At 76.2% G+C, this 55238-nt stretch carries 53 protein-coding genes (3 of these 53 cut by a window edge); 18 read left to right on the plus strand and 35 right to left on the minus strand.

Annotated features, from left to right (window positions below; all coding sequences use genetic code 11):
- Nucleotide 1, minus strand: a 1-nt sliver of a protein-coding gene (gene tldD, locus EAH89_RS03260; RefSeq protein ID WP_140881339.1) for a metalloprotease TldD. Its footprint begins 1448 nt before the window's first position; only 1 of the gene's 1449 nt is visible here; its start codon straddles the left edge of the window (only 1 of its three bases is visible, at nt 1); its stop codon lies off the left edge, out of view.
- Nucleotides 1–2244, minus strand: the 5' portion of a protein-coding gene (locus EAH89_RS03265; protein ID WP_161993461.1) for a sensor histidine kinase. The gene continues 3 nt to the left of window position 1, outside the view; only the first 2244 of its 2247 coding nucleotides appear in the window; its start codon is at nt 2242–2244; its stop codon lies off the left edge, out of view. Before EAH89_RS03265 ends, tldD begins: the two co-directional genes overlap by 4 nt.
- On the minus strand, nt 2241–3326 hold the full coding sequence (locus EAH89_RS03270; RefSeq protein ID WP_241666834.1) for a COX15/CtaA family protein: 1086 nt from the start codon (nt 3324–3326) through the stop codon (nt 2241–2243). Before EAH89_RS03270 ends, EAH89_RS03265 begins: the two co-directional genes overlap by 4 nt.
- A 223-nt stretch (nt 3327–3549) precedes the next feature.
- On the opposite strand from EAH89_RS03270, the gene EAH89_RS03275 reads away from it, so the two are divergent.
- The gene (locus EAH89_RS03275) at nt 3550–4356 is read left to right on the plus strand and encodes a glycosyltransferase family 2 protein (RefSeq protein WP_140881341.1); all 807 of its coding nucleotides are present in this window, start codon (nt 3550–3552) and stop codon (nt 4354–4356) included.
- Nucleotides 4353–5063: a TVP38/TMEM64 family protein gene (locus EAH89_RS03280; protein WP_140881342.1), complete on the plus strand. Its 711-nt coding sequence runs from the start codon at nt 4353–4355 to the stop codon at nt 5061–5063. The genes EAH89_RS03275 and EAH89_RS03280 overlap by 4 nt, the downstream gene beginning before the upstream one ends.
- A 9-nt stretch (nt 5064–5072) precedes the next feature.
- On the opposite strand, the gene EAH89_RS03285 is transcribed toward EAH89_RS03280, so the two are convergent.
- Nucleotides 5073–5699 (minus strand): hypothetical protein, encoded by a 627-nt coding sequence (locus tag EAH89_RS03285; protein WP_140881343.1) that lies wholly within the window; start codon nt 5697–5699, stop codon nt 5073–5075.
- A 74-nt stretch (nt 5700–5773) separates the two neighbouring features.
- Between EAH89_RS03285 and EAH89_RS03290 the strand changes: the two genes are divergently transcribed.
- Nucleotides 5774–6604, plus strand: coding sequence for an aldo/keto reductase (locus tag EAH89_RS03290; RefSeq protein WP_140881344.1), 831 nt, complete (start codon nt 5774–5776; stop codon nt 6602–6604).
- 19 nt (nt 6605–6623) lie between these two features.
- On the opposite strand, the gene EAH89_RS03295 is transcribed toward EAH89_RS03290, so the two are convergent.
- On the minus strand, nt 6624–7040 hold the full coding sequence (locus EAH89_RS03295) for a response regulator (RefSeq protein ID WP_161993462.1): 417 nt from the start codon (nt 7038–7040) through the stop codon (nt 6624–6626).
- A gap of 156 nt (nt 7041–7196) precedes the next feature.
- On the opposite strand from EAH89_RS03295, the gene EAH89_RS03300 reads away from it, so the two are divergent.
- Complete coding sequence (locus tag EAH89_RS03300; RefSeq protein ID WP_140881346.1) at nt 7197–8003, plus strand: aspartate dehydrogenase; 807 nt, start codon at nt 7197–7199, stop codon at nt 8001–8003.
- Nucleotides 8004–8013: 10 nt separating this feature from the next.
- On the opposite strand, the gene EAH89_RS03305 is transcribed toward EAH89_RS03300, so the two are convergent.
- Nucleotides 8014–9465 (minus strand): GTPase, encoded by a 1452-nt coding sequence (locus EAH89_RS03305; protein WP_140881347.1) that lies wholly within the window; start codon nt 9463–9465, stop codon nt 8014–8016.
- Here EAH89_RS03305 and EAH89_RS03310 point away from each other — a divergent pair.
- Nucleotides 9464–10192: a hypothetical protein gene (locus EAH89_RS03310; RefSeq protein WP_140881348.1), complete on the plus strand. Its 729-nt coding sequence runs from the start codon at nt 9464–9466 to the stop codon at nt 10190–10192. The genes EAH89_RS03305 and EAH89_RS03310 overlap by 2 nt on opposite strands.
- Here the strand turns inward: EAH89_RS03310 and EAH89_RS03315 are convergent.
- From EAH89_RS03315 to EAH89_RS03330, 4 genes are read right to left on the minus strand one after another with little or no spacing between them, the layout of a single operon-like run.
- On the minus strand, nt 10189–10845 hold the full coding sequence (locus tag EAH89_RS03315) for a GTPase (protein WP_140881349.1): 657 nt from the start codon (nt 10843–10845) through the stop codon (nt 10189–10191). The two genes, EAH89_RS03310 and EAH89_RS03315, sit on opposite strands and share 4 nt — an antisense overlap.
- Before the next feature lie 5 nt (nt 10846–10850).
- A complete protein-coding gene (locus tag EAH89_RS03320) occupies nt 10851–12263 on the minus strand; it encodes a TRAP transporter large permease (RefSeq protein ID WP_140881350.1) in 1413 nt (470 codons plus the stop codon).
- 46 nt (nt 12264–12309) lie between these two features.
- Nucleotides 12310–12858 (minus strand): TRAP transporter small permease subunit, encoded by a 549-nt coding sequence (locus tag EAH89_RS03325; protein WP_140881572.1) that lies wholly within the window; start codon nt 12856–12858, stop codon nt 12310–12312.
- Nucleotides 12859–12895: 37 nt separating this feature from the next.
- Nucleotides 12896–14020, minus strand: a complete 1125-nt coding sequence (locus EAH89_RS03330) for a TRAP transporter substrate-binding protein (protein ID WP_140881351.1) — start codon at nt 14018–14020, stop codon at nt 12896–12898.
- Between the two features lie 266 nt (nt 14021–14286).
- Here EAH89_RS03330 and EAH89_RS03335 point away from each other — a divergent pair, with 266 nt between their 5' ends.
- On the plus strand, nt 14287–14544 hold the full coding sequence (locus tag EAH89_RS03335; protein ID WP_140881352.1) for a hypothetical protein: 258 nt from the start codon (nt 14287–14289) through the stop codon (nt 14542–14544).
- Nucleotides 14545–14553: 9 nt separating this feature from the next.
- Here the strand turns inward: EAH89_RS03335 and EAH89_RS03340 are convergent, their stop codons facing one another.
- From EAH89_RS03340 to EAH89_RS03390, 11 genes are all read right to left on the minus strand, one after another.
- Complete coding sequence (locus EAH89_RS03340) at nt 14554–16491, minus strand: response regulator (RefSeq protein ID WP_338325517.1); 1938 nt, start codon at nt 16489–16491, stop codon at nt 14554–14556.
- Complete coding sequence (locus EAH89_RS03345) at nt 16488–18224, minus strand: ATP-binding protein (protein ID WP_241666835.1); 1737 nt, start codon at nt 18222–18224, stop codon at nt 16488–16490. Before EAH89_RS03345 ends, EAH89_RS03340 begins: the two co-directional genes overlap by 4 nt.
- A complete protein-coding gene (cheB, locus tag EAH89_RS03350; RefSeq protein WP_241666836.1) occupies nt 18221–19288 on the minus strand; it encodes a chemotaxis-specific protein-glutamate methyltransferase CheB in 1068 nt (355 codons plus the stop codon). Before cheB ends, EAH89_RS03345 begins: the two co-directional genes overlap by 4 nt.
- 67 nt (nt 19289–19355) lie before the next feature.
- Nucleotides 19356–21554 (minus strand): ATP-binding response regulator, encoded by a 2199-nt coding sequence (locus tag EAH89_RS03355; RefSeq protein WP_140881353.1) that lies wholly within the window; start codon nt 21552–21554, stop codon nt 19356–19358.
- A gap of 22 nt (nt 21555–21576) precedes the next feature.
- Nucleotides 21577–23256 (minus strand): methyl-accepting chemotaxis protein, encoded by a 1680-nt coding sequence (locus tag EAH89_RS03360; RefSeq protein WP_140881354.1) that lies wholly within the window; start codon nt 23254–23256, stop codon nt 21577–21579.
- 6 nt (nt 23257–23262) lie between these two features.
- On the minus strand, nt 23263–23823 hold the full coding sequence (locus EAH89_RS03365) for a chemotaxis protein CheW (RefSeq protein WP_140881355.1): 561 nt from the start codon (nt 23821–23823) through the stop codon (nt 23263–23265).
- Nucleotides 23823–25196 (minus strand): CheR family methyltransferase, encoded by a 1374-nt coding sequence (locus EAH89_RS03370; protein WP_140881356.1) that lies wholly within the window; start codon nt 25194–25196, stop codon nt 23823–23825. The genes EAH89_RS03365 and EAH89_RS03370 overlap by 1 nt, the downstream gene beginning before the upstream one ends.
- A complete protein-coding gene (locus EAH89_RS03375) occupies nt 25193–25699 on the minus strand; it encodes a chemotaxis protein CheW (protein ID WP_241666837.1) in 507 nt (168 codons plus the stop codon). Before EAH89_RS03375 ends, EAH89_RS03370 begins: the two co-directional genes overlap by 4 nt.
- A gap of 31 nt (nt 25700–25730) precedes the next feature.
- Nucleotides 25731–26459: an ankyrin repeat domain-containing protein gene (locus EAH89_RS03380; protein WP_140881357.1), complete on the minus strand. Its 729-nt coding sequence runs from the start codon at nt 26457–26459 to the stop codon at nt 25731–25733.
- 72 nt (nt 26460–26531) lie between these two features.
- Nucleotides 26532–26921, minus strand: coding sequence for a hypothetical protein (locus tag EAH89_RS03385; protein WP_140881358.1), 390 nt, complete (start codon nt 26919–26921; stop codon nt 26532–26534).
- 44 nt (nt 26922–26965) lie between these two features.
- Nucleotides 26966–27661 (minus strand): Fe2+-dependent dioxygenase, encoded by a 696-nt coding sequence (locus EAH89_RS03390; RefSeq protein WP_140881359.1) that lies wholly within the window; start codon nt 27659–27661, stop codon nt 26966–26968.
- A 29-nt stretch (nt 27662–27690) separates the two neighbouring features.
- Between EAH89_RS03390 and EAH89_RS31940 the strand changes: the two genes are divergently transcribed.
- The 3 genes from EAH89_RS31940 to EAH89_RS03405 are packed head-to-tail and all read left to right on the plus strand — an operon-like array spanning nt 27691 to nt 31626.
- Nucleotides 27691–28890 (plus strand): hypothetical protein, encoded by a 1200-nt coding sequence (locus EAH89_RS31940; RefSeq protein WP_194152295.1) that lies wholly within the window; start codon nt 27691–27693, stop codon nt 28888–28890.
- Nucleotides 28887–30257, plus strand: a complete 1371-nt coding sequence (locus EAH89_RS03400; RefSeq protein ID WP_161993463.1) for a cytochrome c peroxidase — start codon at nt 28887–28889, stop codon at nt 30255–30257. The genes EAH89_RS31940 and EAH89_RS03400 overlap by 4 nt, the downstream gene beginning before the upstream one ends.
- Before the next feature lie 55 nt (nt 30258–30312).
- A complete protein-coding gene (locus EAH89_RS03405) occupies nt 30313–31626 on the plus strand; it encodes an ArgE/DapE family deacylase (RefSeq protein ID WP_140881361.1) in 1314 nt (437 codons plus the stop codon).
- Between the two features lie 46 nt (nt 31627–31672).
- On the opposite strand, the gene EAH89_RS03410 is transcribed toward EAH89_RS03405, so the two are convergent.
- The 5 genes from EAH89_RS03410 to EAH89_RS03430 all read right to left on the minus strand — a co-directional run bounded on the left by EAH89_RS03410 (nt 31673) and on the right by EAH89_RS03430 (nt 39219).
- Nucleotides 31673–32362, minus strand: a complete 690-nt coding sequence (locus EAH89_RS03410; protein WP_140881362.1) for a VPLPA-CTERM sorting domain-containing protein — start codon at nt 32360–32362, stop codon at nt 31673–31675.
- Between the two features lie 130 nt (nt 32363–32492).
- Nucleotides 32493–34577, minus strand: a complete 2085-nt coding sequence (locus EAH89_RS03415; protein ID WP_140881363.1) for a glutamine amidotransferase — start codon at nt 34575–34577, stop codon at nt 32493–32495.
- Complete coding sequence (locus tag EAH89_RS03420) at nt 34577–37294, minus strand: DUF4159 domain-containing protein (protein WP_140881364.1); 2718 nt, start codon at nt 37292–37294, stop codon at nt 34577–34579. Before EAH89_RS03420 ends, EAH89_RS03415 begins: the two co-directional genes overlap by 1 nt.
- A gap of 16 nt (nt 37295–37310) precedes the next feature.
- Nucleotides 37311–38198 (minus strand): DUF58 domain-containing protein, encoded by an 888-nt coding sequence (locus tag EAH89_RS03425; RefSeq protein WP_241666839.1) that lies wholly within the window; start codon nt 38196–38198, stop codon nt 37311–37313.
- Nucleotides 38191–39219, minus strand: a complete 1029-nt coding sequence (locus tag EAH89_RS03430) for an AAA family ATPase (RefSeq protein ID WP_408906281.1) — start codon at nt 39217–39219, stop codon at nt 38191–38193. Before EAH89_RS03430 ends, EAH89_RS03425 begins: the two co-directional genes overlap by 8 nt.
- Nucleotides 39220–39339: 120 nt before the next feature.
- Between EAH89_RS03430 and EAH89_RS03435 the strand changes: the two genes are divergently transcribed.
- The gene (locus EAH89_RS03435; protein ID WP_241666840.1) at nt 39340–40002 is read left to right on the plus strand and encodes a DUF1285 domain-containing protein; all 663 of its coding nucleotides are present in this window, start codon (nt 39340–39342) and stop codon (nt 40000–40002) included.
- Nucleotides 39999–40616, plus strand: coding sequence for a CoA pyrophosphatase (locus EAH89_RS03440; protein ID WP_140881366.1), 618 nt, complete (start codon nt 39999–40001; stop codon nt 40614–40616). Before EAH89_RS03435 ends, EAH89_RS03440 begins: the two co-directional genes overlap by 4 nt.
- On the opposite strand, the gene EAH89_RS03445 is transcribed toward EAH89_RS03440, so the two are convergent.
- The 6 genes from EAH89_RS03445 to EAH89_RS03470 all read right to left on the minus strand — a co-directional run bounded on the left by EAH89_RS03445 (nt 40613) and on the right by EAH89_RS03470 (nt 45869).
- The gene (locus tag EAH89_RS03445) at nt 40613–42637 is read right to left on the minus strand and encodes an HWE histidine kinase domain-containing protein (RefSeq protein ID WP_140881367.1); all 2025 of its coding nucleotides are present in this window, start codon (nt 42635–42637) and stop codon (nt 40613–40615) included. The two genes, EAH89_RS03440 and EAH89_RS03445, sit on opposite strands and share 4 nt — an antisense overlap.
- Nucleotides 42638–42695: 58 nt before the next feature.
- Nucleotides 42696–44021: an extracellular catalytic domain type 1 short-chain-length polyhydroxyalkanoate depolymerase gene (locus tag EAH89_RS03450; RefSeq protein ID WP_140881368.1), complete on the minus strand. Its 1326-nt coding sequence runs from the start codon at nt 44019–44021 to the stop codon at nt 42696–42698.
- Nucleotides 44022–44146: 125 nt separating this feature from the next.
- Nucleotides 44147–44788, minus strand: coding sequence for a PAQR family membrane homeostasis protein TrhA (gene trhA, locus EAH89_RS03455; protein ID WP_140881369.1), 642 nt, complete (start codon nt 44786–44788; stop codon nt 44147–44149).
- A 93-nt stretch (nt 44789–44881) separates the two neighbouring features.
- Nucleotides 44882–45070 carry a hypothetical protein gene (locus tag EAH89_RS03460; RefSeq protein ID WP_140881370.1) on the minus strand — a complete coding sequence of 63 codons (189 nt, stop codon included), beginning with the start codon at nt 45068–45070 and terminating at the stop codon, nt 44882–44884.
- 165 nt (nt 45071–45235) lie between these two features.
- Nucleotides 45236–45469 carry a hypothetical protein gene (locus EAH89_RS03465; RefSeq protein ID WP_140881371.1) on the minus strand — a complete coding sequence of 78 codons (234 nt, stop codon included), beginning with the start codon at nt 45467–45469 and terminating at the stop codon, nt 45236–45238.
- A 193-nt stretch (nt 45470–45662) separates the two neighbouring features.
- Nucleotides 45663–45869, minus strand: coding sequence for a cold-shock protein (locus EAH89_RS03470; RefSeq protein WP_140881372.1), 207 nt, complete (start codon nt 45867–45869; stop codon nt 45663–45665).
- A 254-nt stretch (nt 45870–46123) separates the two neighbouring features.
- On the opposite strand from EAH89_RS03470, the gene EAH89_RS03475 reads away from it, so the two are divergent.
- From EAH89_RS03475 to EAH89_RS03495, 5 genes are all read left to right on the plus strand, one after another.
- A complete protein-coding gene (locus tag EAH89_RS03475) occupies nt 46124–46909 on the plus strand; it encodes a DUF3750 domain-containing protein (protein ID WP_140881373.1) in 786 nt (261 codons plus the stop codon).
- Nucleotides 46910–47078: 169 nt separating this feature from the next.
- Nucleotides 47079–47918, plus strand: coding sequence for a TetR/AcrR family transcriptional regulator (locus EAH89_RS03480; RefSeq protein WP_140881374.1), 840 nt, complete (start codon nt 47079–47081; stop codon nt 47916–47918).
- Between the two features lie 56 nt (nt 47919–47974).
- Complete coding sequence (locus tag EAH89_RS03485) at nt 47975–49027, plus strand: Bug family tripartite tricarboxylate transporter substrate binding protein (RefSeq protein WP_241666841.1); 1053 nt, start codon at nt 47975–47977, stop codon at nt 49025–49027.
- A 21-nt stretch (nt 49028–49048) separates the two neighbouring features.
- Nucleotides 49049–50011, plus strand: a complete 963-nt coding sequence (locus EAH89_RS03490) for an MBL fold metallo-hydrolase (RefSeq protein WP_140881375.1) — start codon at nt 49049–49051, stop codon at nt 50009–50011.
- Nucleotides 50008–50979, plus strand: coding sequence for a Bug family tripartite tricarboxylate transporter substrate binding protein (locus tag EAH89_RS03495; RefSeq protein WP_161993464.1), 972 nt, complete (start codon nt 50008–50010; stop codon nt 50977–50979). The genes EAH89_RS03490 and EAH89_RS03495 overlap by 4 nt, the downstream gene beginning before the upstream one ends.
- A gap of 21 nt (nt 50980–51000) precedes the next feature.
- On the opposite strand, the gene EAH89_RS03500 is transcribed toward EAH89_RS03495, so the two are convergent.
- Both EAH89_RS03500 and EAH89_RS03505 read right to left on the minus strand, forming a co-directional pair.
- On the minus strand, nt 51001–51753 hold the full coding sequence (locus tag EAH89_RS03500; protein ID WP_161993465.1) for a molybdate ABC transporter substrate-binding protein: 753 nt from the start codon (nt 51751–51753) through the stop codon (nt 51001–51003).
- 63 nt (nt 51754–51816) lie between these two features.
- Complete coding sequence (locus tag EAH89_RS03505) at nt 51817–52794, minus strand: Bug family tripartite tricarboxylate transporter substrate binding protein (RefSeq protein WP_161993466.1); 978 nt, start codon at nt 52792–52794, stop codon at nt 51817–51819.
- 113 nt (nt 52795–52907) lie between these two features.
- Here EAH89_RS03505 and EAH89_RS03510 point away from each other — a divergent pair, with 113 nt between their 5' ends.
- Nucleotides 52908–53900: a substrate-binding domain-containing protein gene (locus EAH89_RS03510; RefSeq protein ID WP_140881379.1), complete on the plus strand. Its 993-nt coding sequence runs from the start codon at nt 52908–52910 to the stop codon at nt 53898–53900.
- Between the two features lie 3 nt (nt 53901–53903).
- Here EAH89_RS03510 and EAH89_RS03515 read toward each other — a convergent pair whose 3' ends face one another.
- Nucleotides 53904–54596 carry a Crp/Fnr family transcriptional regulator gene (locus EAH89_RS03515; RefSeq protein WP_140881380.1) on the minus strand — a complete coding sequence of 231 codons (693 nt, stop codon included), beginning with the start codon at nt 54594–54596 and terminating at the stop codon, nt 53904–53906.
- A gap of 192 nt (nt 54597–54788) precedes the next feature.
- Here EAH89_RS03515 and EAH89_RS03520 point away from each other — a divergent pair, with 192 nt between their 5' ends.
- Nucleotides 54789–55238: the 5' end (the start) of a 2-hydroxyacid dehydrogenase gene (locus EAH89_RS03520; protein ID WP_140881381.1), read on the plus strand. The gene runs 552 nt beyond the window's last position; the window shows 450 of its 1002 coding nt (coding positions 1–450); its start codon is at nt 54789–54791; its stop codon lies beyond the right edge, outside the window.

Below are 55238 nucleotides of genomic sequence, written 5' to 3' on the forward strand. Positions count from 1 at the left end.
TGTCGGTGCCTCCTCGGCCGGCGGCAGGGCCAGCCTCGCGGTGGTGCCCAGGCCGGGCATGCTTTCGAGCGTGAGGCCCAGCCCCATCGCCTCGGCGATGGCGCGGGCCAGATAGAGGCCGAGGCCGGAGCCGGCGTAGCGGCGGTCGAGCCCGGCCTCGAGCTGGGTGAAGGCCTCGAAGGCGCGGGGGATGCTCTCCGGCGCCATGCCGATGCCCGTGTCGGTGAGGCTGACCGCGCTTCCCCCGCCCTCGGCCGGCGCGCCGGCCAGGACCACGCGCCCGCCGGGCTGGGTGAACTTCACGGCGTTGGAGAGCAGGGCGTCGAGCACCTGGCCGAAGCGGGTGGGGTCGCCCCGCATCGGCGGCAGCCGGTCCGGCACGTCGAGGACGAGGTCCACCCGCGCCTCCTTCGCCGCGTTGCGCCGGGCGTTGGCCGCGGCGCGGAGGACCGGCGCCGGGTCGAAGACGGCGCCCCGCAGGGCGAGCGTGCCCGCCTCGATCCGCGTCGCCTCCAGCAGCCCGTCCACGAGGCCGAGGAGCTGCCGGCCGGCGCTCAGCACCTCGGCCGCGTGGTCGCGGATGAGGTCGAGCCGGTGCTCCTCGATGATGGCCTCGGAGAAGCCGATCACGGCGTGCAGCGGCGTGCGCAGCTCGTGCGTCATGGTGGCCAGGAAGCCGGACTTGGCACGGGACGCCGCCTCGGCCGCGTCGCGCGCGGCCTCCAGCTCGGCGCGGACCCGGCGCTCCTCGGTCACGTCGCGGTAGGTGCGGATGAAGCCGCCGTCCGGCGTGAGGTCGGTGCGGACCTCCAAGATCGTGCCGTCCGGGCGGCGGCGGATGTAGCGGTTGCGCGTCTCGAGCGGGCGGTCGCCGCGCCAGGCGACGAAGCTTCGCGCGTCCTGCTCGTCCGGCCCGAACTCCTTCGCCGCCACCTGGAACTGCCGCAGGTCGAGCAGGTGGGTGCCGGGCTTCATCTGCTCGACCGTGAGCCCCGTCATGTGGGCGGCCAGGGCGTTGGCGGCGATCAGGTGCCCCTCGGCGTCGAAGAGGGCGACGCCGTCCGGCTGGTTGTCGAGCATCGCCTGCAGGGTCGCGGCGCGCCGCTCCGCCCGCTCCTCGGCGTGGGTGAGGGCGGTCACGTCGGTCATCACCACCACCTGCCCGCCGTCCGGCAACGGCACGAGGCGGACGGAGACGAGCGTGCCGTTGGGCCGGCGGCGCGTGCGCTCGTAGGCCTCGGGGTGGTCCAGGCCCTCGGCCGGCATGGCCAGCGCCGGGTCGCGCTCCGGGCCGAACTCGCCCTCGGCCACGCGGCGGGCGAAGATGTCGCGCTGGTGCTCGCCGATCGCGACCTCGGCGCCGGCCATGATGCTCTGGTAGGCGGCGTTGACCATGCGCACCCGCCGGTCCGGCCCGTAGACGCAGACGCCGTGGGGCAGGGCCGCGAGCACGCCGTCGAGCAGCGCCGCGCGCTCCTGCGCCGCCTGCTCGGCCTGGCGGAGGGCGGTGACGTCGCCGACCTCGGTGAGGACGCCCCCCTCGGGCACGGGGCGGGCGCGGATCCAGAGGGTGGAGCCGTCCGGCCGCTCGCGCCGGAAGACGCTCGTCTCGCGCACGCCGCGGAGGGGAAGGTCCGCCACCTCCTCGGGCGTCATGCGGTCGAGTTCACCCGCGCGGCGCAGGTGCTCGAACACCTCCGCCCGGGTCATGCCGAGCCGGATCGCGCCGTGCTCCGTGCTGATGAGCCGGTCGTAGGCGCGGTTGAAGTAGGTGAGGCGGCCCGCGTGGTTGCTGACGGAGACGCCGGTGTCGAGGCGGTCGAGGATGGCCTCGAGGAGCGCGGCGTGCTCCACCGCCTCCGCCTCGGAGCGGCGGATCCCGGTAATGTCCATCGAGAGGCTGAGCGACCCGCCGCCGGGCAGGGGCGTGCTCGTCATCTCGTGCCAGCGGCCGGCCGCGTTGCAGGCGAGGAAGCGGTAGACGCGGCGCCGGTCGAGCGCCGCGACGGCCTCCCGCCGGTCGTCGGGACCCTCCGTCCCGTAGTGGCCGGCCCGCGCCATCAGCGCCGCCACCTCGGCCACCGGGGTGCCGGGGGGAAGCGGGCGCGCGGCCTCGCCGGCCTGCGCCCAGAAGGCGGCGTTGGCGTAGGAGAGGCGCCCCGCGGCGTCGTAGACCGCGACGCCGGCGGGCAGGCTGTCGAGCACAACCCAGGGCGGGTTGTCGCGGCAGGGAAGGGCGGTCACTCCCGGATCGCCGGGCGGGGCCGGCGCAGGCTGTGCAGGAGGATGATCGCCCCGCCGAGGACCGCGACGGCGACGCCCTGGTGCAGCGTTCCCAGCCAGACCGGCACGACGTTCAGCAGGGTTGCCACGCCCAGGCCATACTGCAGCATCACCACCCCCGCGAAGCCAAGCGACGCCCGCCGCGCCGCGCCCTGGGGCAAGCGCGCGAGCGCCAAGGCCGCCAAGACTAGGGCGGCGACGCCCGACAGGGTAGCCAGCAAGCGGTGGTTGAACTGAACGGCGGCAATATTCTCCACTAGGTTGCGGCCGAAGGGCGACAGGGCGGCGTAGCCCTCCGGCACCAGGCGGCCGTCCATCAGCGGGAAGGTGTTGTAGTCGAAGCCCGCCCGGAGCCCCGCGACGAAGCCTCCCGCCAGCATGGCCAGCACGACCAGCCCCGCCGTGGCGTGGGCGAGCGGCCGCAGCGGCGCCGCCTCGGGCGGGGCGTCGCGCCGCGGGCGCAGCAGGGACAGCGCGGTCGAGAGAAGGACGGCGAAGAGCAGCAGCGCGAGGCCGAGATGGATGACGAGGCGCCAGGGGGAGACAGCGGTGCGGTCCGCCTCGAAGCCGGAGGCGACCATGAACCAGCCCACCGCCCCCTGCAGGCCGCCGAGGACGAGAAGCAGCACCAGGCGCCGCCCGTAGCCCTTCGGGATGGCCCCCCTCAGCCAGAACCAGGCCAGCCCGCCCGCGAAGACGAGGCCGATCAGCCGCCCCCAGAAGCGGTGCGCCCATTCGAGCCAGAAGATGCCCTTGAAGCCCTCCAGCCCGAAGCCGCGGTTCACCAGTTCGTATTGCGGGATGGTGCGGTAGAGGTCGTAGAGGCGGTTCCACTCCGCCTCGTTCATCGGCGGCAGGGTGCCGCGGAAGGGGGCCCATTCCATGATGGAGAGGCCCGAGCCGGTCAGCCGCGTGGCGCCGCCGAGGGCCACCATCGCCCAGACCATGGCGGCGACGACGAGCAGCCAGACGGCCACGGCGCGGGACCGGCGATCGGGCGCGGCCGCGGTGCTGAGATAGGGGGCGTGGGCGTCGAAGGGCATGGCGTCCGGCATATTGGGTGGACGGGGCGGGGCTGCACCCACAAAGAAGGACGTGCCGGCCCCGACGGCAAGAGTGGGTGGCACCGCGCGCCGTGAAAGACCAGGGCGCGCGCGGCCGGTAAGCCTTGCGTGCCCGCCACCTCGCCCCGCCCGTGCCCGCGGCACGGCCCGGTGACAGGCGCGCTGGACGCGCCCCCGGGCCCCTGCTACCCCCCGCCGCCGGATGTCCCTGCCTCCCTCCCTGCCCGGCAGCCCGGCTTCCGGCCCCGCCTCACCCGTCCTCCCCGGACAGGGCCCCTCCATCAGCGTGGTCGTGCCCGTGCGGAACGAGGCGCCGAACATCGCCCCTCTCGTCGGCGAGATCACGGCCGCCCTGGCCGGCGTGCCGCACGAGATCGTCTACGTGGACGACGGCTCCTCCGACGACACCGCGGGCGCGGTGCGCGCCACGGCGGCGGCGGGTGCGCCCGTGCGGCTGCTGCGGCACGCCGCCTCCTGCGGGCAGTCGGCGGCGGTGGTGACGGGGGTGCGGGCCGCCCGCGCGCCCTGGATCGCGACGCTGGACGGCGACGGCCAGAACGACCCCGCCGACATCCCCCGCCTCTGGGCGCGCGCGCGGGCCGAGGGGGCGGAGACGCTCGTCGCAGGCTGGCGCACCACGCGCAAGGACACGGCGACGAAGCGCTTCACGAGCCGCGTCGCCAACCGCGTGCGCGCCCGGCTGCTGGGCGACGCGACCCCCGACACCGGCTGCGGCCTGAAGGTCTTCCCGCGCGACCTCTTCCTCGCCCTCCCGCATTTCGACCACATGCACCGCTTCCTGCCCGCCCTCGTGCTGCGCGGCGGCGGGCGGGTGGTCAGCGAGCCCGTGGGGCACCGCCCGCGGGTGCGCGGCGTCTCCAACTACGGCACGCTCGACCGGCTGGCGGTCGGGATCGTGGACCTCTTCGGCATGATCTGGCTCCAGCGCCGCTGGAAGCGCCCGCGGCTGCTGCTCGAGGAGGCGCCCCCGCCGGAGGGGAGGGCATGAACCGCACGGCCCCGCCCCCCGCGCCCGGCGCCGCCTCCCGCCCGGCCCTGGCCGCGGCCGGGCGCCTGGCGCTGCTGGCGGTCGGGCTCGGCCTCGCGGGCTGGGTCATCCGCTCCCTCGGCCTGGCGCCGGGCGGCGAGACCGGCACGGAATGGGTGGACCACTGGATTCGCGGCCAGGGGCTGCAGGGGGAGGCGCTCTTCCTCCTCGCCGGCGCCGCCGCCGCGGCCGCGGGGCTGCCGCGGCAGGGGGTGGCCTTCCTCGGCGGCTACGCCTTCGGCGCGGCGATCGGCACGCCCCTCGCGCTCGTCGCGCAGGTCCTCGGCTGCGCGGCCTCCTTCGGCTGGGCGCGGCTGCTCGGGCGGGACTGGGCGGCGCGGCGGCTGGAGGGGCGCTTCGGCCGGCGCCTGCGCCCGGTGCACGACCGGCTCGTCGCCAGCCCCTTCGGCGCCACCCTCGCGCTGCGGCTCCTGCCGGTGGGCAACAACCTCGCGCTCAACCTCCTCGCGGGGCTCTCGGGCGTGCGGCCGCTGCCCTTCCTCGCGGGCTCGGCCCTCGGCTACCTGCCGCAGACCCTCGTCTTCGTGCTGCTGGGCAACGGCGTGGCGGTGGACCGCACCGCGCAGCTCGTCCTCGGCGGCGCGCTCTTCGTCGTCTCGGTGGCGCTCGGGACCTGGCTGCTGCGGCGCGAGGCGCCGGTGGACTGAGGAGCGGCCTCAGCGCCGCTCCGGCGCGCCCGCCAGGCCCATCAGCCGGTCCAGCAATTCCCAGAGGAGCGAGGGCTCGGGCGGCGGGGCCGTGCCCTCGGGCTGGCGGGCGCGGAAGCGGGCAAGGGCCGCCGGCGTGTCCGAGAGGCGCAGCTCCGCCGGTTCCACCATGGCCTGGGCCTCGGGCACCAGGGGGCCGGTGACCCGCACCAGCACGCGCGCCGCGCCGGGAAGCTCCGCCGCGGCGCGGGCGAGGTCCGCCGCGCGGGGGGCGCAGATGACGGAGCGGCCCTCCAGCGCGCAGGGCAACTCGAACAGCGGGCTGGGCGGGAAGCGAAGCTGGACCGTGCCCGCGAGGGCGAGCGCCCCGCGCGCCGCGCCCTCCAGGGAGAGCTCCCGCGCCACCACCACGGGCACCAGCCGCCCGCCGCGCTCCGCGACCTCCAGCGCGAGGGGGGCGAGGCCGGCGGAGGCGGGCTGCACGGGCTGGCTGTGCAGCATCCGGCACTCCGAGCGGTCGGTCATGCGGTCGGTCGCGCAGGTGAGCAGCCAGGGGCCGAAGGTCTCGGTCCGCGGCCCGCCCTGCGCGAGGGCGGGGGAGGCGAGCAGGGCGAGGGTGGCGACGAGGCGGCGCATGCCCCACCTTCGCACGCGCGCCCCGCCCCCGCGCCCCGCGATCGCGTGAACCAGCCCGCCCGGAGAACCCCCGCATGCGCTCCATCCGCTTCCCCGACGGCACCGAGGTGCCCGCGCTGGGCCAGGGCACCTGGCACATGGGGGAGCGCGGCGCCGACCGCGCGGCCGAGGCCGGCGCGCTGCGGCTCGGCCTCGACCTCGGCCTGCGGCTGATCGACACCGCGGAGATGTACGCGGACGGCGGCGCCGAGGAGGTGGTGCGCGAGGCCGTGGCCGGGCGGCGGGACGAGGCCTTCATCGTGAGCAAGGTCTACCCGCAGAACGCCTCCCGCGCCCGCATGGCGAAGGCCTGCGAGGCAAGCCTGCGGCGGCTCGGCGTGGAGGCGGTCGACCTCTACCTCCTCCACTGGCGCGGTGGCGTGCCGCTGGCCGAGACGGTGGAGGCCTTCGAGTCCCTTCGCCGCGCCGGCAAGATCCGCCGCTGGGGCGTGTCCAACCTCGACGTGGACGACCTCGAGGAGCTCGGCGCCGCGCTGCCGGACTGCGCGACGGACCAAGTCCTCTACAGCCTCGAGGCGCGCGGTCCGGAATTCGACCTGCTGCCCTTCTGCGCGGGGCGGGGGATGCCCGTGATGGCCTACTCGCCGGTCGGGCAGGGCGGCCGGCTGCTGCGCAACCCCGCGCTGCGGCGGGTGGCGGAGCGGCACGGGGTGGGCCCGGCCGCCGCGGCGCTGGCCTTCGTGCTGCGGCGGGAGGGGGTGATCGCCATCCCCAAGGCAAGCGACCCCGCGCATCTCCGGGAGAACGCGCGGGCCACGGGGATCGCCCTCTCGGAGGAGGACCTGCGGGAGCTGGACGCCGCCTTCCCGCCGCCGCGCCGCAAGGCGGCGCTCGCGATGCTCTAGCCGCGCGGCGCGGCGCCAGTCAGCGCCCGCCCGCGCAGGAGAGGCGCGGGGCCTCGGGCGGGTTCACGCCGAGGCTGCGCATCGCGTCCACCAGCTCGCGGGTGCGGAAGGGCTTGCGGAGGAAGCGCTCCCGCGGCCCGAACTCCCGGCCGTTCCCGTGGGACGGGCGGCCGGTGAGGTAGATGACGGGCAGCCCGGGGTGCTTCTCCTGCGCCATCCGCGCGGCCTCGAAGCCGCTCGGCCCCGGGCCGAGGTCGATGTCGGTGAGGAGAAGGCTGCAGCCATCGCTCGCGGCCAGGCGCGCCATCGCCTCGCCGACATTCGTGGCGGGGCAGACGGCAAAGCCCTCCGCCTCCATGATGTCCGTGAGGACATCGCGCACGAGGTCGTCGTCTTCGAGCACCACCACGTCGAAACCTGGCTCGCGCAAATTCATGGAACCCTCCGCCCTCATAACGTCCGAGAGGGAAGATCGTTCGGCACCGGGGGAAAGCGCGGCAGGAGATGGGGGGCGGGAGGCGGGCGTCAATGGTGCCTTGCGCGCCCGCGCGGGCGCGGCTTCCCTGCGGGCGCATCGGGAAAGGGACGTCGCATGACCAGCAGGGCGCCGCTGCGCGTGGCCGTGGCCGGGTTGGGGGCGGTGGGCACCGCCGTCGTCGCGGCGCTCCAGGCGGGGTTGCCGGGTTGCCGCCTGGCCGCCGTCTCCGCCCGCGACCTCGACGCCGCGCGCGCGCGGCTTCCCGAGGGGGTCCCCGCCGTGCCGCTGGAAGGGCTGGAGCCGCTGGCCGACCTCGTGGTGGAGGCCGCCCCCGCCGCGCTCCTCCCGGCCATCGCCGAGCCCTTCCTGCGAGCGGGGAAGGGGGTGGTCGTGCTCAGCGCCGGCGCGCTGCTGCGGGCGGGGCACCTCATCGACCTCGCGCGCGAGCACGGCGGGCAGATCACCGTGCCCACCGGCGCGCTGATCGGGCTCGACGCCGTCGCGGCCGCGGCGGAGGGGGTGATCCACTCGGTCCGCATGGTCACGCGCAAGCCCGTGCGCGGGCTGGTGGGCGCGCCCTACCTCGTCGAGAACGACATCGCGATCGAGGATATCCGGGAGCCGCTGCGGGTCTTCCGGGGCACGCCGCGCGAGGCCGCGGTCGGCTTCCCCGCGAACCTGAACGTGGCGGTCGCGCTGTCGCTGGCAGGGATCGGGCCGGACCGGACGGAACTCGAGATTTGGGCCGACCCGGCGCTCACCCGCAACACGCACCGCATCGAGGTGGAGGCGGATTCGGCCAGCTTCGCGATGTCGATCGAGAACATCCCGAGCGAGAACCCCAAGACCGGGCGCATCACCGCGCTCTCGGTCGTGGCCTGCCTTCGCAAGATGGGCGCGCCGCTTCGGGTCGGGACCTGACCGGCCGGCCCTATCCTCGGAACCGCCCGAGGAAGGCCACCACCTCCTGCAGCGTGGGCGGGCGCTGGAGCACCGCCCAGCGGTCCTTCAGGAAGGCGAGATAGGCGGCGCCGAGCGCGCTGGTGAGGCCGTAGGCCACCGCCGCGTTCACCGCGCCGCCGGCGACGCTGCCCACCCCCGGCACGAACTTCAGCAACGTGCCGACCGCCCGCGCCGCGACCCGCCCCCCCATCCCCGCCGCGGCCGGGCCGATCAGGGCGGCGGCGACGGCCTTCAGCGGCATCTCCTCGGCCGGGGTGCCCATGCGGACGGTGACGTCCACGATCATCTTCGCCTGCAGCCCGAAGAGGAGGGCGGCGTCGGCGAAGGGGATGGGCGTCGCCGAGAGGGCGGCCGCGGCCTTGGCGTGGGCGGCGATGGCGGCCTCGGCCTCCGCGATCTTGGGCGCGAGGGCGACGAGGTTGGCCGCCGCCGCCGCCGCGCGCCGCGCCTTGGGCAGGGCCGCGACGGTGGCGGCGACAAGCTCCTCCAGCCCGCGCGCCTCCACCTTCGCGCCCCCGGGGAAGAGCCGGGGGGCGGCCACCACGCGCAGCACCGTCGCCGCCTCGGGCACCAGGGCGCGGGCGGCGGCGGAGAGGCGGTCCTCCCCCCAGGCCTTGGTCAGCACGAGGATCACCGGCACGCCGTCCGCGGCCAGCCGGCGCGCCAGCTCCTGGTCCGCGGGCTCCACGCGCTCCCCGGCGACGTCGACGCAGAGCCAGGCGACGTGCAGCCGCTCCTCCTCCGGCAGGGTGGCCAGGCGGGTGAGCTCCGCCTTCACCGCCTCGCTCGTCTCGCGGTAGGCGCCGGGCTCGAGGCCGCGCGTGTCCGCGAGGTGGAGCGGCGCGCAGGGGTGGCGGTACCAGGTGGCCGCGCTGGAGACGGGCGCGCCCTCCCCGGTCTCGGCCACCACGCGGCCGAAGACGGCGTTCACCAGCGTGCTCTTGCCCGCGCCCGAGCGCCCGGCCAGCAGCACGTTGCAGCGCTGCATCCCCGCCAGCCGGTCCTCCACGCCGGGGATCGCGGCCACCGCGTCGTCCAGCAGGGTGGTCCCCCGGCCGAGCAGGCGGCCCACCCAGGTGCCGCGGCGCGGCGCCGGGCGGGTGAAGCCCCGCACCACCGCGGCCCGGTCGCCGAGCGCCGAGAGCTTGCGGACACGGAGCGCGGTGAGCAGCGCCAGCAGCCCGGGCGGCGCGTCCGCCCCCTCCACCAGCATCGGGCGCAGCGCGGTGGAGAGCGCGAGCGGGTCGGGGTCCTCCAGCCGGGCGGCGGCCGCGATCTCCGCCCGCTCCGGCCGCGTGCAAAGGAGAAGAAGGGGCAGCGGGTCGCCGCCGGCCACCGCGTGGCGGGCGTGTTCCAGGGCGGCGGCGATCGGGTCGACCTTGACGGGCCTGCGAAGCATCACGACGAGTCTGCCCAGCATGTCCCTCTCCGTCCAACCCCCGCCCGCGGCCGCCCCGGCCCTCCACGCCCCCGGCCACGAGGGCGGCAGCGCCTCCCTCATCGCCGCCCTCCTCGCGGGAAGCGAGAAGGAGCTGGCGGCGGAGCTGGAGCCGGCGGTGGAGGCCTTCATCGGCAACGCCGTGTTCCGTTACGTGGCCGAGGAGGCGCTGGTTGCCATCTCCGTCACCGCGATCTTCTTCGCCCTCGCCTTCGTCGCACCCTACCTGCCGAGCGTGAGCTGGGCGATCGCCGCCGCGGGCGCCGTGCTGATGTGGTACCTCGTCCACTTCGCGCGGGGGCTCGTCTCCACCTGGCCGCTGGCGCGGGCGCTGTTCCTGCTCCGCGGCGCGCCGGTCTTCCGCTTCGCCCTCTTCGTCCTCGCCCGCCACGCGATCACGCTGCTCGAGACGAAGATGGAGGAGGTCGGCCGCGCCGCCTCCCTCATCCCACGCCTCGGCCTGCGCGCGGCCCGGCTGGTCTACCAGGACGACCGCGACCGGGTGGCGCTGGCGCTGGCCGACGCGCTGGGCAAGGCGGTGCGGCGGGAGCTGCTCTGGACGGCGGCGCTGGGCCTGCTGCCCATGCTCGTCGTGATGTTCGGCTTCCGCTCCGCCCTCATGTGGAAGGCGGGGCTCTACGGGGTCGCGCACATGGCCTGGTGGGAGCTGCTGATGCTGCCCTTTCGCGGCAGCGGCCTGGCGCCCTAGGCCGGCGGCAGGAAGGGCCGGGAGAGCGCGAGCAGTGCCTCCACCCCGTGGGCGGGCAGCAGCACCGCGCCGTCCTCCCCGAGCAGGGGGCGGCTGTTGACGGCCGCGACCGGCGCGCCCGGCATGGTCTCCGCGATCCGGGCGCGGAGCCGCGCGTGGCCCTCGGGCCCCGGCTCCGCGTGGGTGAGCACGACGAGGCCCGGGATGCCCGCCGCCTCCAGCGAGGCCGCGAGCCCCGCCAGCGTGCCCGTGCCGGCGAAGGCGCGCCCGCCCTCCGCGTTAATGACGAGCCAGGCGAGGTGCGGGCGGCGCTCGGGCGGCAGGGCCGCGAGGGAGGCCTCGAAGGCCGCCACCTGCGCCTCGCTCGCGGCCGCCTCCAGCCCGCGCGTGTCGCCGAGGGCCAGCGGCCGGGGGGAGGCCTCGCCGTACCAAGTGGTGCCGGCCGTCACCGGCGCGCCGGCGCCGGCTGGGGCGGTGCCCTCGCCGAGGACGGCGTTCACCAGGGTGCTCTTGCCGGCCCCGGTGGGGCCGACGAGGAGGATGCGCCCGCGCGCGGCCGCCCAGTCCGGGGCCGCCGTCCCGGCCCGGGAACGAAGAAGGCCCGGGACGGCGCCGCGAAGCGCGCCCCAGGCCTTGCCAAGCAATCCCGCCATGGATCCTAGCGGAAGTTGAAGGGCGGCGGTTCCTCGTCGCCCGTGTCCGGCATCGGGACCTCGATCCGCACGGTGCTCGGGTCCACCCCGTTCCCCTTGTCGATCCAGTAGGTCACGCTTTCCGGCCAGAGGATGACGACGCCGACCAGCACGACCTGCAGCAGCAGCCAGGGGATCGCCCCCCAGTAGATGTCGCGCGAGAGGACGGTCTTGGGGGCGATGCCCCGCAGGTAGAAGAGCGCGAAGCCGAAGGGCGGGTGCATGAAGCTCGTCTGCAGGTTGATGCAGAGCAGCACGCCGAACCAGACGAGGTCGATGCCCAGCTTGGCCGCGACCGGGGCGAGCAGCGGCACGATGATGAAGGCGATCTCGAAGAAGTCGAGGAAGAAGGCGAGGAAGAAGACGAAGATGTTGACGAAGATGAGGAAGCCGACCTGCCCGCCCGGTACGCCCGACATCATGTGCTCGAGCCAGATGCTTCCGTCCACGCCCTGGAAGACGAGCGAGAAGACCGTGGCGCCGAGGAGGATGAAGATCACCATGGCGGTAATGCGCATGGTGTTGCCCATGGCCTCCCGCAGCAGCGCCCAGGTGTAGCGGCCGTTGGCGACGGCCAGCACCACGGCGCCGACCGCGCCCATCGCCCCCGCCTCGGTCGGGGTGGCCAGCCCCATGAAGATGGTGCCGAGCACGAGGAAGATGAGGACGATGGAGGGCACCATGCCCTTCGCGACGCGCCAGATCAGCGGCCAGCCGCGGGTGCCCAGCGCCTCGTCCGGCAGGGGCGGGACCTTGTGCGGGGCGAAGATCGACACGCCGACGATGAAGAGGATGAACAGCACGATCTGCAGGATCGAGGGGCCGATCGCGCCCGCGTACATGTCGCCCACCGAGCGGCCGAGCTGGTCGCCGAGCACGATCAGCACGAGGGAGGGCGGGATGAGCTGCGTGATGGTGCCCGACGCCGCGATCACGCCCGTCGCGATCCGCATGTCGTAGCCGTACTTGATCATGATCGGCAGGCTGATCATGCCCATGGCGATGACGGAGGCGGCCACGGTGCCGGTGATGGCGCCCAGCACCGCGCCCACCAGGATCACGGCGTAGGCCAGGCCGCCCGGGATCTTCCCGAAGAGCTGGCCCGTGCCCTCCAGCAGGTCCTCCGCCAGCCCGCAGCGCTCCAGGATCGCGCCCATGAGGGTGAAGAAGGGGATCGACAGCAGGAGGTCGTTCGACAGCGTGCCGAAGACGCGCAGCGGCAGGTTGCCGAGATAGGCGGTGGTGAAGAAGCCGAGCTCGATCGAGATGAAGCCGAAGAACAGCCCTACCGCGGCCAGCGAGAAGGCCACGGGGAAGCCGATCAGCAGGAAGACCACCAGCCCGCCGAACATCAGCGGCGGCATATAGTCCGCGTTCATGGAAAGTCCTGTCCGATATCGGTCTGGTGGGTCGCGCGCCGCCCGCTCACTGGAGCGGCCGCTCGTAGTCCACGACGGCCTCGCTCGCGGGCTTGAGGCCCCGCAGGAGGGCAATCCGCTTGATGAGCTCCGACAGCCCCTGCAGCGCGATCATGAGGAAGCCGAGGGGCAGGATCAGCTTCACGGGCCAGCGGATCAGCCCGCCCGCGTTCTGGCTGCCTTCGCCCCGCTGCCAGCTGTCGACGAAGAAGGGCCAGGTCATCCAGGCCAGCAGCAGCATCGCCGGAAGCAGGAAGACGATGATGCCCAGGATGTCCACCCAGAGCCGCGCCCGCTGGCCGAGGCTGCCGTAGAGGATGTCCACGCGGACGTGCTCGTTCCGGAACAGGGTGTAGGAGGACCCCAGCATCACCATGCCGGCGAAGAGGTACCACTGCACCTCCAGCCAGGCGTTGGAGGAGTAGGAAAGCCCGTAGCGCACGGTGGCGTTGCCGGCGCTGATCGCGCAGGCCAGCAACGTCATCCAGTCCGCCGCGCGGCCGAACAGCGCGTTCACGCTGTCCACGACCCGGCTGAAGGCGAGCAGGGGCTTCATCGTCACTCGTATCCCTTACTGTCTGGCAAGCCCGGCCTCAGCGCCGCGGCTGGCCCCCCGCCGGCGCCTGCTGCTCCTGCGCCTGCATGAGGTAGACGAAGCTGTCGTAGGAGTTCTCCGCCACGCGGAACCACTGGAGCTGGGTGTCGCGGAAGGCCTTGAAGTGGTCGTAGACCTTCTTGAAGCGCGGGTTGGCGGCCGCGGTCTCGTCGTAGAGCTCGAAGGTCGCGCGGTAGCAGGCCTGCATCACGTCGCGCGGGAAGGGGCGGAGCTGCGTGCCGTTTGCCAGCAGGCGCCGCAGCGCCGGCGGGTTCTGCGCGTCGTACTTCGCCATCGTCTCGATCGTCGCGTCGCGGCAGGCGCTGTTCAGCGTCTCCTTGTAGATCGCCGGAAGCTCGTCGTACTTCGCCTTGTTGATGTGGAGCGACAGGTTGAGCCCGCCCTCCCACCAGCCCGGGTAGTAGTAGAAGGGCGCGACCCGGTTGAAGCCGAGCTTCTCGTCGTCGTAGGGGCCGATCCACTCGGCGGCGTCGATCGTGCCGCGCTCGAGCGAGGCGTAGATGTCGCCGCCCGCGATCTGCTGCGGCACGGCGCCGAGCTTCTGGATGACGTTGCCCGCGAAGCCGCCGATGCGGAACTTGAGGCCCTTCAGGTCCTCGACGTTGCGGATCTCCTTGCGGAACCAGCCACCCATCTGGGCGCCGGTGTTGCCGGCCTGGAGGGAGACGATGTTGTAGCCCTCGAAGAACTCGCGCATTACCTCGTGCCCGCCGCCGGCGTTCAACCAGGCGTTGAGCTGGCGGAAGTTCATGCCGAAGGGCACGGTGCCATCAAAAGCGAAGGTCGGGTCCTTGCCGACGAAGTAGTAGGAGGCGGTGTGGGCGCACTCGATCGTGCCCTGCTGCACGGCGTCGACGGTGCCGAAGGCGGGCACGATCTCGCCGGCGGCGAAGGTGCGGATCTGGAACTTATTGTCGGTCAGCGCGGCCACGCGCTTGGCCACGTGCTCGCCGGCGCCGTAGATGGTGTCGAGGCTCTTCGGGAACGACGAGGCCATGCGCCAGCGGAGCTCGGGCATGGTCTGGGCGATGGCGGGGGCCGCAAGCGTGGTGGCCGCGGCAGCCGCAAGCGGCGCCCCCGCGACGAATCGACGTCGGTTCATTCGGTCTTCGTCTCCCAGCTGGGCCCGTCGCATGCGGGCCTTTCAGAACGCCCCTTAATCCCAGTGGGAGCCGCTGCCTAGCGCTCACTGTGCGTTGGGGTAACGAAACATATCACGTCTTCCCCAGCCCGGGCGCGCAGCGGGGGCGCCTTCCAGCGGGCAGGGCCGCCCCAGCCCGTCCTGTTCACTCTTCCTTTACGCAGACTCAGGAAAGCTGTGCGGGCCGGAAGATCCGGTGAAAACCCAAAACGAGGTTCCCTCCCCCGATGCCTGGTTCCGCCGCCAACAGCTTCCGGCCCGCCCAGCCCCGCGCCCTCCCGCCGATCCACTCCGCCTCCCTCCTGCAGGGACCCGCCGGCGTCACGCTGAACCTGCAGGGCGATGGCGGCGGCATGACCCAGGTCCCGCTGACGCTGGCCGCCCTGCGGGAGATCGCGGCCCTCGCCGGCTCCGCCCTCTCCGGCGGCGCGGAGGCCCTCCACCCGGGGCCGGCGGACGCCGCGGGCATGCCCGAGGCCCGCTGAGGCCGCCGCTCAGCCGAGCAGCAGCCCGACCCGCTCCGCCAGCTCCCCCTGGCGGTAGGGCTTCTGGAGGACCGGGATGCCCGGCGACAGCGCCCCGAGCTCCGCGTAGCCCGTGACGAGCAAGATCGGCAGGCCCGGCCGAATCGCCCGTGCTCGCTCGGACAGCTCCGCCCCGTTCATGCGCGGCATGGCGAAGTCCGCCACCATCAGCCGCACGCCCTCGTCGCCCTCCAGCAGGCGCAGCGCCGCCTCGCCGTCCGCGGCTTCCAGGATCTCGTGACCGAGGTCCGACAGGAAGCCGGCCGTCACGGAGCGCACGGTCGCGTCGTCGTCCACCACCAGGATCCGGGCGGGCGCGCAGGCCCGGGCCGTGCCGTCACCCGGCGGGACGCTCTCCTCGTCGCCCGCTGCCGCGGCCGGGAGGTAGAGCGAGACGCGGGTGCCCTTGCCGGGCACGCTGTCGATCGCCAGCCCGCCGCCGGACTGCCGCACCAGCCCATAGACCATCGGCAGGCCGAGCCCCGTGCCCTTGCCGACCTCCTTCGTCGTGAAGAAGGGCTCCAGCACGCGGGTCAGCACCTCCGGCGGCATGCCCGTGCCGGTGTCGGCGACGGAGACGCGGACATAGGCGCCGGCCGGCAGCTCCGGGATCTCGTCGGGGCCGATGGGGGCGTCGGCGGTCGCCAGGGTGATGGTCCCGCCCTCCGGCATGGCGTCCCGCGCGTTGATGCAGAGGTTGATGAGCGCGAGCTCGAACTGGTCGGGGTCCACGCGGACGGCGCCCGGGTCGGCCGCGAGGTCGCGCCGCAGCTCGAGCGCCCCGCCCGGGGGCGTGCCGAGGGTGCGGGCCAGCAGGTCGCCCATGCCGAGGATGAGCCGGTTCACCGAGACGCGGCGCGGCGCGAGCTCGTTCTGCCGGGAGAAGGAGAGCAGCCGCCGGGTGAGGGCCGATCCCCGCTCGGCCGCGAGGGTCGCGTTGTGCATGAGGCGCCGCAGCCCCGGCTCGTCGCCGACGCGCTTTCCCGCGAGGTGCAGGCTGCCGAGGATGGCGGTGAGCAGGTTGTTGAAGTCGTGGGCGACCCCCCCGGCCATGGTGCCCAGCGCCTGCATCTTGTCGGCCTGGCGAAGCCGTGTCTCCAGGCGCCGGGCCTCGGTGACGTCGCGGGCGATGGTGACGAGCACGCCGGCGCCGAGGGCGACGCGGCTGGTGTGCAGCCACCGGGGCTGCCCGTCCGGGCCGGGCGGCGCCTCGGCGAGCGCCGAGGCCGTGCCCGCGGCCAGGGCGTCCCGCTCGGCCTTCGCCAGGCCGGCGGCCGCCTCTGGGGAGAGGAGGTCCTCCTCCCGCCGCCCGAGGCAGGCGCCCGGCTCCAGGCCCAGCGCCGCGGCCTTGGCGGCGTTCAGCCGGATGAAGCGGCCCTGCGCGTCCTTGAAGGAGAGCTGGTCGGGCAGGTTCTCCAGCAATCCCTGCAGGAGGGCGCGCTCGGCCTCCAGAGCCCGGCGGAGGTCGTGCCGGTCGCGCGCGGCGCCGACCATGGCGAGCAGCGCCGCGGGTTCCCAAGGCTTGGCGGCGTAGCCCGCGATCCGCCCGCGGTTGAGCGCGCCAACGACGGCGTCGAGCTCCGCGTAGCCTGTCAGCAGCAGCGCCTCGGCGTCCGAATGGGCGCGGGCGCGCTCGAGGAAGGCGTCGCCGGTGAGGCCGGGCATGCGCTGGTCGGAGAGGATGACCGCCGGGCGCAGCCCGCCGGCGAGCAGCGCCAGGGCCTCCTCCGGGCGGGTGGTGGCGACGACCTCGAAGCCCTCCTCCAGGAGGTCGGTCAGCGCGGTGAGGATCTCCGCCTCGTCGTCCACGAGAAGGACGGTCGCGCGGTCGCCGGCGGCCAGGCCTGGAACCAGGCCCGTTCCCGGGCCCATCGCCCCGCCCAGCCCGTCGCCCGGCCCGTCCGTCACGGCGCGCCCTCCCGGGGGACGCGGATGGTGAAGCGGGCGCCGCCGCCCTCCCAGGCCGCGTCGTCCACCGCGATGCTGCCCCCGTGGGCCTCCACCACCGCGTAGGCGATCGACAGGCCGAGCCCCGTGCCGGCGCCGACGGGCTTGGTGGTGAAGAAGGGCTCGAAGATGCGGGCGCGGATCGGCTCGGGCACGCCGGGGCCGGTGTCGCTCACCTCGATGACGTAGTCCCCGCCCTCCTCGCGCGTGGCCAGGCGGATCCGGCCGTGGCCCTCGATCGCGTCGGCGGCGTTGCCCACCACGTTCATCACCACCTGGTTCAGCAGGGCCGGGGAGCCGCGGAGGACGCGCGGGGCGGCGAGGTCGCGCTCCACCACGATCCGATCGGACAGCTTGTGGGTCAGCAGGACGAGGATGGTGCCGATCGCCTCGGGCACGTCCACCTCCTGCGCGCCGGCCTCGTCGAGGCGGGAGAACTTCCGGAGGTTGCCGACGAGGTCCTGGATGCGGCGCAGCCCCATGGCCATGGAATCGGCGCGGGCCGTCGCCTTCTCCAGCGCCCGCGCCGCCTCCGCGTCGCCCGCCACGCGCGGCGCCACCTGGGCCAGCAGGCGGGACACCGTGCCCTGGTGCGCCAGGATGAAGGCCAGCGGGTTGTTGATCTCGTGCGCGATGCCCGCCACCAGCTCGCCGAGGGACGCCATCTTCGCGGCCTGGACGAGCTTGCCCTGGGTGTCCCGCAGCGCGCGGTTCGCGCTCTCCAGCTCCGCGTTGGCGCGGGCGAGCGCGCCGGAGAGGGCGGCGCGGGCCTCGGCGGAGGCGGCCTCGGCGCGGGCGCGCTCCACCTCGCGCAGCCGCTCGCGCATGGCGCTCTCGATCCGCCGGTTCTCCTCGCGCAGGAGCTTGCGGCGGACGAGGGCGCGGACGCGGAGCCGGATGGCCTCGGCCCCGGCCTCGGCGGGCAGCACGTCGTCGGCGCCGGCCTCGAAGGCGGCGGCGGGGGCGGGGCGGCTGCCGTCGATGGCGACGATCCGGAAGCCCGCGCCGGCCTGGCGCCGCGCCTCCAGCCCGCGCAGCAGGTCGAGCCCACCGCCCGGCAGGCCCGACAGGTTCACCACCACGCCGTCCCAGGGGTCGCCCGGGCGGTCGGCGGCGGCCTCGGCGCCGGCGCTGTCCACGCTCTCGACGCGGTCGCCGTCCGCGGCCAGGAGGCCGCCGAGCCAGAGGCGGTGGGTCCGGCCGTCGTCGACCAGCAGCAGCCGGGCACGGCGGAAGCCGGCGCCGGGGGAGTCCGGGGAGGGTCCGGCCTCGCCCTCGCCCTCCCCCCGGCGCAGCAGCGCGCGCAGGCGGAGGAGGATGATCTCCCGCCCCGCCGATTTCGGCGCGTAGGCGTCGGCGCCGCTCTCGAGGCCCCGCCGCTCGAGGTCGCCCCCGTCCGCGCCGCCCTCGGCGTCGGTCAGCATGAGCACGGGCAGGGCGCGGGCGCGGACGTTCAGGCGGATGCGGCGGACCAGCTCGTCGCCGTTGATGCCGGGCAGGTGGTGGTCGGCGATGACGAGGGCGGGCAGGGGGCCGTTCAGCGCCTCGAGCGCCGCCTCGCCGCTGCCGGCCCGGCTGACCGAGAATCCCTCCCCTTCCAGCATCCGGCGAAGCTGGAGGGCCTGGGTCTCGGAATCCTCCACCAGCAGGATGCGCGGGGCCTCGCCCGCCTCCCATGCCGTCTCGGCGCTCACCGCCCGTCCATCGCCTCCGATGCTCCCGCCATCGCCCGCAGCAGCCGCGGCCCGATGGCGTCGAGCGGCAGCGCCGCCGTCACGCCACCCAGGCGAACCGCCGCCGCCGGCATGCCATAGACGATCGCGGTCGTCTCGTCCTCTGCAAGCGTCGTTCCGCCGGCCGCGTGCAGGGCGGCGAGGCCCCGCGCCCCGTCCTCCCCCATGCCGGTGAGGAGGATCCCGAAGCCGCGCGGGCCGAGGACCCGGGCCATGCTGCCGAAGAGCACGTCCGCCGCCGGGCGCTGGCCGCCGACCGGCGGCGCGGCGCTCACCCGCATCAGGCCGCCCGGGGTGAGGGAGAGGTGGCGGTCGCCGGGGGCGACGTGGACGTGGCCGGGCTCCGGCCGGGCGCCGTCCCGAGCGAGGAGGACGCGGGGCGCCACCAGCCCGTCGAGCCAGGCCGCGAAGCCCTCCATGAAGGAGGCGCCCATGTGCTGCACGAGGAGGACCGGCGCCGGGAAGCCGGCGGGGAGGGCGCCCAGCACGCGGGCGAGGGCGGGCGGCCCGCCGGTGGAGGCGGCGATGCCCACCACCGCCGGCCGCGCCGCGGGCGCCGCCGGGCGGGCGGCCGCGGGCGGGCTCCCCGGCGCGGGGGCGGGCGCGCGGCGCTGCCGGATCACCGGCACCTGGCTCATGATGAAGAGCTGCGTGCAGATCGCCTCCGCCACCGCCTCCCAGCCCTCCCGCCCCGGGCCGAGCGGCTTCTCCACGACCGATAGCGCCCCGGCGCGGAGCGCGTTCATGGAGATACGCAGCCCCCCCTCCTCCACGGCGTCGGCGATGACGACGATCGGGGTGGGGCACTCCGCCATGATACGCCGCGTCGCCTCCAGCCCGTCCAGGCCGGGCAGGCGGATGTCCATGGAGACGACGTCGGGCCGCACGCGGCCGATCTCGGCGAGCGCCTCCTCGGCCGAGGGGACGGCGGCGGCGAGCGCGAGGCGCGGGTCGCGCGAGACGATGTGCGCGAGGAGCTGGCGCACCACCGCGCTGTCCTCGACGATCATGACGCGCACGGGCATCGCGCGTCCGGGCCCCTCGGCGGTCCGCATCAGCGGGGTTGCTTCACCGGCTCTCCTCCCGCGAGGCTCAGACGAGCTGGGCGATGGCGGCCAGCAGGGCCTGCTGGTCGAAGCCCTGCTTCGTCAGGTAGGCGCTCGCCCCCAGCTCCATCCCGCGCTGGATGTCGCCGGGGCTGTCGCGGGAGGTCATCAGGATCACGGGGAGCCCCACGAGGGAGGGGTCCGCCCGGATCGCCTCCAGCAGCGCGAACCCGTCCATGACGGGCATTTCGACGTCCGCGAGGACGAGGTCAACGCCCGCGCCCGGGGCACGCAGAGAGTTGAGCGCGTCCGCCCCGTCCACCGCCAGCGTCACGCGGTAGCCGCCGGTCTCGAGGATGCTCCGCTCCAGCGTGCGGGTGGTCAGGCTGTCGTCCACCACGAGGACGTGGCGCCGCGGCGCCGCGGCGGCGGGCAGGGGGGCCGTGCCGGGGCCGCCGCGCGCCGCCTCTCGCAGCCCGCGGTCGAGCAGCCCGTCGGGGCGCAGCACGAGGGCGACGGCGTCGCCCTCCAGCAGGGCGGCGCCGGAGACGAGGGCCGGGTCGAGGCCCGGCGCGTCCACCTCCGTCACCACCAGGCTGCGGGCGTCCCGCAGGGCGGCGACGGTGAGGAGGAGGCGCGCCGCGCCGCGGGCGAGCAGCACCGCGGGCCCCGGCCCCGGCGGCGGCGGCTCCGGCGCGCCCCCGAGGAGGGCGTCCAGCGGCAGCACCGGCACCAGCGCCGCCCCGCCCGGGACCGCCAGCCGCGCCACCGGCCGCCCCTCGGCGGTGGACAGGGCGGCGGGGTCGAGGCGGAGCAGCGGGCCGACGGTCACGAGGGCCGTGCTGCCGGGCAGGGCGAGCACCTGCCCGCCCGCCTCCACCAGCAGCAGCGGGCGCCGGCCGGTGGAGGGGGGCAGGGCGATCACCACCTCGGCCCCGCCGCCGGGCGCCGCCCGCAGCGCCGCGGCGCCGTGCAGCGCCAGCGCCGCCTCCGCCACGACCGAGAGGCCCATGCCGCGGCCCGAGAGGCGGTCCACCGCCGCCGCCGTGGAGAAGCCGGGCTCGAAGACGAGGGCGAGCAGGGCGTCGGGCGAGGGCGGCGCGGCGCCCGGCGCGCGCGGGAGGAGCAGCCCCTGGCGGACCGCCGTCGCCTCGATGGCCGCGAGGTCCGGGCCCGGCCCGTTGTCGCGCACCGTCACGGTCAGGCCGGCCTCGGTCGCCTCCACGGCCAGGCCGATCTCCGCCCGCCGCCCGTCGCGCGGCGCCCCGTGGCCGAGGGCGTTGCGGAGAAGGTGGAGCACCGGGTCCTTCAGCGCCTGCAGCACGCGCCGCTCGGCCTGGGCCTCCAGGCCCGTGGTCCGGACCGTGGCCTCGACCCCGCCCTCGCGGGCCATCTCGCGCAGCGCGGCGGCGAGGGGGCCGAGCACGCTGCCGGCGGGGACGAGGGCGATCGCCTCCACCTCCTCCCGCAGGCGCTGGGCCGCGCGGGCCACCGCGTCCGCGCTCTCCCGCGCCTCGCGCGAGAGGGCCGCGACGTGGCGGGCGACCTCGCTGAGGGAGGCCTCGAAGCCGCGCAGCCGGTTCGCGAGGGCGGGGTCGGCGGGAAGGGCGGCGCGCATCCCCTCCCAGTTGCGGCGCAGCGCGCGCAGCTCTGCCTCCACCCCGCGCAGCCCGGCGGCGGTGGAGTCGCGGCCGAGCAGGGCCTTCAGCCCGTAGGTCGCGGCCGAGAGGCGCTCCACCCGCCCGGCCTCGACCCGGAGATGGCCCTCGGCCGGGGCGGGGGCCTCCGCAGGCGGCGCGGGCGGGGCGGGCGGAGCGGGGTCGGGGCCGGCCTCGAGCGGCGCCCCGTCGAGCATCCCGTCCAGCGCGGCGAGGACCGGATCGAGGGGGGGCGAAGCGGCGCCGGCGGCGAGGGCGGCGGCCTCGGCCTCGATCGCGTCCAGCCCGCGGTGGAGAAGGGCCACGAGCGCGGCGGGCAGCCGGGCCGGGCCGCCCGCGGCGGCGCCCGTCTCCCGTGCGAGGAGGCCCTCCAGCCGGTGCGCCACGGCCTCCGGCCCCGGCAGGTCCACCGCGCGGGCGGCGCCCTTCAGCGAGTGGGCGCGGCGGAACACGTCCCGCAGCGCGCCGGGCTCGAGGGTGACCGCGCCCTCCGCGTCCTCCGCGGCCAGCGCGGCGCGCAGGGCGGCGAGGTGCTCGCGGTGCTCGGCGTCGAAGGCCGCCAGCAGCTCCGCCCGGAAGTCCGCCATCCCGGCCGCGCGGCCCCGGGCCCTAGAGCCGGTACCGGTCGGCCAGGGCGACGAGGCCGTGGCTCAGCCCCGCCATGTTCGCCGCCGCCTGGTCGAGCTGGCGCGTGCCCGCCGCCGTCTGCTCGCTCGCCTGGCGGATGTTGGTCAGCGCGCCCATCACCTGCTCGATGCCGAGCTGCTGCTGGTTCGTGCTGGCGACGATCTGCTGGAAGGTCTGCACCGCCTCCTGCACGCGGGCGGTGATCTCGCGGATGGTCTCGTGGCTGCTGGCCGTGCGCTCGCGCCCCGTGGCCGCGCGCTTCACGGCCTCCTCGGTCAGCATGACGGAGGCGTTGATGCCGCGCTGGATGTCGCCGAGGTTGGCGCGCACCTGCGCCGTCGCCTCTTTCGCCTGGTCGGCGAGGGACTTCATCTCGGCGGCGACGACGGCGAAGCTCCGCCCGGCCTCGCCGGCGGCGGCGGCCTCGATCGCGGCGTTCAGCGCCAGCAGGTGGCTGCGCTCGGAGAGGTCGTTCACCGTCGCGGTGATCTCGCCGATGGCCTGGGTCTTCTCGCTGAGGGAGACGATGTTCTCGGCCACGCGCTCGGCCTGCTCGCGGATCTTGTCCATGGCGGCGACCGTCTCGGCCACCGCGCGCAGCCCGTCGCCGCTGCTGCGGACGGTGGCCTGGGCGCTCGCGATCACCTCCTGCGCGCGCTTGCCGATCTGGGTGCCGGAATGGGTGATCTCGTCCACCGTCGCCGCCGTCTCCTGCACGGCCGCGAGCTGCTCCTCGACGCTCGCGGCCTGCTGCTGCGTGCTGGCGCGGATCTCGGCCGTCGCGGCGTCGAGCTGGTGGGTCGCGTCCCGGCTCTGGCGGGCGAGGTCGCGCAGGCCCTCCGCCATGGTGTTCAGCGTCGCGCCCAGGCGCCCGAACTCGTCGCGCCCCTCCCGCGCGGGGGCGCCCGACAGGTCGCCGCGGCCGATGCGGTCCACGAGGTCGAGCAGCCCCTCGAGCGGTCGGGCGAGGGCGCGGCGGACCAGGGCCGTGACGCCGACCGCGATCAGCACCGCCGCCCCGAGGCCGAGGAGGATGAGGTTGCGCGCGTTGTCCGCGATCTCGTCCACGCGCTGCTGGCCGATCGCCGAGAGGCGCTCCATCGCCGCCTCCACCCGGTCGAGCCCGCGGTCCAGCTCGGCGGCGCCGGCGATGACGGCGGGCTCCGCGGCGACGAGGGGGGCGGCGTCGTCGGCGGCCAGCAGGCGGACCTGCGCCTCCACGCGCTCGCGCTGGCGGGCGAGGGTCGCGGCGGCGCCGTTCAGTGCCGCGATGACCGCCTGCCAGGCCGCGCGCCGCTCGGGCGCGATCGCCTGGGCGGCGAAGCCCTGCGCGGCCGCGAGGGCCTCGTCGAGGTCGGCCGAGAGCCGCCCGGAGGCGCGGCGCCAGTCGGCGGGGTTGGCGGCGTCGGCGACGGCCGGGGCCGCTCCCGGCGCGACGCGGCTCCCGAGATAGGCGAGCACGAGGCGCTCGCGCGTGTCGCGCATCTCGGCCTGCGCGCTCCGCATCTCCGTCACCTGGCGGATGACCGTGCTGTCGCGGGACATCACGAGGCGGCTGGCGTTGCGGACCGTCTCGAACTGGTCGAGCGACCAGAGCCCGAGGCCGATGGCGAGGAGGCTCAGCGTCACGAAGCCCAGCAGGGCGCGGTTGGCAATCGACACGCGGGTTCAGGCTCCGGGCAGGGGGGAGGCGTAGGGGCGCAGCAGACGGCCGAGGTCGATCACGCCGAGGACGGGCGGCTCCCCCGCACCGGGCAGGGTTGCGCGGAAGGCGACGGGGCTGGCCGGGGCGGGGCTCGCCGGGCCGGGAAGGGGGCGCGGCGCGAGCGCCGAGAGGGCCCGGCCGACGCGCAGGGCGAGCCGCCGCCCGCCGGCCGGGGGCGGGCGCAGCAGCACGTCGTGCTCCCCCTCGCCCCCCGGCAGGCCGAGCAGGCGGGCGAGGTCGAGCACGGCGTGGATCCGCCCCGCGCGGGCGCGCAGCCCGAGCACCTCGGGCGGGCTTCCCGGTAGGCGGCAGGGCGGCTCGGCCGCCAGCACCGCGGCCACGCCGTCGAGCGGCAGGCCGAAGAGCTCCCCGCCGAGGGCCACCACGAGCACGGGGGCCCCGGCCGCCTCGCGGCGGGTGCCGCGGCCGGCGAGGCGCCGGGTGCGCTCCTCGAGCAGGCGCTCGGCGCGGGCCTCGTCCATCCCGCCGAGGAGGCCCGGGTCGGGCAGGAAGCGGAGCACCATCAGGCCGCCCCGTTGGCGAGGTGGTGGCGGGCAAGGCCGAGCAGGGTCTCCGCGGTCATGCCGTCGCCCTCCTCCAGGACCGTGCCGCCCGGCAGCGCGCGGGCGAGGCGGGCGGCGTTGGCGATGCTGCGCCGCCCGGCCTCGGCCGCGCCGCGCTCGAGCAGCAGCAGGCCGAGATGGTAGTGCGCCGCGACGAAACCGCTGTCGAGGTAGAGCGCGCGGCGCAGCGCCGCCTCCGCCGCCGCGGCCTCGCCGAGGGCGCCCGCCACCAGCCCGTCGAGGTGGTGCAGGGGGGCGGCGGTGGGGTGGTGGCGAAGGGCCTCGCGCAGCCTCTGCCGCGCCGCTTCCAGGGCACCGGCATCGGCCTCGGCGCGGGCGCGCTCCAGCGCCGCGGCGGGACCGGCGGAGGCGGGCTGGGGTTCCGCGGCCGCAACGGGCTCCGGCCAGAAGGCAAGGGGCGGGGGCAAGGGAAGGGGCGCCCAGGCGGCCGCCGCGGGGGGCGCGAGCGCCTCCGGGGCAACCCCCGCCGCGCGCGGGCGCCAGGCCGTCGTGCCGGGGAGGGCCACCGGCCGCAGGAAGGCGCCGAAGGAGGGGTCGGGCTCGGCGTGGCCGAGCAGCATCCAGCCGTCCGGCGCCAGCCGCTCCGCCAGGGCGCGCACCACGTCCGGCACCCGCGCGCGGTCGAGGTAGATGAGGACGTTGCGGCAGAGGATGAGGTCCTGCGCCGCAAGCTCCGGCGCGGCGCGGCCGTCCAGCAGGGCGAGGAGGTTCCCCCGCTCGAAGCGGACGCCGGCGCGGTGCTCGGGGCGAAGCTGCCAGGCGCGCCCGCCCTCCAGGGGCGTGAAGTCCCGCGCCCGCTCGGCGGCGGGCATGCCGCGCAGCGCCCAGGGGCTGAAGCGGGCCGCGCGGGCGGCCGCGAGCGCGGCCGCGCTGATGTCCGTGCCGAGGATGTCGATCGCCCAGTCCGCGCGCGCCGGTCCTAGCAGGCGGCGCAGGAGGATGGCGACCGAATAGGCCTCGGCCCCCGTGGAGCAGCCGGCGGACCAGACCCGCAGCCGGCGCGTGGCCGCGCGCCGCCGGAGGAGGCGGGGAAGGATGACCCCCTCCAGCGCGGCGAACTGGGCGGCGTCGCGGAAGAAGAAGGTCTCGCCGATCGTCACCTCGGACTCGAGCGCGGCCCACTCGCCCTCGTCCGCCGCGAGGCGCGCGAGGTAGCCCGCGGCGTCGGCCGCGCCGGTCGCGCGCAGGCGGCGGCGGACGCGCTCCCAGAGGGCGGCGTCCTTGTCCTCGTAATAGGCGTGGCCGGTGCGCGCGATGACGAGGCGCTTGAGCGCCGGGAAGGCGGGGTCCGGCCGGGCGTCGCCGGGGGTCACGGGGGGGCGGCGTCCGGCGGCGCGTCCCAGCGCGCCAGCCGCGCCCGCGCCCGCTCCGTCAGCGCGGCGAGCACCGCCTCTTCCTCCGCCAGCAGCAGGCGACCGGGGTCGAGGAGATGCGCCGTGACGCCCTCCACCTCCAGCGCGCCGGTCACCAGGCCGTTGAGGGAGCGCCCGGGCTCCACCGGGCGGAGGGGCAGCCCGGCCGGCAGCACGTCGAGCGCCCGGTCGACGAGGAGCGCGAGGCGGCCCTCCGCGAGGAGGACGAGGTGGCGGTAGGGATGCGGCGCGCCGGGGGCGGCGTCGAGCAGGCGGGCGAGGTCGAGCACCGGCACCGCCTCCCCGCCGAGGTTCAGGAAGCCCGCGAGGGGCGGCGGCAGGCCGGGCGGGGCGTCGAGGCGCGGCAGGGGGAGCAGGGCGCGCACCGCGGCGTGGGGCAGGGCGAAGGCGGCGCCGCCGGCGGCGAGGAGCACGGCGGGACCGGGGAGGGCGGTCGCTGTCACCGGGCCGGGCCCGTCCGGTGCCCGCCCCTCCTCAGCCCCGGCGGCCGCGGAGCGGGCGGGCGCGATCCGGGCGCTGGGCGGCCTCGGGCAGGGGCTCGGCGCCGGCGGGGCGGCCGGCGTCGAAGCCGATGAAGCCGATTTCGGGGCGGGGCGCGCCGCCGTCCGCGGCGAAGAGGCGGGGGCGCAGCGCGAGGGGGGCGGCGGGCGGCGCGCCGCGGCGGGGCGGCTCGTAGAGGGGGGAGGCGCCGCGGGCGGGCGGCGCGTCCTCCTCCTCCGCCGCGACGCGGGCGGGCGGGGCCTCGCGCCCGCCGCGGCCGCGCCGGGCGGCGGGCGCGGGCTCCGGCTCGGCGGGTGCCATGGTCGGGCCGCTGCCGGCGCTGCCGCGGGCGGAGAGGAGGTAGAAGGCGATCTCGTTGCGTCCCTGGTCCACCGCCGCGTCGATCGGGGTGAGGCCAAGCTGGTTCCGCGCGTTCAGGTCCGCGCCTCGCCCCATCGCCTCGCGCGCGGCGGGGAGGTCGCCGCGGGTGATGGCGTCGAACAGCGCCGCGTTGGGCGAGAGGCTGGCGCTCGGCGTGTCCGAGGGGATCGGCTCTGGCGCGCGCCGTCCCGCGAGGCCGGGCAGCGCCGGGGGCGGCGGGCGGACGGTCGGGGCGCCTGGCGGCGGCGGCGCGCTGCGCCCGATGCCCTGGGCAAGGGCCGGCGTCGCGAGGAGGGCCAGCAGGGTGCCGGCCAGGAGGAGGGGGGGGAGGGGGCGACGCATGGCCTCTTGCCTATAGCGGGCGGCGGGGCGGGGAGCCAATCCCGCGCCTTGTCGCCCGCCGCGGACGGGCGGTCAGGCGCAGCCCTGGCCGCGGTAGGTGAAGCTCGCGACCCGCCCCTCGCGCAGGGCAAAGGTCACGTCGCACTGGACGGGGACGTAGCTGTTGCCGAAGGCCGCGTAGCCGCCGCCGTAGAAGCCGCGCCCGAAGCCCCCGTAGAAGGGGCCGCCCGCGAAGCCGCCGGGATAGGCCCCGGGCACGGCCACCGTGCGCTGCTCCTCGTAGGCGAGGAACTTCTGCCCCCCGGTCTCGTAGCTGCGCGTCGGCACGCCGAGCGCGGAGACGAGGTCGAGCTCCGAGCGGCCGACATAGGTCGACAGGCGCTCCGAGATCGTCGGTCCCGTCGCGCAGGCCGAGAGGGCGGCGAGGGAGAGGAGGGCAAGGACGGGGGCGGCGCGTGGCATGCCCCCTATCTGGTGCCGCGCCGCGCCCGCGGGAAGGCCGGCGTTCACGGTTCGGCCCAGCGGCGGAGCAGCGCCGCGCGGGATTTCGCCAGCAGGTCGAAGGCGCGCGACTTGCCCTCGCGCGCGAAGAGGTCGCGCCCCGCGGCGTCGAGGTCGAAGAGGATCTCGCGCTTCGCCGGGTCCCGCACGAGGCTCTGCGCCCAGGTGGCCGCGACCAGCCGCTCGCCGCGCGTGACGGGGGCGACGCGGTGGATCGTGCCCGCCGGGTAGGCCACCGCCTCGCCGGCCGCGAGGCGCACCGCCATCTCGCCGGCCATCGTCTCGATCACCAGCTCGCCGCCCTCGTAGGAATCAGGGTCGGAGAGGAAGAGGGTGACGGCGATGTCGGCCCGCAGCGGGGCCTCCCCCCGGGGATCGGAGGGCGCGCCGCCGCCCATGACGGCGTCGTCCACGTGCGCGCCGTAGGTCCGCCCCGGCGTGGTGCGGGAGAGGAGCGGCGCGCGGAGGCGGCGCGGCAGGGCCGCCGCGCGGAACACCTCACTCGCCTCCAGCGCCGCGAGGGCGATCTCGCCCGCCTCCCGCGCGAAGGGGTCCAGCGGGTCGGCCTGCTCGTTCGCCTTCACCACCCGCGCGTGCCAGCCGGCGGTGGCGGCGCCGTCCGTGAAGGCAGCCCTGCCCAGCAGGGCGCGCAGCTTGCCGAGCCGCTCGGGGGGCAGCACATTGGGGATGCAAACGATCATCGCTCGCAGACTGACAGGAGAGGTTGCCCATGGGGAGTGGCCCGGTTCGCTTCGGCCCGCTGCGCCTCTGGCTGGGGGTCGGCGCCTTCGCCCTGGCCGGCGCCCCGGTCCTGCCCGGCCAGGCGCAGCCCGCGCCGGCGACGGAGGAGGCGCGGCCCGCGCCGCCCATCCCCCAGGGCGCCATCCCCGAGGTCGAGCCCCCGGCCGACGTGCCCGTGATGTTCCAGGACGCACCGCCGGCCGCGCCCGCGGCCCCGGAGGCCCCCGCTCCGGAACCCGTCGTGCCGCCGGCGCCAGCCGCCTCGGAGCCGGTGGCGGCTCCTCCCGCGCCCCTTCCCGCCGCCCCCGCGGCCGCGCCGCCCGCGCCCGCCGCCGCGCCGGAGGCACCGTCCCCGACCCCGCCGGTCGTCCCGCCCGGGGCGCTGCCCGGCGCGGCGGCGCCCGTGCCGCCCGCGGCGGTGCCCGCGCCGGTCCTCGTGCCCCCGGCCGCGGCGCCCACGCCCGCGCCAGCCGGCGGCACGGCCGCGCAGGAGGGCGGGGAAGGCGGCGAGGGCGGCGAGGGGGGGATCACCTTCGGCGCCTCGCCCGACGTCGCCTACGCCGCGCAGATCATGCTCGTCCGCGGCCACCTCGCGATCGGGATGGAGCTCGCGCGGGCCGGGGCCTGGGACGACGCGGTGTTCCACTTCCTCCACCCGATGGAGGAGATCTACGAGAACCTGCGCCTCGAGCTGCGCCGCCGCCGCGCGCCGGGCTTCGCGGCCGAGCTGGGGAACCTCGCCAACCGCGCGCGGCGCAAGCGCGGGGGGGCGGGCCTGGAGGCGGACTACCGCGCCGCCCTCGCGCGGATCGACCGCGCGCTGGTGGCCGGCGTGCCCGCCCGCGTCCGCAACTCGGCCCCCTTCGTCGCGGAGGTCGCGGCCCGGACCATGCGCGCCGCCGCCGCCGAGTACGAGGCGGCGATCGAGGACGGCCGCCTGGCGAACGTCGTGGAGTACCAGGACGGCCGCGGCTTCCTCGCCGAGACGGAGGCGCTGCTGAACCGCAACGCCGCCGCCCTGCGCGGCGCCCCCGGCGGCGAGCGCGACTGGGCGGAGGCGCAGGCCGCGCTCGCCGCCCTGCGCCGCGCCTGGCCGACGCCGCGCCCGCCCTCCGCCCCCGCGATGAGCGTGCCCGACCTGCTCGCCGCCGTCGCCCGCTTCGAGCGGGCCGCGCTGCGCTGGCGGTGAGGGCGCGGCTCCTCGACGGGCTGCTCTCGGGGGCGCTGCTGGTGCTCCTGGCGGCGAGCCTCGGCGCGCTGGTCGCGCCCGCCGGCTCCGCCGACGCGGGCTCGGCCGCCGAGGACGCCGCGCTGCGCGCCGCCTATCGCCGCCCGGCCGAGCCGCCGCCGGCGCCGGCCGACAACCCCACCACCGCCGCCCGCGCGCAGCTCGGCCGGCGGCTGTTCTTCGACCCCTCGCTCTCCTCCACGGGCGCCATGTCGTGCTCGAGCTGCCACCAGCCGGCGCACGGCTTCAGCGACGGGCTGCCGCTCGCGCGCGGGGCGGGCGGGAAGGCGCTGCGGCGGCGCTCGCCCACCATCTGGAACCTTGCCTGGGCGCCGTTCCTGTTCTGGGACGGGCGCGCGGAGGGGCTGGAGGCCCAGGCGGCCGCCCCCATCGAGGCGCACGAGGAGATGGGTCAGCCGCTCGAGGCGCTGATCGCGCGCATGGGCGGCGATCCCGCCTGGCGCGCCGCCTTCGCCGCGGCCTTCCCGGGCGCGGGGCCCGCGGTGACGAAGGACAACCTCGTCCGCGCGCTGGCGGCCTGGGAGCGCACGCTCGTCTCGCCGCGCACGCGCTTCGACGCCTGGGTGGAGGGCGACGACGCCGCGCTCTCGCCCGCCGAGCGCCGCGGCCTCTCGGTGTTCAACGGGCCGGCGGGCTGCGCGACCTGCCACGAGGGCTGGGCCTTCACCGACCACGCCTTCTACGACATCGGGCTGCCGCTGCGCCCGGGCGCGCCGCCCGACCTCGGCCGCGGCCCCGTGCTCGGCGAGGCGCGGGCCGACCACGCCTTCAAGACGCCGACGCTGCGCGAGGCGATGCGGCGCGCGCCCTACATGCACGACGGCTCGCTGCCGACGATCGAGGCCGTGCTCGACCACTACGCCGGCGGCGTCGTGGACCGCCCGACCCTCGCGCCGGAGCTGCCGCGCCGCCTGGCCCTCGATGCCCGGCAGCGGGCGGACCTCGTCGCCTTCCTCGACACGCTGACCAGCGCGCCCGACGCGGCCCTGCCGGAGATGGCGACGCCGCCGGCCGCGCCCGCGCCGCCGCCCGGCCTCGCGCCCGTGGCGCGCGCGCGGGTCTCGCAGCGGAACCGCCAGTTCGCGCCGCTGCGCGTGGCGCTGGTGCCGGGCGGCACGCTCGAGATCGTCAACGACGACACGACCGCGCACAACATCCGCATCGATTCCCCCGACCTGCAGCGCAACAGCGGCATCCAGGACCCCGGCCAGACCGTGAGCTGGCGCATCCCCACCGCCGGGCGCTACGTCGCCTTCTGCGGCATCCACCCGAAGATGCGCCTCGAGGTGACGGTCGCGGCGCCTTGATACCCCGGCGGCCCCGGACGGGGCGGCGCCATCCTCCAGCCCGAAGGACCCGCCCTTGACCGACCTCGCCCCCTCCGCCCTCGCCCGGCCCGACCCCGCCATCCTGGAGCGCCTGCGCGCGGGTGTGGACCGGAACTTCGAGGCGCAGACCGCCTTCCTCGCGGAGCTCGTCCGCTTCCCCAGCCTGCGCGGGCGCGAGGCCCCGCTGCAGGACTGGATTGCCCGCGGGATGGCCGCGCGCGGCTATCAGGTGGACCGCTTCACCCTCGCTGACGTGCCGCTGGAATCGCACGAGAAGGCGGCGCCGATGGTGGACGTCGATCCCCAGGGATCGGTGCAGGTGGTGGCGACGCGGCGCGCGCGCGGCGCGGGCGGGCGGAGCCTCATCCTGCAGGGGCACATCGACGTGGTGCCGGAGGGGCCGTCGGAAATGTGGACGCACCCGCCCTATGGCGGCGTGGTGCGCGACGGCTGGCTCTACGGGCGCGGCGCGAACGACATGAAGGCGGGCGTCTCCGCGATGATCTTCGCGATGGACGCGATCCGCGACGCCGGGCTGCGCCCCGCGGGCGACGTGCACGTGCAGACGGTGACGGAGGAGGAGAGCACGGGCAACGGCGCGCTCGCGACCCTGCTGCGCGGCTACCGCGCCGACGCCTGCCTCATCCCTGAGCCGACCGCCGGCACCATCACGCGCGCGCACACGGGCACGCTGTGGTTCCGCCTGCGCGTGCGCGGCGTGCCCGTCCACGTCGCGGTCGCGGACACGGGCACGAACGCCATCCTCTCCGTCATGCACCTCATCCGCGCGCTGCAGGACCACACGGTGGCGCTGAACGAGCGCGCGAAGGCGGACCCGTCCTTCGCCGCCGTCCCCAACCCGATCAAGTTCAACCCGGGCGTCATCCGCGGCGGCGACTGGGCCTCCTCCACGCCCGCCTGGTGCGAGGTGGACTGCCGCATCGGCCTGACGCCGTCGATGGAGGTGGCGGAGGTGATGGCGGGGGTGGAGCGCTGCGTGCAGGCGGCGCGGGAGGGCGACGCCTTCCTCGCGAACAACCCGCCCGAGATCACCTGGCACGGCTTCCAGGCCGACGGCTTCGTGCAGGAGCCCGGCAGCGAGGCCGAGCGCGTGCTGGCCGGCGCGCACCAGGCCGCCTTCGGCGCGGTGATGGAGGAACGCCTCTCCACCGCCGTGAACGACACGCGCTACTACGGCCGCTACTACGCGATGCCCGCCCTCTGCTACGGCCCGGGCGGCGAGGGGAACCACGGCTTCGACGAGCGGACGAACCTCGACCTGCTGCGCAAGACCACCCTCTCCATCGCGGGCTTCATCGCGGACTGGTGCGGGGTGGAGGAAGCCTGAGCGCCGCGGCCGGGGGAACCTTCGCGCCCCCGGCCGTGACGTCCCCTCAGGCCGCGCGGCGGCGGCGTCGCGCGAGGCCGAGGCCGAGCACGCCGGTCAGCATCAGCGTCATCGAGGCCGGCTCGGGCACGGCGACGAGGGTGATGGCGCCGGCCGCGACCGGCAGGTTCACGTCGTAGGTCCTCGCGCCCGGCCCGGCGGGGACGATGCCGCCGTGCATGTCGAAGACGCGGAAGTCGAGCGGCAGCAGGTCCGCCCGCGTGAAGCCGGGCTCCGTCGGGTTCTGGCTGAGGTCGAAGCTGGCGGTGTAGAGCAGCGTCGTCGTCGCGGCCGTGACGCCGAGGAGTTCCGCCTTGGTGCCCGGCGCGTGCTCGGCGAGGGAGAGGATCACCGGCCCGATCTGCGCGATCGCCTCGGGGGTGGTGACGACGCCGTTGCCATCGGCGTCGCCGTTCGGCGGCACGGGCGGCGGCGGCGCGGGGGTGTCGAGCGGCACGCCCGGGGCGATGTCCTTCCCGTGGACGTGCAGCAGGTGCGTCTGCCCCGCCACGACGTTGTTGGCGACGAGGCTGAAGGACAGGATGTCGCCGTCGAGGCTGAAATTCGCCGTGCCGGTCACGCCCGAACCGTTCGCGGGGTCGAGGACGGCCTGGTAGAGCACCGGCGCCGCGGAGGCCGCGGCCGGCAACAGGAAGCAGGAGAGGGCGAGGGCGGGGAGGGACGATCGGGTTCGCATGGGGGGCTCCGGCCGCGTGGCAGGGGCCACGGCGGAGTGTTCTGGCTGACAGAACGGTAGAGACCGAGCGTTCAACTTGGTTAATCCGCCCCGGCGCCGGTTCGCACGATCGCGCGACGGCCGCGGCCGCTCAGCGCCCCTCGCGCCGCCAGGCCACCACGGCCACGCCGAGCACCAGCAGCAGCGCCAGCCAGGGCGGCAGCAGCGGCAGGGCGGCGATGCCGGTGACGGTGTGGTCCTCCCGCCGCACCAGCCCCAGCCATCCCGGCCCGGCGGCGTCGCGCCCGGCGGCGACGCGGCGGAGGTCGGGCAGGGCGCCGCCGTCGCCGATCCAGCGCGCGGCACCCCCCGAGGCCGAGACCAGCGCCGCCAAGCGCGCGGGATCGGCGCGCAGGTCGGCGATCTCGGGCGGGTTGCTCGCCTCGGCGGCGGCGAAGGCGGTGCGGGTGCCGTCGGTCGCGGACCAGACGCCGGCGCGGGTGGCCGGCACCTCCACCACCGCGCGCCCGCCCTCGCGCCGGTCGGGCGCGTGGCGCGTCACGGTGCCGTCCGGCGCGGTGACGGCGATGCCGGGGGGCGGGGCGTCCGCCAGGCTGCGGCGGGTGACGGTGAGGCGCCCCTGGGCGATGGCGGCGGTGAGGTCCTCCTCCTCCAGCTCGGGCTCGCGCATCAGCCAGTGGGCGATGCGGCGCAGCAGCTCCGCCTGGGGGCCGCCGCCGTCATGCCCGCGGGACCAGAGCCAGATCTGGTCCGACAGCAGCAGCGCCACCCGGCCCTCGCCGACGCGGTCGAGCAGCAGGAGGGGATTGCCGTCCGCGCCGTTCATGACGGTCGCGCCGCCGCGCGGCTCGGCGCGCAGCATCCGGTACCAGCGGCCCCAGCTCGCGGCCGCCACCGCGGTGGCGTTGGCGCCGGTCAGGCCCTCCGTCACGGGGTGGCGCAGCCCGGTCTCGCTCACCTGGGCGCGGAAGGGCGCCTCCAACAGCGCCTGCCCGCCGGGCAGGGGGCGAGCGGGCAGCACGGCGCCAAGGGGGGTGTTGGCCAGCGACTCCCGCCCGGTGAACTCCGGCCCCACGGACATCAGCAGCGCGCCGCCCTGTCGGACGTGCTCGGCGATGTTGCGCAGGTACTGCGGCGGCAGGATGCCGCGGTTGGAGAAGCGGTCGAAGACGATGAGGTCGAACTCGCGCAGCTTCTGCTGGAACAGCTCCCGCACGGGGAAGGCGATCAGCGCGAGCTCGTTCAGCGGGGTCAGGTCGTCCTTCTCGGGCGGGCGGAGGATCGTGAAGTGGACGAGGTCGACGTTCGGGTCGGCCTTCAGCAGGCGGCGCCAGGTGCGCTCGCCCGCGTGCGGCTCGCCGCTCACGAGCAGCACGCGCAGCCGGTCGCGCACGCCGTTCACGGTGACGATGGCGGTGTTGTTCAGCGTGGAGACCTCGCCCGGGCGCTCCTCCGCGGTGATCTCGATGACGCTCGGGCCGCCGCGCTCGATGGGCACGGCGATGCGCTGCTCGCGGCCGGGCAGCACGCTCTCGGTGCGCGGCGCGGCGCCGTCGCGGCGGATGGTCAGGCGGAGCGGCGCGGCGTTGCCGGGGGCGATGCCGAGGTCCTCCACCACGAGGCGTAGCTCCACGCCGCGGCCGACGATGCCGAAGCCCGGCGCCTCGATGACGCGGAGCCGCCGGTCCACCTCGCCCGCGCGCCCCGGCAGCAGGACGTGCAGCGGCGCCTCGATCGCGAGGTTGCGCGGCACGTCGTGCACCTGCCCGTCCGTCAGCGCGATGACGCCGGCCAGCCGCGCGCGGGGGATGTCGTTGAGGCCGCGCTCGATGGCCGCGAAGAGGCGCGTGCCCTGGCTGCCGCCCTCCTCCGCGACGACGGTGCGGAGCTCGAGGTCGGGCAGCCGCCCGGCGCGGGCCTCGATGGCGACGCGGGCGGCCGCGATCGCGGCCTCGCGTCCGGCGACGGTGGTGGAGGCGCTGTTGTCCACCGCCAGCAGCGCGATGTCGGGCCGGACCTCGCGCGTCTGCTGCACGAGGCGCGGGTTGGCGACGGCGCCGAGGAGGAGGAGGAAGGCCAGCGCCCGCCACCAGGCGCCGCGCGCGCGGCGCAGCAGCGCGGGCAGCAGCGCCAGCGCCGCGAGCAGGGCCAGCGCCGCCAGCAGCCAGGGCGGCAGGATGGGCGCGAGGTCGATCGAGGAGAGGGAGCGCGTCATCAGTTACCCAGGCGCTCCAGGATGGCGGGCACGTGCACCTGGTCGCCCTTGTAGTTGCCGGTCAGCGCGTAGATCACGAGGTTGACGCCGAAGCGGTAGGCCAGCGTCCGCTGCCGCGCGCCGCCGGGCAGCACGGCGTAGGGGTTGGCGCCGCGCGCGTCGACCGCCCAGGCCGCCGCCCAGTCGTGCCCGCCGATGATGACGGGGCTGACGCTGTCGTTCGCGCGGTCCGTGTCGCGCGCGATCCAGACGGGGCCGCCGGCGTAGCGGCCGGGCAGGTCGGGCAGGAGGTAGAAGGCGCGCTTGAGGACGTGGTCCTCCGGCAGGGGCGCGAGCGGCGGCACCTGGAGGTTGCGCGTGAGGCGGCGCAGCGCGGCGTCGGCGCCGAGCGAGACGCCCTCGCCCGAGCCCTCGTTCCGCGTGTCGAAGACGATGATGCCGCCGTTGCGCATGAAGGCGTTCAGCGCGGCGACGGCCGCCGCGTCCGGCGCGGGGGCCTCGGGCAGCACCACCCAGTAGAGCAGGGGATAGAAGGAGAGGTCGTCCCGTCCTGGGCGCAAGGCCACGGGCTCGGCGAGGCCGGCGGCGGTGCGGCGGTTCACGTAGTCGGACAGGCCCGTCAGGCCCTGGCGCGAGACCTCGTCCGCCTGGGCGTCGCCGGTCACGACATAGGCGAGGCGCGTGGCCAGCGCCGCCGCGCCCTCGGGCGGCGTGCCCTGGGCCGGCGTGCCCTGCGCCATGGCCGCGCCGGGCAGCAGCAGCGCCAGCGCCACGGCGGCCGCCCGCGCGCGGAGGCCAAGGCCGCGGCTCTGGAGCGAGAGCAGGAGGTCGAGCGCCAGCAGCACCAGCGCCGCGGCCAGCAGCCAGGGGCCGAGGTCGCGCTCCGGCGGCACGCCGCCGATGCGGGTCTCGCGCGCGCTGCTTGGTGCGGGCGCCATCGCCGCGGGGGCGGGCAGGCGGGCGGAGAGGTTGAGGGCGCGGCGCTCCCCGCCCTCGCCCACGGTGCCGTACCAGCCCGGCGGGTTGCGCGGGCCGGGGGTGGCGGTGTCGATCGCGCCGGCCGCGAGCGGGCCCGCGGCCGGCGGGGGCGCGCCGAGGCGGCCGAAGCCGTCCAGCGTCTCGAGCGGCGCGAGGGTCGCCGCGCCCTCGCTCCCCGCGATGCCGGCGGAGAGCGCCACGATCCGGCGGAGCATGTCGATGTAGAGGCCCGAGAGCGGCAGGTCCGACCAGTCCGCGTTGGCGGTGACGTGGAAGAGCACGATCCGCCCGGCGCCCCGGTTCTCGAAGGTCACCAGCGGCGTGCCGTCCGACAGCCGCGCCCAGCTCCGCTCGGCCAGGCGCGGGATGGGCTCGGCCAGCACCTGGGTGGTCACGGTGACCTCGGGCGGCGGCACCAGCCCGGCGAAGGGGCTGCCCTCGGGGAAGGCGGCCAGGGTCTGCGGGCGCTCCCAGGAGAGCGCGCTGCCGAGCGCCCGCTCCCCGGCGCGGAGCGGCACGGGCAGGAGGCGGTCGCCGCGCTCGGCCAGCCGCGGGCCGGCGAAGCGGAGCAGCAGGCCGCCGCCCTCGACGAAGCGCGTCACCGCCTCGGTCTCCGCCCCCTCGGCCAGCGGCCGGTCGGCGAGCACGAGGACGGAGAGGCGGCGGGAAAGAAGGGCCTCCAGCGTGCCGCGCCGGATCTCGGCGGTCGGGGAGAGGGCGCGGTCGATGTAGTAGAGGGAGCCCGTCAGCGGCGTGTCCGCCGCCTCCTCCTGCGCGGCGAGCAGCCCCACGGGGCGGCGGCGGAAGCGCTCGTCCAGCAGCACCATCCCGGCCGCGCCGGGCGCCGGGCCCTCGAGCGCGAGCTGGGTGACGCTGTTGCGGATCTCGATCGGCAGCTCCAGCGCGCCCTCCGCCTCCGTGGCGCCGGCGGCCAGCGGCAGGACCGCGCGGCCGAGGGCGCGGCCGTCGGGGGTCATGGCCAGCACGCCCGCCTCCCCCGCCTCGCCGCCGGGCGGGCGGCGCAGCGTGAGGACGAGGCGGTCGGCCTCGGCGCGGGGCGGCAGCAGCACGCGGGCCGCGCCCGGCGCGCCGCGCGCCACCTGCAGCGGCCCGGCGGCGGCCAGGGCCGCCATCAGCGGCGCCGCGTCGTCGCCGGCATGGGCCACGCCGTCGGCGACGTAGAGGGCCGAGAAGCCGCCCTCCCGCCAGGAGGCGAGCGCGGCGAGCGCCGCCGGGCGGTCGGGCGCCCAGGGCTGCGGGCGCAGCGCGGCGAGGCGGGCGCGGGCCTCCTCGGCGGGCATCCAGCCGGTGGGGCGGGGTGCCTCCCCCGTCGCGGAGGGGGCGGTGGCGAGAAGGGCGACGCGGCGCCCGGCGCGGGCGGCGGCGTCCAGCGCCGACCCGGCCGCGGCCACCCGGTCCGGCCAGTCGGCGGCCGCGGCCCAGCCGTTGTCGAGCACGACGAGCAGCGGCCCCTCCTCGGGATCGCCCAGCGCCGCGTTCCAGACGGGGCGGGCGAGGCCGAGGATGATCAGCGCCGCCGCGACGAGGCGCAGCAGCAGCAGCCACCAGGGCGTGCGCGACGGGGTCTCCTCCACCGCTGGCAGGTCGCGCAGGAAGCGGGCGGGGGGGAAGGACTGGCGCCGCGGCGTGGGCGGGGTGACGCGCAGCAGCCACCAGAGGGCGGGCAGCGCGGCCAGCGCAACCAGCAGCCAGGGCGCGGTGAAGGTGAGCGCGCCCATCAAGGCCCGCCGCCCCTCATCGCGCGCCCTGGGGCGCGAGGGCCTGCCAGAGCGCCATCAGCGCGGCCTCCGGCGGGTGGTCGGTACGGTGGGAGAGGAGCCGGAAGCCGAGCGAGCCCGCCAGCGCCGCGAGGCCCGCGCGATGGGCGGCGAGGCGCTCCTCGTAGAGGCCGCGGATGCCCTCCACCCGCGGCACGAGGGCGTGGTCGGTGCCGTCCATCGGCTCGAAGCGGACGCGGCCGCCATAGGGCAGGGTTTCCTCGGCGGGGTCGCGGAGCGTGACGAGGGTGGCGCGGATCCCGGCGGCGGCAAGGGGCGAGAGGGCGGCGCGGAGCGCGGGCAGCGGGGCCAGGAAGTCGCCGAAGAGCACGGCGCGGGTGTGGCGGGGCAGGGTCTCGTCCGCGGGCGGCCCCGACAGGCCCTCCAGCCGCATCGCGAGCGCGGGCAGCGCGCCCCGCCCGGAGAGACCCCGCCCGCCGCCGAGCAGCCGCACCCGCTCGCCGCCGCGCAGCAGGAGGGAGGCGAGGGCGAGGAGGAGGAGGTCGGCCCGCGCGCCCTTGGTCGGCCGCTCCGCCCCGCCCGACCAGTCCATGCCGGGGGAGGCGTCGCGCCAGAGGGCGACGGTCTGGGCGGATTCCCACTCGGTCTCGCGGAGGTAGAGGCGGTCGGACTTGCCGCTCTGCCGCCAGTCCACCCGCGCCGCGTCGTCGCCGGGCAGGTAGGGGCGGAACTGCCAGAAGGCGTCGCCCTGGCCCGCGCGGCGGCGGCCGTGGACGCCCTGCATCACCGTGGCCGCCACCCGCTCCGCGGCGACCACCAGGGGCGGCAGCCGCGCGGCGGCGGCCTCGGCGCGAAGCGGAAGGGGGGCCTCGGCGCCCCGCCTGGCCAGGGTTGGGTTAGCCAAGATCGGCCTTCAGGGCGCCGATCACCTCGGAGAGCTGGATGCCGTCGGCCCGCGCCGCGAAGCCGAGCGCCATGCGGTGGCGGAGGATGGGCTCGGCGAGTGCCAGCACGTCCTCCACGCTCGGCGACAGGCGGCCGTCCAGCACGGCCCGCGCGCGGGTGGCCAGCATCAGCGCCTGGGCCGCGCGGGGGCCGGGGCCCCAGGAGAGGTGCTGCCTGACCGCCGAAAGGGTCGCGGTCTCCGGCCGCGCGCCGCGGACGAGGCGGAGGATGGCGTCCAGCACGGCTTCCCCCACCGGCAGGCGGCGGATGAGGGTCTGGGCGGCGATCAGCTCCTCCGCCCGCAGCGCCTCCTCCGGCCGGGCCTCGCGGGCGCCGGTGGTGGCCAGCAGCATGGCGCGCTCGGCGGCCTCGTCGGGGTAGCCGATCTCGATCTCGAGCAGGAAGCGGTCGAGCTGGGCCTCGGGCAGGGGGTAGGTGCCCTCCTGCTCGATCGGGTTCTGGGTGGCCAGCACGTGGAAGGGGGCGGGCAGGTCCAGGATCTGGCCGCCCACCGCGACCTTCCTCTCCTGCATCGCCTGGAGGAGGGCGGACTGGGTGCGCGGCGAGGCGCGGTTGATCTCGTCGGCCATCAGAAGCTGGCAGAAGACCGGGCCGCGCAGGAAGCGGAAGGCGCGGCGGCCGCGGTTCTCCCCCTCGTGCGCCTCCTCCAGCACCTCGGAGCCGAGGATGTCGGAGGGCATGAGGTCCGGCGTGAACTGCACACGGCGGGCATCGAGGCCCATCACCGTGCCGAGCGTCTCCACCAGCTTCGTCTTGCCGAGGCCGGGAACGCCCACCAGCAGCATGTGCCCGCCGGCCAAAAGGGTGACCAGCGCCTGCTCCACCACCTCCTCCTGGCCGAGGATCACGCGGCCGACGGCGGCCCTGACCCGGCCCAGGCGGGCGGAGAGCGCCTCGGCCTCGCCGAGCAGCTTCTCTGCATCGGCGGTCGCTTCCTTCGTGCCGGGCACTTCAACCACGGGTGGCCCCTTCTCATATTGCCCGAGGGTAACACCCCGACCCCCGCCACTCCGGGCTACATGGAGGCGTACCGGGCGGATGGGGAGGGTAGGGCCCTTCGATGGCGCGGAGGAAGTCACATGGCGCTGGGGATGCATGATGTTACGGGCGGCGGGAAACCGGCCGCGCCGCCGGTGCCCGGCCTTGCCCGGGTGCCGCGAACGATCTGCGGCGACTTCCACATGCGGATCGCCCGCGACGGGTCCTGGTACTACCAGGGCAGCCCGATCACGCGGCGGGCGCTCGTCTGTCTCTTCGCCTCCGTGCTCAAGCGCGAGGAGGACGGCAGCTACTGGCTGGAGACCCCGGTCGAGCGCGGCCGTATCGAGGTGGAGGACGTGCCCTTCGTCGCGGTGGAGCTCAACTGGGGCCATTGCTGCAGCGGCGGGGGCGGCGCCTGCGAGGGCGACGCGGCCGGCAAGCGGCGCGCGCGCCAGTGCCTCACCTTCCGCACCAACCTCGACGAGATGGTGACCGCGGACGAGAGCCACCCGATCCGGGTGGAGGTGGACCCGGTGACCCGCGAGCCGCGGCCCTACGTCACCGTCCGCCCGGGCCTCGAGGCGCGGATCAGCCGGCCGGTCTTCTACGAACTCGTCGCCCTCGCCCAGACCGAGGTGGTGGACGGGCGCGAGGTCACGGGCGTCTGGAGCGAGGGGGTCTTCTTCGTCATCGACGACAGCCCGCCCGAGGAGCTGGACGCCGAGGACCCGCTGGCGTCCCTGGACGACGAGGTGGCGTGACCCCGAGCGCAGCGACCGCCTTCACGGCACCCCCTCCTGCCCTCCTGCCCGCGGAGATCGAGGCGCGCCTCGCTGATCCCTCGAGGCTCGCGCGCGGCGCGGCCGACGCGGAGGCGGCGGAGGGCATCCGCCGCTCCGCCGTGCTGGTGCCCATCCTGCTGCACCCCGAGCCCACCGTGCTGCTGACGCTGCGCGCCGCCACCCTCTCGTCCCATGCGGGGCAGGTGGCCTTCCCCGGCGGCCGCATCGAGCCGGGGGAGACGCCCGAGGCCGCGGCCATCCGCGAGGCGGCGGAGGAGGTGGGGCTGGACCCCCGCCTGCCGCGCATCGCGGGCCGGCTGCCGGCGATGGTGACGGGCACCGGCTTCCACGTCATCCCGGTCGTGGCCCTGCTGGACCCGCCGGTCACCCTGCTTCCCGAGCCTGCCGAGGTGGCGGAGGTCTTCGAGTACCCCGTGGCCCGCCTGCTGGACCCCGCCTGGCCCGAGCGCCGCAGCGGCGTTTTCGGAGGCCGCGCCCGCCACTATTGGGCCTGGCCGCACGAGACGCAGCTCATCTGGGGCGCGACGGCCTCAATGCTGCGGAGCCTCGCCCTCGCGCTGCGGGACGCCTAGCCGGCGCCCTCGCCCGGCCCGGCGGCGGGGAGGGGCAGGGGAAGCTCGATGTCGCAGACGAGGCCCTCGCCCTCCCAGCGCATCGCGACGGAGCCGCCGAGTTGCTGGTTCACCGTGCCCTCGAGCACGCGCGAGCCGAAGCCGCGCCGCTCGGGCAGGCCCGTGAGCGGCGGGCCGCCCGCCTCCGACCACCGGAGGCGCAGGAGGCGGCCCTCCTCGACCCGCCAGGCGATGGAGAGCTGCCCGCCCGGGCGCGAGAGGGCGCCGTGCTTCGTCGCGTTCGTCGCCAGCTCGTGGATCGCCATGGCGAAGGGCTGGGCCGCGCCGGCCGGCAGCGTGATCGCGGGCCCCTCCAGCCGGGCGCGCTGGCCCTCGCCGCCGAGAAAGGATTCCAGCTCCCCCTGGAGCAGCGCCCGCAGGTCGGCGCCGGACCAGCGGTCCTCGGCCAGGAGGGTCTGCGCGCGGGCGATGGCGGCGACCCGTCCCTCCACTTTGCGCCGGTAGGTGTCCATCTCCTCCGCGCGGGTGAGGCGGAGCGTCGCCTGCACGACGGCCAGCGCGTTCTTCGCGCGGTGGTCCACCTCGCGCATCAGCAGGCTGCGGCGGTGCTCGGCCGCGCGGCGCTCGGTGATGTCCTGCGCGACCCCCGCGATGCGCCGCGGCGCGCCGGTGGCGGGGTCGCGCTCCACGACGGCGCCGAAGGAGGAGATCCAGGCCCAGTCGCCGGCCGGGCGCTGCACGCGGAACTCCGCCTCGAAGCGCGGCGCCTCGTCGCGGGCCACCTCCCAGAAGCGCCTCTCGACCAGACCGCGCTCCTCCGGGTGGATGGCCTCCAGCCAGCGGGCCATCGGGAAGCTGTCCGGGGGAAGCTGGGGAAGGGCGTGCATGAGCGGGCCGGCGCGGGAGCCGGTGCCGCGGAGAAGGTCGAACTCCCAGGTGCTGAGCCGCGCCGCCTCGACCGCCAGCCGCAGCCGCGCCTCGCTCGCGCGGAGGGCGGCCTCGGCCGCCTTGCGGTCGGTGATGTCGAAATGCGCCCCGTAGGTCATGTCCCGCCCGCCGAGCGTCAGGCCCTGCACGCGCACGAGCACGTCCCGCACCTCGCCCGAGCGCGTGCGGTGCCGGGCCTCGAACTGCTGCAGGCCGGGGCGGATGGTGCCGGCGCGGGCGTTGGCGCGGATCGCCTCGGGCTCGCCGAGCGCGTCGATGTCGCCGATCCGCAGCCGCGAGAACTCCTCCCGCGAGTAGCCGTAGGCCGCGCAGGCGTGGTCGTTCACCTCCAGCACCTCGTGGGTGGCGGGGTCGATGATGATGACCGAGAAGGGGGCGGAGCCGAACAGCACGCGGTGGCGCTCCTCGCTCTCGCGCAGCGCCGCCTCGGCCCGGGCGCGGGCGACGGTCTCCCCGGTGCGGTCGGCCACGTCGCGGACAAGCTCCACCTCCTCGGCCCGCCAGCGGCGCGGCTCCCGCGCGTGGATGGCGAGGACCCCGAGGAGCGAGCCCGTGCGGAGGAGGGGGGCGACGACGAGGGCGCGGGTACCCATCGCCCGCCAGGCCGCGAGGCCCGGGCCGCCGCGCGTGCGCGGGTCGGCCAGGACGTCCTCGACCACGGCCGCGCGGCCGGCGCGGAGCGCGGACGCGAGCGCGGAGCCGAGGGCGCCGGGCGCCATCGCCTGCCCGGCCAGGCTGGCGGCGCGGCTGTCGGTCCAATCGCCGCCAGCCCACCGGATACCCCCGGCGGCCTCGACCTCGCCGTACCCGATGCGGGCGACGCCGAGGTGCCCACCGAGCAGGCCGGCCGCGTCGGCCAGGGCGGCCGCGGGGTCGGACTGCGCGCGGAGACGGTCCTGCAGGGCCGGGAGGAAGGCGTCGGCGGAACGGGGGGCGGCGCCGGGGCCTGCGAGGGCCTCCAGCGCCGCGCGGATCACCGCGGTGGCGTCGCGGTACCCGCTCCCCGCCAGCTGGGCGGCGACGAGGGCCTCGATCTCCGGCGGCAGGAGAAGGGTGGGTTCATCGAGCGGCATCGCCGGATAAGCGGCACCAGCCCCCTGCTCGTGTCAATCGGTTATCGTTCCTTAACCACTACCGCCGCGGGTGCTCCTCGCCCTTGTCCCCCATCAGCCCCGCAGCGCGCAGGGCGCGCTTGATCGTCTCGCCGGGGTCGCCGAGCAGCGATCCGGCGTTGCCGAAGAGGGAGGAGGGATCGCCGAAGGGGGAAGCCGGGCCGCCCGCGGCGCCGGGCATGCGGGTGACCGGCCCCTGGGTGCCGCCCGGCGCGGCGCGGCGCGCCCAGGCGGGCTCCGCCGCCGGCGCCTGGGCGGGGCCGGCCGCCGCGTGCGCGGGTTCCCGGGCCGGGGCGGGCGTGGGCGAGGCCGCGGGGCGCGGCGGGGGCGCCTCGGCCGGGCGGGGGGCGGCGGCGCGCTCGGCGGCGGTGTCGATCCCCCAGAAGTCGAGGATCGCGTGGGTGGAGGAGACGCCGACATCCAGCATGTAGGCGCCGGCCACCCCCGCGCGCTGGCCACCCTCGCCCGGGCGGAGCGGCACGCCGTGGCCCATGCCGGCGATGCGGTGGCTCTCCACCCGCACCGTGCCGTCGGGGGCGCGCCAGGCGAGGTGCGTGTCGACGGACGAGCCCCGCTCGGTGGCCGGGCGCGCGGCGTCGAGGCCGTGGAGGTTCAGCCACTGCTTCACGCTCTCGCCGGCGTTGTCCGGGGCGACGGTCGTGTCGGCGTCGCCGTGCCAGACGGCGACGCGCGGCCAGGGGCCGCGGTGCGGGGAGGCGGCGCGCACCGCCGTGCCGCGCTCGGCGGGGCTGAGGGCCGGGGGGCGCGACATGGCGCGCAGCGCCTCCGCGACGCCGAGCCCCGCGCCGTAGGGAAGGCCCGCGATGATGGCGCCGCCCGCGAAGGTCTCGGGGTAGGCGGCGAGCATGACCGCGGTCATCGCGCCCCCTGCCGAGAGGCCGGTGACGAAGACGCGCGCGGGATCGATCGCGTGGGCCTCGAGCATCTGCGCGACCATCTGGCGGATCGACTGCGCCTCGCCGGCGCCGCGCGCGATGTCGCCGCCCTCGAACCAGTTGAAGCAGAGGGAGGCGTTGTTGGCGCGCTGCTGCTCGGGCAGGAGCACCGCGAAGCCGAGGCGGTCGGCGAGCGAGGACCAGCCGCAGCCGTGGTCGTAGGCGGCCGCCGTCTGCGTGCAGCCGTGCAGCGCGACGACCAGCGGCGCGCCGCGCGGCAGGTCCGCCGGCACGTGCACCATCATCCGCAGCGCGCCGGGGTTGGAGCCGAAGCCGGTCACCTCCGTGAGCGCGTTTCCGCCGCCCGTGCCGCCGGCGCGGGAGGCCACGTCCCGGCGGCGCCGCTGCAGGCGGACGAGCGCGCTGAGATCGAGCTTCGGATTGGGCATGCTGCTTCCTTTCGCCGGGACGGGGCCCCCAGAGGCCTGCCCTCCGCACCGAGATCGATGTTGCGGTGCAGCATTACAACGGGCGCGGGGCGGAATGGTTTGGTACCCCACGACGAAGGCCGCCCTCAGGGCGCCGCGAGGCTCAGCACCAGGCCGTAGTGGCAGGCGGCCGCCGCGAGCACGAGCGCGTGCCAGATGGCGACGTTGAAGCGAAGGCGGCTCGCCAGGTGCACGAGCACGCCGAGGCTGTAGAGAAGCCCGCCCGCGGCGAGCAGCCCGAGCTGCCCGGCCGAGAGCGTGCGCGACAGCGGCACCAGCGCGACGACGCCGACCCAGCCGAGGACGAGGTAGGCGGCGATCGACCCCCGCTCGAAGCGCCCGGGCGCGAGAAGCTTCATCGCGGCCCCGAGCAGCGCGCCGGTCCAGACGAAGGCGAGGAGGGCGGTGGCGAGCGGCCCCCCGATCGCGAGGACCGAGACCGGCGTGTAGGTGCCCGCGATCATGATGAAGATGGCCGCGTGGTCGGCCCGGCGCAGCAGGGCGCGGCGCGGGCCCGCGGGCGCGAGGTTGTAGGCGGCCGAGCAGGCGAAGGTGGCGACCAGCCCGGCCATGTAGAGGCCGAGCGCGATGGCCAGGCCGGGGTCGGACGGGAAGGGCGCGCGGAGGGCGAGGAGCAGGCAGCCGGCCGGCACCGCGAGGAGGCCCGCCGCATGGACCGCGGCGTCGGCGCCCCGCTCGGCGCCGTTGTAGGGGGACGGGTCGGACATGCCCCATCCTGGCGCCCGGGCCGCCGGTGTCAAAGGGCCGCGCCCGCGGCGGCGGTCACCGGGGCGGGTGGCGCGGGGCTCGCGCCCCGCCGGTCAGCGGCGGGACTTGCCCCGCTCGATCTCGCGCTCGATCGCGCCGCGCTCCGACGAGCCGAGCTTGCGCGCGATCTCGCGCACGATGGCGACGGAGACGCGGTGGCGCTTGGCGAGGTAGGCGATGGTCTCCTCGAGACCGGCCGCGTCGGTCCGGTCGGTGCCGTTGGGGGTCTTGGTCTGCGACACGCGTGCCTCCGTTGAACGGACGGGACCCGGCGCCACGCGGCATGCGCCGGTGGCCTGTCCCGATGATGAACTGCTGCCGAGGAACGCGGCCCGGAGCCCGGTCGCCCTGCGTCCTCTCTCAGCCGGCCGGCCCGCGGGGAAGGACCCGCCGCCAGCCGGAGGCCGTCAGCCGACGACCGGCCATCCCTTGCCGAGCGCCGAGACGGCGCCGAGGCGGAGCTGGCTCTCGCGCACCACGCGCTCGTGGCCGTCACGCTCGCTCTTCACGCGGTACTCGCGGTCGGCGGCGTCGTTCGGAAGAAGGCGCGTGATGATGTAGTGGCCGGTCATGCCGGGCGGGGTGAGGACCCCGGCGACCAGCTCGACGTTCTGGCCGATTTCGAAGCTGTGACGTTGCATGGTGGTTCCTCGCGTGGGGTCAACGCTTCGGGCGTGGGGACGCCGGATCCCGAGGGCCACCGGCCCGACCGTGGCGGCCCCAGGCGTCGCGGATCGCCGCGCCGTCCTGGACCCGCCCCGGGGAGGGCGGTGACCGTCGCCCCCGGAGTGGGGCAGGCCGCGGCCTGCCCCCTGGACCCATCGGGTCCGGCGATCAGGCCGCCTTCAGGTTGCCGGCCGAGACCTTGCCCTGCTGGCCGCGCTGCAGCTCGTACTCGATCTTGTCGCCCTCGCGGGGCTCCTGCATCCCGGCGCGCTGGACGTCGGAGATGTGCAGGAAGACGTCCTTGGAGCCGTCCTCGGGCTGGATGAAGCCAAAGCCCTTGGTCGCGTTGAACCACTTCACGGTGCCGGTCGGCATGCTGGGTATCCGTTCATGAACGAGTGTGCCACCCCGCAACATCGCGGGCTGGATCAAGCTTCGAGGAGTGACGGACACCGGGCTCGGCGCTCTGTGAAGAGCTTAGGAGAGCAGGCCGGACCAGACGAGATTGACGCGATACATCTAGGGAGGGGCGCGCGGAAGTTCAACCTTGCTGCGGCCCGGCCCGGCCGCGGGCGCCGCGGGGCACCCGGCTTGCGGCGCGCGGGCCGGGTCCAGATATGCCGGCGACGATGACGATCCTCAAAGCCGGCCTTCTTCTCTTCTCCCTCTTCTACCTCCTGCCGCTCGGCATCTCCGCGGCGCTCTACGGCGCCAACGGCGCGGGGCGCGACTGGTGGGGCGCCGACCGGTCCAGCGCCGGGCTGCTGCCGCCCGCGGGCCGGAACGCGGGGGCGGTGGTGCGCGTCTTCGCGGCGCCCACCGTGCGCTGGCGCGGCATCTTCGCCGTGCATTGCTGGATCGTGTTCAAGCCCGAGGGCGCGGCGTCCTACACGCGCTACGACTACACCGCCTGGGGCGAGCCGATCCGGCTGAACGGCTTCGAGCCCGACGGCCGCTGGTTCGGCCAGACACCGGAAGTGGTCTTCGCGGCCGACGGCGCGGCGGCGGCGGCGCTGATCCCGCGCATGCGGGACGCCATCGCCGGCTACGCCTGGAGCAACCAGGGCGACTACCGCGCCTGGCCCGGCCCGAACTCGAACACCTTCGTCGCGGCGGTGATGGACGCCGTGCCGGGCATTCCCGTCACCCTGCCGCCGACCGCCGTCGGCAAGGACTACCCCTATGACGGCCGCTGGCTGCGCCCCACCGCCTCGGGCACGGGGCTGCGGCTGACGCTCGGCGGCTACGCCGGCGTCACGCTCGGCTGGGTGGAGGGAATCGAGGTGAACATCCTTGGCGCCGTCGCGGGAATCGACCTCCGGCGGCCGGCGATCAAGCTGCCCGGGCTCGGGCGGATCGGCACGCGGGGCCCCGACGGGTCCGGGACGCCGCCGGCGGTCGCGGCGGTGCCGTAAAAGACGGCTGAACGAGCCTTCAACCGGAAAAATCTTTGCGACACCGGTTCAATATCACAATGTCGTGTGCTATCTCACGAATATGTTCCGACATCGAGTCAAACTGCGCGTGGCCGACCTTCCGTCCCCACGCCGCAACGGCGCTTCGCGCCCTGGCCGGGCCTGACCGATGTCAGACGCCACAGGCCCCACCGCCCGCCGCCCGGTGGGCGCCCCCCCGGGGCGACGCGCCCACGGCCTGGCGCGGGAGCAGGCGATCATCGCCGCCGCGACCGACCTCTTCGCCGAGATCGGCCTCGACGCCACGACGCGCGAGCTGGCCGCGCGGCTCGGCATCACCCAGCCGCTGCTCTACCGCTACTTCGACAGCAAGGAGGCGCTGATCGAGCGCGTGCTGGAGGAGGAGTTCGCGGGCGAGTGGAACCCGGGCTGGGAGGCGCTCCTCGCCGACCGCGCGGTGCCGCTGCGCGAGCGGCTGGTGTCCTTCTACCTCGACTACGCGGCCGCGGTGCTCACCTACCGGCGCGTTCGCCTGCTGATGTTCTCGGGGCTGAAGGGCTTCGGGCCCGGCGCGCGCGCCATCGGCATGCTGCGCGAGCGCGTGGTGGAGCGCGTGCTGGCCGAGGGGCGCCACGCCTTCTCCCTGCCGCCCTCCCTGCCGTCGGACGACGACGCCGGGCGGGAGCGGGACGCGGAGCTCGTCTGGAACCTGCACGACTCGATCTTCGCCCTGGCGATGCGCCAGCACGTCTTCGGCCAGCCCGCGCCGCAGGACCTCCGCGCGACCATCGCGGACAAGGTGGACGCCTTCCTCGAGGGCGTGCCCGCCGGCATGGCCCGGCGGCCCGGCGGCCCGGCGGAGGCCGCCGGCTGGGCGGCCGAGAGCCTGGCGACGGGCGAGATGGTCTGGGCCGGCCCACCCGCCGTTCCGGCGCCCCGCCCGGCCAAGGAGCTGGGCGCGCTCGTCCTCGAAAAAAATGGGGGGACACCCCGGGCGGCGCACGACTAACCTCGCCTGCCCGGCGGAGACCGGGCGGGAGGGAAGGAATGCGCCGGGACGGACCCTTGCCGCGCTTCACGATGGCGGCGCCCCCCGGCGCCGCGCAGCATCCTGCCGGCCCGCAGGGGAGCGTCGAGGCGGCCTCCCTCGTCGGGCGCCGGGCGGCCCTGGCCGGTGCGCTGCTGGCGCCCGCCCTCCGCCCCGCCCGCGCGCAGGGCGCCTGGCCCGACCGGCCCGTGCGGATCGTGGTGCCCTTCACCCCCGGCGGCTCGACCGACATCATCGCGCGCGCCCTCGGCGCCGAGCTCCAGGCGGCGCTCGGCCAGCCCTTCGTCGTGGAGAACCGCGGGGGCGCGGGCGGCACGGTGGGGTGCGAGGCCGTCGCCCACGCGGCGCCCGACGGCTACACGCTGCTGATGGGGCATATCGGCACGCTGGCCGTGAACCCCTTCCTCTACCGCCTCTCCTACGACACCGTTTCCTCCTTCGCGCCGATCGTCCTGGCCGCGGTGGTGCCGAACGTGATGGTGGTGAACCCGCGCAAGGTTGAGGCGACGGGAATCGCGGAGCTGATCGCGCTCGCGAAGCGCCGGCCGGGCGCACTCGCCTACGGCTCCGGCGGGAACGGCTCGGCCGCGCACATCGCCATGGCCGCCTTCAACCTCGCGACCGGCACGGCGATGACGCACGTGCCCTACCGCGGCACGGCGCCGATGATGAACGACCTCATCGGCGGCACGATCGACCTCACCTTCACCGGCGGGCCGCCGGCGCTGCCGCCGGTGCGGGCCGGGCTGCTGCGCGCGCTCGGCGTGTCCTCGACCCACCGGCTCGCGGGCGCGCCGGAGATCCCCACCCTCGACGAGCAGGGCGTCACCGGCTTCGACGCGACGCAGTGGTACGGCCTGCTCGCGCCCGCCGGCACGCCGCGCCCGGTCGTCGAGCGGCTGAACGCCGAATCCGCGCGCATCCTGCAGGGCGAGGCGCTGCGGCCGCGGCTGGCGGCGGAGGGCGCCGAGGCCGCGCCCGGCACGCCCGGGTCCTTCCGCGACTTCATCCTCGCCGAGCGCGCGCGCTGGGGCGAGGTGGTACGCCGGGCTGACCTGCGCGCCGACTGACACGGAACAAGGGAAACGACGATGATCACACGCCGCCAGGCCGGGCTCGCGCTCGGCGCCGCCGCGCTGCTTTCCGCCGAGGCGCGCGCGCAGGGGGCGGCGCCTCCGGCGGCGGGCGCGGCGCCCTCCAATCCCGGCTACCACCGCTTCCGGGTCGGCGGCTTCACCGCGACGACGCTCTTCGACGGCACCGCGCGCATCCCCGTCGAGGGGCTCGTGCTGAACGCGCCGCTCGAGGCCGTGCAGAGCGTGCTCGCCGAGAGCTTCCTGCCGCGCGACCACTACGTCACGCCCTACACGATGACGGTGGTGAGCACGCCGCGCGGCACCGTGCTGTTCGACGCGGGCACGGGCGGGCAGCTCTCGCCCATGGCCGGCGTGGCCGCGGCCAACATGCGCGCGGCGGGGATCGACCCGGCCGCCATCGACCTCGTCGTGCTCACGCACTGCCACGGCGACCACATCACGGGGCTGACCACCGCGGACGGCCGCGCGGTGTTCGAGCGCGCGGAGGTGGTGATCCCCGAGGCGGAGTGGCGCTACTGGGGGGACGCCTCCAACGAATCCGCCGCGCCGGCGCGGCAGAAGCCGAACTTCGCCAACCTGGCCAAGCGCCTCGCGCCCTACCAGGGCCGCGTGCGCCGCGTGTCGGAGGGGCAGGAGGCGCTGCCGGGAATCCGCGCCGTGGCGACCCCCGGCCACTCGCCCGGGCATACCTCCTGGCACGTCGCGGACGGGGACGGGCAGCTCCTCGTGCTCGGTGACGTGACGCACCGGCCGGAGCTCTTCGCGCGCCGCCCCGCCTTCCACGCGATGTACGACTTCGACCCCGTGGCCGCCGAGGCAACGCGGCGCGCGGTGCTGGACCGCTGCGCGGCCGACCGCGTGCGCGTCACGGGCTACCACTTCCCCTTCCCCGCGAACGGCTTCATCGCGCGCGAGGCGGAGGGCTTCCGCTTCATGGCCGCGGACTGGACGGCGTGACGGCGCTCACCCGCCGCCTCGCGATCGGCGCCCTCGCGGCGCCGGCCCTGCCCCGCGCTGCGCGCGCGGCCTTCCCGGACCACGACGTGCGGCTGCTCGTCGGCTTCTCGGCGGGCGGTGCGGTGGACCTCGTGGCACGCCTGGTCGCGGAGCCGCTCCGCGCGGCGCTCGGCCAGAACGTGGTCGTGGAGAACCAGGCGGGCGCCTCCGGCCTCATCGCGGCCGAGGCGGCGGCGCGCGCCGCGCCCGACGGGCACACGCTCTACGTCGCGGCGATGAGCGCCTACGCGGTGCTGCCGCAGCTTCCCGGGCAGCGCATGCCCCTCGACATGGACCGGGACCTCGTGCCGGTCGGCAACGTCGCGGGCGTGCTGAACGCGCTGGTGGTCGCGCCGGGATCGCCCTTCCGCACGGTCGGGGCGCTGGTCGCGGCGGCGCGGGCGGCGCCGGAGCGGCTGACCTACGCCTCCACCGGCAACGGCACGAGCCAGCACCTGGCGGGGGAGCTCTTCTCCCGGCTCGCGGGCGTGCGGATGACGCACGTGCCCTATCGCGGCGGCTCGAACGCGATCGTCGACATCGCGGCGGGGCGGGTCGACATGATGTTCGGCAACTTCCCCGAGTTCATCGGCCAGATCCGCGACGGCGGCCTGCGGCTGCTCGCCTTCGGCGGCACCCAGGCCTCGCCCCTCTTTCCCGACGTGCCGCTCGTCCGCGACACCCTGCCGGGCTTCGAGGTGACGAGCTGGATCGGCCTCGCCGGGCCCGCGGGGCTGCCGGCGCCCGCGCTCGCGGCCTGGGACGCGGCGCTCGCGCGGGTGACGGCCGCGCCCGGGTTCCGCCGGCGCATCGCCGAGAGCGGGCTGGAGGTCCTCGCCCAGGACGGCGCGGCGTTCCGCGCGACGATCGCGGCCGACCGCCGGCGCTGGGGCGAGGTGATCCAGGGCGCGGGCATCCGGGCGGAGTAGGGGCCGGGCGCCCGGCCCGCCTCACGCCAGGGGCTGGAAGCCGATGCGCCGGAAGGCCTCCCGCGCGGCGCCGGAGGTGAAGAGGCGCAGCAGGGACCGCGCCGCCTCGTCGTCGCGCAGCGCGGCCACCTGGTAGACGGTCCAGAGCTGGAGCGGATCCGGCAGGAGGCCGGCGAGTCGCACGCCGGGGCGGTCGGTGATCTCGGTCGCCTGGCTGACGGCCAGCGGCACCTCGCCGCGCGCCGCGAGGGCGACGCCCTCCACGCCGAAGGGAACGAGGCGGAGCTTCGGCCGCATGGCCTCCGCGATGCCGAGGCGGTCCAGCACGCCCATGAAGTGGCGGCCGGCGGTCGCGCCGCGCGCCGGGTCGGCCACCGCGACGGAATCGGTGGCGAGAAGGGCGGCGCGGAGCGCCTCGGGCGTTCCGATATCGGGCGAGGGCCGCCCCGCCGGGGCCGCGAGGCCGACGCCGGTGCGCCCGACTGCGGCGACGCCGTCCACCGGAATCGCGACGCGGGCGCCAATGGCGGCGACGGCCTCGGCCGAGAGCAGGACGACCGCGGGGCGCTCGCCGGCCAGGACGCGGTCGCGGAGCGCGCCGACGGTGTCGTAGGCGGCCGCGGGCACGGGCTGCCCGGCGGCGCGGAGCCCCTCCTGCAGTTCCTCCACCGCGTGCTTCGTGGCGCCGGCGGCGAGGATGGTCGGCGGCGCGGCCTGGGCGTGGAGGAGGCGGGGGGCGAGCAGGCCCGCGAGCAGCGTCCGGCGGTCGATCACGGCGGCCTCCCCTGGTTCGCGTAGGATCTTGGCACGGGGGCGCGCGGCGGGAAGCCCGGCTCCCTAGTCCGCCTTGATGCCCGCCCGCGCGACAAGAACCTTGAAGCGCTCCATCTCGGCGGCGATCAGCGCACCGAAGGCCGCGGGCGAGCGGGGCGCGGGGTCGGCGCCCTCCGCCGAGAGCCGCTCGCGCATCTCGGGCCCGGCGACGACGGCGTTGATCCGCGCGTTCATCGCCTCCACGAGCGGGCCCGGCGTGCCGGCGGGGGCGACGAGGCCGTGCCACTGCACCAGCTCGAAGCCCGGCAGCGCCTCCCGCCCGACCGGCACCAGGCCGGGCAGGGAGGGGGAGGGGCCGGCCGCGCTGATGCCCAGCGCGACGAGCTGCCCGTCGCGGACCGCCGGCATGACCACGGGCGCTCCCGCGAAGGAGGCCTTGAGGCGGCCGGCGAGGAAGTCGGCCAGCATCGGCCCGTTGCCGCGGTAGGGGATGTGGACGAGGTCGATCCCCGCGGCGTCCGCGAAGGCGGCCATGGTGATGTGGGAGGCGGCGCCGTTGCCGGCGCTGCCGTACTCGATGCGGCCGGGGTTGGCGCGGGCGTGGGCGATGAACTCGGCCGCCGTGCGGACGGGCAGGGATGGATGCGCGGCCAGGACGCTCGGCAGCGTCGCGACGAGGGCGACGGGGGCGAAGTCGCGCACGGGGTCGTAGGTGATCTGCGGGTAGAGCCAAGGGTTCACCGCCAGCGTGCCGATATGGCCCCAGAGAAGCGTGTGCCCGTCCTTCGGCGCGCGGGCGACGGCGGTCGCGCCGACCACCCCGCCCGCGCCCCCGCGGTTCTCGATGACCACGGGGTTGCCGTTGAGGGCGACCTGCAGCCGCTGGGCCAGCGGGCGGGCCAGCAGGTCGTTCGACCCGCCGGGCGGGAAGGGCACGACGATGGTGACGGGGCGCTGCGGCCAGGCGGCCTCCTGCGCGCGGGACAGGGCCGGCGCGGCGAGGGCGGCGAGGGTGCCGGGCAGGAGGCGGCGGCGCAGCATGGGCGTGGTCCGGGGCCGTTTCGGGCAGTCTGCGGCCGGGCCCGGCGCCGCGGCAAGGCGGGTGGCGGGCGGGCGGGGCCGGGCCATGATGCGGGGAACGGAGGACGAGTCCCATGCGCCCCATCACCCTCACCCTGGCCTGCGCGCCCTACGACCGCGTGCGGCCGCTGTTCGACGGGCGCGTGCGCGTGGAGGGGGTGGAGATCGTGCCCGTGCCGCTGGCCTCCGAGCAGAGCTTCCCGCGGGCGGTGCAGCGGGCGGAGTTCGACGCGAGCGAGCTGTCGCTCAGCAGCCATCTCCTGCAGGTCTCGCGCGGGGAGGGGGAGTACGTGGCGCTGCCCGTCTTCGTCTCGCGCGCCTTCCGCCACGGGGCGATCTACCTGCGGCGCGACGCCGGGATCGCGCGGCCGAAGGACCTGGAGGGGCGGCTCGTCGGCATCCCCGAGTACCAGATGACGCTCGGCCTCTGGGTCCGCGGCATCCTCGCGGACGAGCACGGGGTGGACGTGAACGGGATTCGCTACCGCACGGCGGGCACGAACGCGGCGGGGCGGCGGGAGCGGCTGCCGCTGGAACTGCCCGCGGGGATGGACGTCGCGCCGCTCGCGGAGGGGGACACGCTGAACGCGGCGCTGCTGCGGGGCGCGCTGGACGCGATCTTCTCGCCCACCCCGCCCGAGGCCTTCGCGGCCGGCGACCCGCGCGTGGTCCGGCTCTTCCCGGACCCCAAGGCGGCGGAGATCGCCTACCACGCGCGGACGGGCTTCCACCCGATCATGCACGTCATCGGCGTGCGGGCCGCGGTGCTGGCGCGGGACCCGGGGCTGGCGCGGCGCCTCTACGAGGGCTTCGCCGAGGCGAAGCGGGTCGCGGTGGCGGAGTGGGACCGGTCGCTGCGGGCCTCGGCCCCGCCGGCGATGATCCCCTGGCTGCCCCAGGCCTGGGAGGAGGCGCGCGCCGTGCTCGGGCCCGATCCCTGGACCTACGGCGTCTCGGCCAACCGGGCGGAGCTGGAGGCGGTGCTGCGCTGGTCGGCGGCGCAGCACCTCGCGCGGCGGCGCCTGGCGATCGAGGAGGTCTTCGCGCCCGGCACGCTCGACACCTGAGGGTCAGGCGACCTCGGCGCGCTCCTCGAGGGCGTGGCGGTCGCGGATGGTCACCTGGCGGCCCGAGGGAAGGTCGATCAGACCCTCCTGCTTCAGCTTCGTCATCTGGCGGCTGACGGTCTCGATGGTCAGGCCGAGCACGTCCGCAATCTCGGCGCGGGTGAGCGGCAGGTCGAAGCTGGTGTCCCCCTCGGAGCAGCGCTGGCCGAGATGGCCCGCCAGGTCGAGGAGGAAGGTGGCCAGCTTCTCGCCGGCGGTCTTACGGCCGAGCAGCAGCATGCGCGCGCGGGCCTCGTCGAGCGCGGCGAGGGTGCGGCGGAGGAGAAGGCGCTCCATCCGCGCGTGGTGCTCGAGCGCGGCCTCGAAGGGCTTGCGCGGGAAGACGCAGAGATCGACCTCGGTGAGGGCTGTGACGCTCTGCTCCGCCTCCTCGGCGAAGGGGCGGCCGACGAAGTCGGAGGGGTAGAGGAGGCCGACGATCTGCTCCCGCCCGTCCGCGGTCGCGGCGCTGACCTTGAGGACGCCGGAGAGGAGGTTGGCGCAGACCAGCGCCTCCTCGCCCGCCCAGAGGAGGGTCTCGCCTTTATGCAGGTGCCGATTGCGGCCGAGATGGTTGAGGGTCTCGAGTTCCTCGTCGGACAGGCTGCCGCAGATGGAGCGGTCACGGACCCTGCAATCGCCGCAGATCTGCACCATGACACCCTCCCTCTCTTTGACACAAATGTGAGTATACGCTCGCACCCCCTCGGCCGGGGATAAAAAATGTGGATGGGCGGGTCGCGGTGGGCGAATGGCGGTGTGGTTGAACGATGTGCCATCGGCCCCGTCGCCCGCCTTGCGCCGCGCGCGCCCGGCGCCAGGATGGGCCCGACCGGGGGAGGGGATCGCGTGCGGGTTGCCGTATTCAGTGCCAAGCGTTACGATCGGGCCCTGCTGGCGGAGGCCAACGCCGCCCACGGGCACGACCTCACCTTCCAGGAGGCGCGGCTGGAGGCGGGGACGGTGTCGCTGGCCCAGGGCTACCCGGCGGTGAGCGTATTCGTGAACGACGAGGTGGACGCGGGCGTCCTCGCGGCCCTGGCGGCGGGGGGAACGCGGCTGGTCGCCACGCGCTCCACCGGCTTCAACCAGATCGACCTCGAGGCGGCGGCGCGCCATGGCATCCGGGTGGTGCGGGTGACCGACTACTCCCCCCATTCGGTGGCCGAGTTCGCGGTGGGGCTGCTGCTCGCGCTCAACCGCCACCTCCACCGCGCCTACGAGCGGACGCGCAGCGGCAACTTCGAGCTCGACGGGCTGATGGGCTTCGACCTGCACGGGCGGACGGTGGGGGTGGTC

It is taken from the genome of Muricoccus nepalensis (assembly GCF_006438825.1).
GTDB lineage: Bacteria > Pseudomonadota > Alphaproteobacteria > Acetobacterales > Acetobacteraceae > Roseomonas > Roseomonas nepalensis.

Coding starts and splice junctions, on each gene's coding strand:
- EAH89_RS03270 (WP_241666834.1), bottom strand. CDS start 3,326: ATGCCCTTCGACGCCCACGCCCCCTATCTCAGCACCGCGGCCGCGCCC.
- EAH89_RS03275 (WP_140881341.1), top strand. CDS start 3,550: ATGTCCCTGCCTCCCTCCCTGCCCGGCAGCCCGGCTTCCGGCCCCGCC.
- EAH89_RS03280 (WP_140881342.1), top strand. CDS start 4,353: ATGAACCGCACGGCCCCGCCCCCCGCGCCCGGCGCCGCCTCCCGCCCG.
- EAH89_RS03285 (WP_140881343.1), bottom strand. CDS start 5,699: ATGCGCCGCCTCGTCGCCACCCTCGCCCTGCTCGCCTCCCCCGCCCTC.
- EAH89_RS03290 (WP_140881344.1), top strand. CDS start 5,774: ATGCGCTCCATCCGCTTCCCCGACGGCACCGAGGTGCCCGCGCTGGGC.
- EAH89_RS03295 (WP_161993462.1), bottom strand. CDS start 7,040: ATGAATTTGCGCGAGCCAGGTTTCGACGTGGTGGTGCTCGAAGACGAC.
- EAH89_RS03300 (WP_140881346.1), top strand. CDS start 7,197: ATGACCAGCAGGGCGCCGCTGCGCGTGGCCGTGGCCGGGTTGGGGGCG.
- EAH89_RS03310 (WP_140881348.1), top strand. CDS start 9,464: ATGTCCCTCTCCGTCCAACCCCCGCCCGCGGCCGCCCCGGCCCTCCAC.
- EAH89_RS03305 (WP_140881347.1), bottom strand. CDS start 9,465: ATGCTGGGCAGACTCGTCGTGATGCTTCGCAGGCCCGTCAAGGTCGAC.
- EAH89_RS03315 (WP_140881349.1), bottom strand. CDS start 10,845: ATGGCGGGATTGCTTGGCAAGGCCTGGGGCGCGCTTCGCGGCGCCGTC.
- EAH89_RS03320 (WP_140881350.1), bottom strand. CDS start 12,263: ATGAACGCGGACTATATGCCGCCGCTGATGTTCGGCGGGCTGGTGGTC.
- EAH89_RS03325 (WP_140881572.1), bottom strand. CDS start 12,858: ATGAAGCCCCTGCTCGCCTTCAGCCGGGTCGTGGACAGCGTGAACGCG.
- EAH89_RS03330 (WP_140881351.1), bottom strand. CDS start 14,020: ATGAACCGACGTCGATTCGTCGCGGGGGCGCCGCTTGCGGCTGCCGCG.
- EAH89_RS03335 (WP_140881352.1), top strand. CDS start 14,287: ATGCCTGGTTCCGCCGCCAACAGCTTCCGGCCCGCCCAGCCCCGCGCC.
- cheB (WP_241666836.1), bottom strand. CDS start 19,288: ATGCCCGTGCGCGTCATGATCGTCGAGGACAGCGCGGTGGTGCGCCAG.
- EAH89_RS03355 (WP_140881353.1), bottom strand. CDS start 21,554: ATGGCGGACTTCCGGGCGGAGCTGCTGGCGGCCTTCGACGCCGAGCAC.
- EAH89_RS03365 (WP_140881355.1), bottom strand. CDS start 23,823: ATGGTGCTCCGCTTCCTGCCCGACCCGGGCCTCCTCGGCGGGATGGAC.
- EAH89_RS03380 (WP_140881357.1), bottom strand. CDS start 26,459: ATGCGTCGCCCCCTCCCCCCCCTCCTCCTGGCCGGCACCCTGCTGGCC.
- EAH89_RS03385 (WP_140881358.1), bottom strand. CDS start 26,921: ATGCCACGCGCCGCCCCCGTCCTTGCCCTCCTCTCCCTCGCCGCCCTC.
- EAH89_RS03390 (WP_140881359.1), bottom strand. CDS start 27,661: ATGATCGTTTGCATCCCCAATGTGCTGCCCCCCGAGCGGCTCGGCAAG.
- EAH89_RS31940 (WP_194152295.1), top strand. CDS start 27,691: ATGGGGAGTGGCCCGGTTCGCTTCGGCCCGCTGCGCCTCTGGCTGGGG.
- EAH89_RS03410 (WP_140881362.1), bottom strand. CDS start 32,362: ATGCGAACCCGATCGTCCCTCCCCGCCCTCGCCCTCTCCTGCTTCCTG.
- EAH89_RS03415 (WP_140881363.1), bottom strand. CDS start 34,577: ATGACGCGCTCCCTCTCCTCGATCGACCTCGCGCCCATCCTGCCGCCC.
- EAH89_RS03420 (WP_140881364.1), bottom strand. CDS start 37,294: ATGGGCGCGCTCACCTTCACCGCGCCCTGGCTGCTGGTTGCGCTGGCC.
- EAH89_RS03435 (WP_241666840.1), top strand. CDS start 39,340: ATGGCGCTGGGGATGCATGATGTTACGGGCGGCGGGAAACCGGCCGCG.
- EAH89_RS03445 (WP_140881367.1), bottom strand. CDS start 42,637: ATGCCGCTCGATGAACCCACCCTTCTCCTGCCGCCGGAGATCGAGGCC.
- EAH89_RS03450 (WP_140881368.1), bottom strand. CDS start 44,021: ATGCCCAATCCGAAGCTCGATCTCAGCGCGCTCGTCCGCCTGCAGCGG.
- trhA (WP_140881369.1), bottom strand. CDS start 44,788: ATGTCCGACCCGTCCCCCTACAACGGCGCCGAGCGGGGCGCCGACGCC.
- EAH89_RS03465 (WP_140881371.1), bottom strand. CDS start 45,469: ATGCAACGTCACAGCTTCGAAATCGGCCAGAACGTCGAGCTGGTCGCC.
- EAH89_RS03470 (WP_140881372.1), bottom strand. CDS start 45,869: ATGCCGACCGGCACCGTGAAGTGGTTCAACGCGACCAAGGGCTTTGGC.
- EAH89_RS03475 (WP_140881373.1), top strand. CDS start 46,124: ATGACGATCCTCAAAGCCGGCCTTCTTCTCTTCTCCCTCTTCTACCTC.
- EAH89_RS03480 (WP_140881374.1), top strand. CDS start 47,079: ATGTCAGACGCCACAGGCCCCACCGCCCGCCGCCCGGTGGGCGCCCCC.
- EAH89_RS03490 (WP_140881375.1), top strand. CDS start 49,049: ATGATCACACGCCGCCAGGCCGGGCTCGCGCTCGGCGCCGCCGCGCTG.
- EAH89_RS03505 (WP_161993466.1), bottom strand. CDS start 52,794: ATGCTGCGCCGCCGCCTCCTGCCCGGCACCCTCGCCGCCCTCGCCGCG.
- EAH89_RS03510 (WP_140881379.1), top strand. CDS start 52,908: ATGCGCCCCATCACCCTCACCCTGGCCTGCGCGCCCTACGACCGCGTG.
- EAH89_RS03515 (WP_140881380.1), bottom strand. CDS start 54,596: ATGGTGCAGATCTGCGGCGATTGCAGGGTCCGTGACCGCTCCATCTGC.